This window comes from Sinorhizobium sp. NFACC03 (genome assembly GCF_900103435.1).
Lineage (GTDB): Bacteria > Pseudomonadota > Alphaproteobacteria > Rhizobiales > Rhizobiaceae > Ensifer.
In genome coordinates this window covers 1-56,369 of record NZ_FMXF01000036.1, presented here as the reverse complement: position 1 = coordinate 56,369, position 56,369 = coordinate 1, and the positions used below count along the sequence as shown (strand labels likewise).

General features: G+C 59.2%; 51 protein-coding genes and 11 pseudogenes (1 of these 62 running past the window's edge). 39 read left to right on the top strand and 23 right to left on the bottom strand.

Annotation, left to right across the window (positions count from 1 at the left end; all coding sequences use genetic code 11):
* The 6 genes from BLU35_RS29860 to BLU35_RS29835 all read left to right on the top strand — a co-directional run.
* Positions 1–705 carry the 3' portion of a FadR/GntR family transcriptional regulator gene (locus tag BLU35_RS29860; RefSeq protein WP_093235765.1) on the top strand. Its footprint begins 36 nt before the window's first position, so 705 of the gene's 741 nt are visible here — the last part of the coding sequence; the start codon falls outside the window, past its left edge; its stop codon occupies positions 703–705.
* 45 nt (positions 706–750) lie between these two features.
* Positions 751–1,101: a cupin domain-containing protein gene (locus BLU35_RS29855; protein ID WP_502688190.1), complete on the top strand. Its 351-nt coding sequence runs from the start codon at positions 751–753 to the stop codon at positions 1,099–1,101.
* Positions 1,102–1,210: 109 nt separating this feature from the next.
* Entirely contained in the window at positions 1,211–2,233 is a 1,023-nt protein-coding gene (locus tag BLU35_RS29850) for an ABC transporter permease (protein ID WP_057251601.1), read from the top strand.
* Complete coding sequence (locus BLU35_RS29845; protein ID WP_057251600.1) at positions 2,233–3,120, top strand: ABC transporter permease; 888 nt, start codon at positions 2,233–2,235, stop codon at positions 3,118–3,120. Before BLU35_RS29850 ends, BLU35_RS29845 begins: the two co-directional genes overlap by 1 nt.
* Positions 3,121–3,124: 4 nt before the next feature.
* Entirely contained in the window at positions 3,125–3,961 is an 837-nt protein-coding gene (locus BLU35_RS29840) for an ABC transporter ATP-binding protein (RefSeq protein ID WP_058324689.1), read from the top strand.
* Positions 3,961–4,722 carry an ABC transporter ATP-binding protein gene (locus tag BLU35_RS29835; protein ID WP_093235764.1) on the top strand — a complete coding sequence of 254 codons (762 nt, stop codon included), beginning with the start codon at positions 3,961–3,963 and terminating at the stop codon, positions 4,720–4,722. Before BLU35_RS29840 ends, BLU35_RS29835 begins: the two co-directional genes overlap by 1 nt.
* Positions 4,723–5,236: 514 nt before the next feature.
* On the opposite strand, the gene BLU35_RS29830 is transcribed toward BLU35_RS29835, so the two are convergent.
* The 3 genes from BLU35_RS29830 to BLU35_RS29820 form a co-directional block, all read right to left on the bottom strand.
* The gene (locus BLU35_RS29830; RefSeq protein WP_093235763.1) at positions 5,237–6,835 is read right to left on the bottom strand and encodes an ABC transporter substrate-binding protein; all 1,599 of its coding nucleotides are present in this window, start codon (positions 6,833–6,835) and stop codon (positions 5,237–5,239) included.
* An 86-nt stretch (positions 6,836–6,921) separates the two neighbouring features.
* On the bottom strand, positions 6,922–7,551 hold the full coding sequence (locus tag BLU35_RS29825; RefSeq protein WP_093235762.1) for an SGNH/GDSL hydrolase family protein: 630 nt from the start codon (positions 7,549–7,551) through the stop codon (positions 6,922–6,924).
* 18 nt (positions 7,552–7,569) lie between these two features.
* Positions 7,570–8,718 carry a mandelate racemase family protein gene (locus BLU35_RS29820; RefSeq protein ID WP_093235761.1) on the bottom strand — a complete coding sequence of 383 codons (1,149 nt, stop codon included), beginning with the start codon at positions 8,716–8,718 and terminating at the stop codon, positions 7,570–7,572.
* A 675-nt stretch (positions 8,719–9,393) separates the two neighbouring features.
* Here BLU35_RS29820 and BLU35_RS36910 point away from each other — a divergent pair.
* Positions 9,394–9,840: a DUF932 domain-containing protein gene (locus BLU35_RS36910; protein ID WP_502688189.1), complete on the top strand. Its 447-nt coding sequence runs from the start codon at positions 9,394–9,396 to the stop codon at positions 9,838–9,840.
* 18 nt (positions 9,841–9,858) lie between these two features.
* Entirely contained in the window at positions 9,859–10,326 is a 468-nt protein-coding gene (locus BLU35_RS36905; protein WP_502688188.1) for a hypothetical protein, read from the top strand.
* Positions 10,327–10,657: 331 nt separating this feature from the next.
* Here BLU35_RS36905 and BLU35_RS36435 read toward each other — a convergent pair whose 3' ends face one another.
* Complete coding sequence (locus BLU35_RS36435; RefSeq protein WP_093235759.1) at positions 10,658–10,837, bottom strand: hypothetical protein; 180 nt, start codon at positions 10,835–10,837, stop codon at positions 10,658–10,660.
* A 444-nt stretch (positions 10,838–11,281) separates the two neighbouring features.
* Here BLU35_RS36435 and BLU35_RS29805 point away from each other — a divergent pair, with 444 nt between their 5' ends.
* A complete protein-coding gene (locus tag BLU35_RS29805; protein WP_065376481.1) occupies positions 11,282–11,593 on the top strand; it encodes a DUF736 domain-containing protein in 312 nt (103 codons plus the stop codon).
* Positions 11,594–11,703: 110 nt separating this feature from the next.
* On the opposite strand, the gene BLU35_RS29800 is transcribed toward BLU35_RS29805, so the two are convergent.
* Both BLU35_RS29800 and BLU35_RS29795 read right to left on the bottom strand, forming a co-directional pair.
* Positions 11,704–12,000 carry a WGR domain-containing protein gene (locus BLU35_RS29800; protein ID WP_093235758.1) on the bottom strand — a complete coding sequence of 99 codons (297 nt, stop codon included), beginning with the start codon at positions 11,998–12,000 and terminating at the stop codon, positions 11,704–11,706.
* Between the two features lie 61 nt (positions 12,001–12,061).
* Positions 12,062–12,532: pseudogene (locus tag BLU35_RS29795) on the bottom strand (type IV secretory system conjugative DNA transfer family protein); the annotation flags it as partial.
* Positions 12,533–12,551: 19 nt separating this feature from the next.
* Between BLU35_RS29795 and BLU35_RS29790 the strand changes: the two are divergent.
* The 7 genes and pseudogenes from BLU35_RS29790 to BLU35_RS36900 all read left to right on the top strand — a co-directional run bounded on the left by BLU35_RS29790 (position 12,552) and on the right by BLU35_RS36900 (position 18,180).
* Positions 12,552–13,172 (top strand): BID domain-containing protein, encoded by a 621-nt coding sequence (locus BLU35_RS29790; protein WP_176907490.1) that lies wholly within the window; start codon positions 12,552–12,554, stop codon positions 13,170–13,172.
* A 59-nt stretch (positions 13,173–13,231) separates the two neighbouring features.
* The gene (gene traF / locus BLU35_RS29785) at positions 13,232–13,735 is read left to right on the top strand and encodes a conjugative transfer signal peptidase TraF (RefSeq protein ID WP_286161666.1); all 504 of its coding nucleotides are present in this window, start codon (positions 13,232–13,234) and stop codon (positions 13,733–13,735) included.
* Positions 13,725–14,882: a conjugal transfer protein TraB gene (locus BLU35_RS29780; RefSeq protein WP_093235753.1), complete on the top strand. Its 1,158-nt coding sequence runs from the start codon at positions 13,725–13,727 to the stop codon at positions 14,880–14,882. Before traF ends, BLU35_RS29780 begins: the two co-directional genes overlap by 11 nt.
* 12 nt (positions 14,883–14,894) lie before the next feature.
* Entirely contained in the window at positions 14,895–15,518 is a 624-nt protein-coding gene (locus tag BLU35_RS29775; RefSeq protein WP_093235752.1) for a lysozyme family protein, read from the top strand.
* Between the two features lie 240 nt (positions 15,519–15,758).
* Positions 15,759–16,037 carry an HU family DNA-binding protein gene (locus BLU35_RS29770; protein WP_093235751.1) on the top strand — a complete coding sequence of 93 codons (279 nt, stop codon included), beginning with the start codon at positions 15,759–15,761 and terminating at the stop codon, positions 16,035–16,037.
* A 292-nt stretch (positions 16,038–16,329) separates the two neighbouring features.
* Positions 16,330–16,722, top strand: a pseudogene (locus BLU35_RS36430) (flagellin N-terminal helical domain-containing protein); the annotation flags it as partial.
* 198 nt (positions 16,723–16,920) lie between these two features.
* On the top strand, positions 16,921–18,180 hold the full coding sequence (locus BLU35_RS36900) for a flagellin (protein ID WP_502688192.1): 1,260 nt from the start codon (positions 16,921–16,923) through the stop codon (positions 18,178–18,180).
* A gap of 46 nt (positions 18,181–18,226) precedes the next feature.
* On the opposite strand, the gene BLU35_RS29760 is transcribed toward BLU35_RS36900, so the two are convergent.
* Complete coding sequence (locus BLU35_RS29760) at positions 18,227–18,916, bottom strand: helix-turn-helix transcriptional regulator (RefSeq protein ID WP_093235749.1); 690 nt, start codon at positions 18,914–18,916, stop codon at positions 18,227–18,229.
* 221 nt (positions 18,917–19,137) lie between these two features.
* On the opposite strand from BLU35_RS29760, the pseudogene BLU35_RS29755 reads away from it, so the two are divergent.
* The 14 genes and pseudogenes from BLU35_RS29755 to BLU35_RS29690 all read left to right on the top strand — a co-directional run bounded on the left by BLU35_RS29755 (position 19,138) and on the right by BLU35_RS29690 (position 30,638).
* Positions 19,138–20,189: pseudogene (locus BLU35_RS29755) on the top strand (ABC transporter substrate-binding protein).
* Positions 20,190–20,319: 130 nt separating this feature from the next.
* Positions 20,320–21,102 (top strand): ABC transporter permease, encoded by a 783-nt coding sequence (locus BLU35_RS29750; protein WP_502688191.1) that lies wholly within the window; start codon positions 20,320–20,322, stop codon positions 21,100–21,102.
* A pseudogene (locus BLU35_RS29745) lies at positions 21,099–21,593 on the top strand (ABC transporter permease); the annotation flags it as partial. The gene BLU35_RS29750 and the pseudogene BLU35_RS29745, both read left to right, overlap by 4 nt.
* 19 nt (positions 21,594–21,612) lie before the next feature.
* A complete protein-coding gene (locus tag BLU35_RS29740; protein ID WP_093235747.1) occupies positions 21,613–22,479 on the top strand; it encodes a TauD/TfdA dioxygenase family protein in 867 nt (288 codons plus the stop codon).
* 32 nt (positions 22,480–22,511) lie between these two features.
* Positions 22,512–23,162 (top strand): RraA family protein, encoded by a 651-nt coding sequence (locus BLU35_RS29735; protein WP_093235745.1) that lies wholly within the window; start codon positions 22,512–22,514, stop codon positions 23,160–23,162.
* Positions 23,159–24,010, top strand: a pseudogene (locus tag BLU35_RS29730) (carbon-nitrogen hydrolase family protein). The gene BLU35_RS29735 and the pseudogene BLU35_RS29730 overlap by 4 nt, the downstream one beginning before the upstream one ends.
* Positions 24,011–24,488: 478 nt before the next feature.
* Positions 24,489–25,712, top strand: coding sequence for a plasmid partitioning protein RepA (gene repA / locus BLU35_RS29725; RefSeq protein WP_093235744.1), 1,224 nt, complete (start codon positions 24,489–24,491; stop codon positions 25,710–25,712).
* On the top strand, positions 25,709–26,725 hold the full coding sequence (repB, locus tag BLU35_RS29720; protein ID WP_057251459.1) for a plasmid partitioning protein RepB: 1,017 nt from the start codon (positions 25,709–25,711) through the stop codon (positions 26,723–26,725). Before repA ends, repB begins: the two co-directional genes overlap by 4 nt.
* Before the next feature lie 208 nt (positions 26,726–26,933).
* Complete coding sequence (gene repC / locus BLU35_RS29715; protein WP_093235743.1) at positions 26,934–28,148, top strand: plasmid replication protein RepC; 1,215 nt, start codon at positions 26,934–26,936, stop codon at positions 28,146–28,148.
* A gap of 501 nt (positions 28,149–28,649) precedes the next feature.
* Positions 28,650–28,901, top strand: a complete 252-nt coding sequence (locus tag BLU35_RS29710) for a FitA-like ribbon-helix-helix domain-containing protein (protein WP_058324701.1) — start codon at positions 28,650–28,652, stop codon at positions 28,899–28,901.
* On the top strand, positions 28,898–29,320 hold the full coding sequence (locus tag BLU35_RS29705) for a type II toxin-antitoxin system VapC family toxin (protein WP_093235741.1): 423 nt from the start codon (positions 28,898–28,900) through the stop codon (positions 29,318–29,320). The genes BLU35_RS29710 and BLU35_RS29705 overlap by 4 nt, the downstream gene beginning before the upstream one ends.
* 21 nt (positions 29,321–29,341) lie before the next feature.
* Positions 29,342–29,924, top strand: a pseudogene (locus BLU35_RS29700) (integrase); the annotation flags it as partial.
* 73 nt (positions 29,925–29,997) lie between these two features.
* Positions 29,998–30,252 carry a type II toxin-antitoxin system VapB family antitoxin gene (locus tag BLU35_RS29695; protein WP_093235740.1) on the top strand — a complete coding sequence of 85 codons (255 nt, stop codon included), beginning with the start codon at positions 29,998–30,000 and terminating at the stop codon, positions 30,250–30,252.
* Positions 30,252–30,638 (top strand): type II toxin-antitoxin system VapC family toxin, encoded by a 387-nt coding sequence (locus BLU35_RS29690; RefSeq protein WP_057251453.1) that lies wholly within the window; start codon positions 30,252–30,254, stop codon positions 30,636–30,638. The genes BLU35_RS29695 and BLU35_RS29690 overlap by 1 nt, the downstream gene beginning before the upstream one ends.
* A 48-nt stretch (positions 30,639–30,686) precedes the next feature.
* Here the strand turns inward: BLU35_RS29690 and BLU35_RS29685 are convergent, their stop codons facing one another.
* Positions 30,687–30,965: a type II toxin-antitoxin system Phd/YefM family antitoxin gene (locus BLU35_RS29685; protein WP_058320693.1), complete on the bottom strand. Its 279-nt coding sequence runs from the start codon at positions 30,963–30,965 to the stop codon at positions 30,687–30,689.
* A gap of 119 nt (positions 30,966–31,084) precedes the next feature.
* Here BLU35_RS29685 and BLU35_RS29680 point away from each other — a divergent pair.
* A pseudogene (locus BLU35_RS29680) lies at positions 31,085–31,249 on the top strand (L,D-transpeptidase); the annotation flags it as partial.
* A 467-nt stretch (positions 31,250–31,716) separates the two neighbouring features.
* Here BLU35_RS29680 and BLU35_RS29675 read toward each other — a convergent pair.
* On the bottom strand, positions 31,717–32,178 hold the full coding sequence (locus tag BLU35_RS29675) for a hypothetical protein (protein WP_057251449.1): 462 nt from the start codon (positions 32,176–32,178) through the stop codon (positions 31,717–31,719).
* 438 nt (positions 32,179–32,616) lie between these two features.
* On the bottom strand, positions 32,617–33,150 hold the full coding sequence (locus BLU35_RS29670; protein ID WP_093235739.1) for a type II toxin-antitoxin system VapC family toxin: 534 nt from the start codon (positions 33,148–33,150) through the stop codon (positions 32,617–32,619).
* 290 nt (positions 33,151–33,440) lie between these two features.
* Between BLU35_RS29670 and BLU35_RS29665 the strand changes: the two genes are divergently transcribed.
* Both BLU35_RS29665 and BLU35_RS35335 read left to right on the top strand, forming a co-directional pair.
* Complete coding sequence (locus BLU35_RS29665; RefSeq protein ID WP_093235738.1) at positions 33,441–34,358, top strand: recombinase family protein; 918 nt, start codon at positions 33,441–33,443, stop codon at positions 34,356–34,358.
* A gap of 151 nt (positions 34,359–34,509) precedes the next feature.
* Positions 34,510–34,617, top strand: a pseudogene (locus tag BLU35_RS35335) (recombinase family protein); the annotation flags it as partial.
* 170 nt (positions 34,618–34,787) lie between these two features.
* Here BLU35_RS35335 and serA read toward each other — a convergent pair.
* A complete protein-coding gene (gene serA, locus BLU35_RS29655) occupies positions 34,788–36,026 on the bottom strand; it encodes a phosphoglycerate dehydrogenase (RefSeq protein ID WP_057252917.1) in 1,239 nt (412 codons plus the stop codon).
* Between the two features lie 636 nt (positions 36,027–36,662).
* On the opposite strand from serA, the gene BLU35_RS29650 reads away from it, so the two are divergent.
* Both BLU35_RS29650 and BLU35_RS29645 read left to right on the top strand, forming a co-directional pair.
* Positions 36,663–37,763 (top strand): Fic family protein, encoded by a 1,101-nt coding sequence (locus tag BLU35_RS29650; RefSeq protein ID WP_093235737.1) that lies wholly within the window; start codon positions 36,663–36,665, stop codon positions 37,761–37,763.
* Between the two features lie 257 nt (positions 37,764–38,020).
* Positions 38,021–38,167: pseudogene (locus BLU35_RS29645) on the top strand (integrase); the annotation flags it as partial.
* A gap of 6 nt (positions 38,168–38,173) precedes the next feature.
* Here the strand turns inward: BLU35_RS29645 and BLU35_RS29640 are convergent.
* The 3 genes and pseudogenes from BLU35_RS29640 to BLU35_RS29625 all read right to left on the bottom strand — a co-directional run.
* Positions 38,174–38,509, bottom strand: coding sequence for a hypothetical protein (locus tag BLU35_RS29640; RefSeq protein ID WP_286161665.1), 336 nt, complete (start codon positions 38,507–38,509; stop codon positions 38,174–38,176).
* A gap of 335 nt (positions 38,510–38,844) precedes the next feature.
* Complete coding sequence (repC, locus tag BLU35_RS36775) at positions 38,845–39,051, bottom strand: replication initiation protein RepC (RefSeq protein WP_353615054.1); 207 nt, start codon at positions 39,049–39,051, stop codon at positions 38,845–38,847.
* A 2,484-nt stretch (positions 39,052–41,535) separates the two neighbouring features.
* Positions 41,536–41,844, bottom strand: a pseudogene (locus BLU35_RS29625) (recombinase family protein); the annotation flags it as partial.
* 230 nt (positions 41,845–42,074) lie between these two features.
* Here BLU35_RS29625 and repC (BLU35_RS36410) point away from each other — a divergent pair.
* A pseudogene (gene repC / locus BLU35_RS36410) lies at positions 42,075–42,244 on the top strand (replication initiation protein RepC); the annotation flags it as partial.
* Between the two features lie 100 nt (positions 42,245–42,344).
* Here repC (BLU35_RS36410) and BLU35_RS29620 read toward each other — a convergent pair.
* From BLU35_RS29620 to BLU35_RS29605, 4 genes are all read right to left on the bottom strand, one after another.
* Entirely contained in the window at positions 42,345–43,511 is a 1,167-nt protein-coding gene (locus BLU35_RS29620) for an ATP-binding protein (protein WP_093235734.1), read from the bottom strand.
* Positions 43,512–43,596: 85 nt separating this feature from the next.
* Positions 43,597–44,778, bottom strand: a complete 1,182-nt coding sequence (locus tag BLU35_RS29615; RefSeq protein WP_093235733.1) for a tyrosine-type recombinase/integrase — start codon at positions 44,776–44,778, stop codon at positions 43,597–43,599.
* A complete protein-coding gene (locus tag BLU35_RS29610; protein ID WP_093235731.1) occupies positions 44,751–45,155 on the bottom strand; it encodes a type II toxin-antitoxin system VapC family toxin in 405 nt (134 codons plus the stop codon). The genes BLU35_RS29615 and BLU35_RS29610 overlap by 28 nt, the downstream gene beginning before the upstream one ends.
* Positions 45,152–45,409: a type II toxin-antitoxin system VapB family antitoxin gene (locus BLU35_RS29605; protein WP_093235730.1), complete on the bottom strand. Its 258-nt coding sequence runs from the start codon at positions 45,407–45,409 to the stop codon at positions 45,152–45,154. Before BLU35_RS29605 ends, BLU35_RS29610 begins: the two co-directional genes overlap by 4 nt.
* A 186-nt stretch (positions 45,410–45,595) precedes the next feature.
* On the opposite strand from BLU35_RS29605, the gene BLU35_RS29600 reads away from it, so the two are divergent.
* Together BLU35_RS29600 and BLU35_RS29595 are read left to right on the top strand one after the other, a co-directional pair.
* On the top strand, positions 45,596–46,735 hold the full coding sequence (locus tag BLU35_RS29600) for an RHE_PE00001 family protein (protein WP_093235728.1): 1,140 nt from the start codon (positions 45,596–45,598) through the stop codon (positions 46,733–46,735).
* A gap of 199 nt (positions 46,736–46,934) precedes the next feature.
* The gene (locus tag BLU35_RS29595) at positions 46,935–47,789 is read left to right on the top strand and encodes a restriction endonuclease (protein WP_093235726.1); all 855 of its coding nucleotides are present in this window, start codon (positions 46,935–46,937) and stop codon (positions 47,787–47,789) included.
* A 249-nt stretch (positions 47,790–48,038) separates the two neighbouring features.
* Here the strand turns inward: BLU35_RS29595 and BLU35_RS29590 are convergent, their stop codons facing one another.
* From BLU35_RS29590 to BLU35_RS29570, 5 genes are all read right to left on the bottom strand, one after another.
* Positions 48,039–49,397 carry a Shedu immune nuclease family protein gene (locus BLU35_RS29590; protein ID WP_176907488.1) on the bottom strand — a complete coding sequence of 453 codons (1,359 nt, stop codon included), beginning with the start codon at positions 49,395–49,397 and terminating at the stop codon, positions 48,039–48,041.
* A gap of 82 nt (positions 49,398–49,479) precedes the next feature.
* A complete protein-coding gene (locus BLU35_RS29585; RefSeq protein WP_093235724.1) occupies positions 49,480–51,444 on the bottom strand; it encodes an ATP-binding protein in 1,965 nt (654 codons plus the stop codon).
* A gap of 183 nt (positions 51,445–51,627) precedes the next feature.
* On the bottom strand, positions 51,628–52,104 hold the full coding sequence (locus BLU35_RS29580) for a hypothetical protein (protein ID WP_093235723.1): 477 nt from the start codon (positions 52,102–52,104) through the stop codon (positions 51,628–51,630).
* A 247-nt stretch (positions 52,105–52,351) separates the two neighbouring features.
* Positions 52,352–54,382, bottom strand: a complete 2,031-nt coding sequence (locus BLU35_RS29575) for a DEAD/DEAH box helicase (protein WP_093235721.1) — start codon at positions 54,380–54,382, stop codon at positions 52,352–52,354.
* Positions 54,383–54,517: 135 nt separating this feature from the next.
* A complete protein-coding gene (locus tag BLU35_RS29570) occupies positions 54,518–55,729 on the bottom strand; it encodes an IS256 family transposase (RefSeq protein ID WP_093235720.1) in 1,212 nt (403 codons plus the stop codon).
* Between the two features lie 392 nt (positions 55,730–56,121).
* On the opposite strand from BLU35_RS29570, the gene BLU35_RS29560 reads away from it, so the two are divergent.
* A partial coding sequence (locus BLU35_RS29560) for a helix-turn-helix domain-containing protein (protein ID WP_143033020.1) occupies positions 56,122–56,369 on the top strand: 248 nt, incomplete at its 3' end.

Below are 56,369 nucleotides of genomic sequence, written 5' to 3'. Positions count from 1 at the left end.
CTGGCGGCAAAGATCAGCGCTGCACTGCGCCGCGAACTGACAGAGGGTGTATTTCGCCCCGGCGACAGGCTTCCGAGCGAAAGCGCCCTCACAAAGGAATATTCCGTCAGCCGCACTGTCGTTCGGGAGGCGATCGCGATCCTGCGCGCAGACGGTCTTGTCGAGGCACGCAAGGGCGCCGGCATCTTTGCCCTTGAAACCCAGCAGGACAAGAACCAGCCCTTCAAGGACCTTGCAACGCAACGGATTTCCTCGGTGATCGAACTCCTTGAATTGAGGACGGTTTTCGAGGTGGAATCAGCAGGGCTTGCTGCATCTCGTCGCTCGGCGGCGCAGATAGAGGCAATCCTCGAGGCCCATCACCGTGTCGGCGAATGCCTGGCAGCGGGCGCGCCCACGCGTGACGCAGATTTCGAGCTTCACCTGGCGATTGCGGAGGCCACTCAGAACCGCCGCTTCCCGGAGTTTCTTCAGCTGATCCGCTCCGGCATCATCCCGCGCGGCGAATTGCAGGGGTCGGCGCCCGGATCGCGCCCGAAGGACTATAACCTCCACCTGCAGGAGGAGCACGGCCAGATCGTCGATGCCATCATCGAGGGAAATGCGGAAGCCGCGCGTGAACGGATGCGCGCCCACCTTCGTGGAAGCCTGGAGCGCTACAAGGTGCTTCTGCGTTCGCGCACCATGGCAATCGAAGAAAATTGATCGGGAAGCCGACGATATAGTTGTCATACAAGTATGAGAACATGTATGGTGATGATGTTATACAACATCGCCGAGGTTCACATGACTCTTCCCACTTTCCCCGCAGTGTCGCCGGACGCTGGCATCACCCGTCAGGTTCTTTCCGATTCCCCCGAACTCATGGTCGTGTCGTTTCGCTTCGAATCCGGCGCCAAAGGCAAGTTGCACAGACATTCGCACGTGCAATCCACCTATGTGGCGCGCGGCCGTTTCCGGTTCTTCCGCAACGGCGAGGCCTATGAATTGCAGGCAGGCGATAGTCTCGTTATCCCCGGAGACACCGAGCACGGGTGCCAATGCCTTGAGGCGGGCGAGCTTATCGACTGCTTCACGCCCCGACGCGATGATTTCCTGTGATCGGTTTGGCTTGACAGCATGACAAACCTGTGACAGGTTTGCCAAAGTTGTCATACAGGATAGGAGCCTGTGCCGCCTTACCTTCAGGCGACTGACACACGGAGGAACCATGTCACTACGCCGAATCCGCTTCTATGGCGCGGCCGGACAGATCGGGACCATCGCGGTCACGCTGCTCGGCCTGCTTCTCCTGACCTTTTTCATCGGCCGGCTGATGCCCGCCGACCCCGTTCGCGCCATCGTCGGAGAAGATGCGACCCGGGAGACGTACGAGCAGGTCTACCGCTCGCTGGGTCTCGACCGACCGCTCTGGGAACAGTTCTTCTATTACCTGGGAGACGTCTTCACCGGCAATTTCGGTACCTCCATTCGCACCGGCCAGCCTGTCATTCAGGATATCCTGCATGTGATGCCGGCGACGATCGAGCTTGCCACCTTCGCGATCCTCATCGGCGCGGGGCTTGGCGTTCCGCTCGGCGTCCTTGCCGCCGTCAACAAGGATCGCTGGCCGGATCATGTCGTGCGCGTCTTCAGCCTCTTCGGTCATTCCATGCCGATCTTCTGGACTGGCATGATCGCGCTGATCGTTTTTTACGCCCATCTCGGCCTCGTCGGCGGCAGCGGGCGGATGGACCAGTTTTATATCGGCCTTGTCGAGGAACGAACCGGCTTCCTCTTGATCGACAGCCTGGTGGCTGGCGAGATGGATGTTTTCTGGTCGGCGGTCAACCACATCATCCTGCCGGCTGCCTTGCTCGGCTATTCCTCATCCGCCTACATCACGCGCATGACGCGCAGCTTCATGCTTGATCAGCTGGGCCAGGAATATGTGACGACAGCGCGGGTGAAGGGTCTTTCGCGCAGCCAGACGATCTGGCAACACGCCTTTATCAACATCCGCGTCCAGCTGGTCACCATCATTGCGCTTGCCTACGGCTCGCTGCTCGAAGGGGCCGTGCTGATCGAGACGGTTTTTGCCTGGCCGGGCTTTGGCCAATATCTCACCAGCAATCTCATTACCGGCGACATGAATGCTGTCATGACCTGCGTGCTGATCGTCGGCATCATCTTCATCGGGCTCAACCTCCTGTCCGATGTTCTCTACCGCATCTTCGACCCGAGGACACGCTGATGGACGCACGCGTTCAACCCACCTTCCGTCTGCCGGCACCCGTTCAAGCGCTGAAGAACATCGTTCTTTTCCTGCTGAAGAGCCCGACTTCGACCTTCGGTCTTTTCGTGCTGGCGTTGCTTGTCCTTGTCGCCGCCTTCGCGCCGCTGATCGCCACCCATGACCCCTATGCGCAGGATCTCGCCAACACCTTGCAGGCGCCCGGCAACGGTCACCTGTTCGGCACCGACGAGCTTGGCCGAGACATCTTCAGCCGGCTGGTCTTTGGCGCGCGCATCACGCTCACGATCATCTTCCTCGTCTCGATCGTCGTCGGTCCGATCGGTCTCATCATCGGCACGACGGCCGGTTACCTCGGTGGCAAGGTCGATACGGTGATGATGCGGATCACCGACATTTTCCTGTCCTTTCCGAGCCTCATTCTCTCGCTCGCCTTCGTCGCAGCGCTCGGTCCAAGCCTGAACAACGCCATCATCGCGATCGCGCTCACCTCCTGGCCGCCCATCGCACGGCTGGCGCGCGCTGAGGCGATGACCTTCCGCAAGGCGGATTACATTTCGGCTGCGCGACTGCAAGGGGCCTCCTCGACGCGCATCATCTTCAAGTCGATCATGCCGATGTGCCTGCCTTCGGTCCTCATCCGACTGACGTTGAACATGGCGACAGTCATCCTGACCGCCGCCGGCCTCGGCTTCCTCGGGCTCGGTGCGCAACCTCCGCTTCCGGAATGGGGCGCGATGATCGCGACCGGCCGCAAGTACATGCTGGACAGCTGGTGGCTCGTCACCTTCCCGGGCATCTCCATCCTCTCCGTCAGTCTCGCATTCAACCTGCTTGGCGACGGCTTGCGTGACGCGCTCGATCCGAAGCAGATGAACCGGAGATAGCCCCATGGAAAAGACCATTCTCGAAGTCGAGAACCTGCGCATCCGCTATGGCGGCGCTCCGACGGACGCAGTGCGCGGCGTCTCCTTCACTCTGGGACGCGAGCGACTCGGTATCGTCGGTGAAAGCGGCTCCGGCAAATCGACGGTCGGACGCGCGCTTTTGCGCCTTCTGCCTGGCGCAACCATCACCGCCGACCGGCTTCGCTTTGCCGAGCTCGATCTGCCGTCGCTCTCCGAAAAGGAAATGCTCAAGGTCCGCGGCCGGCGCATGTCGATGATCCTGCAGGATCCGAAGTTTTCGCTGAACCCCATTCGCCGCGTCGGCGACCAGGTGGCGGAAACCTATCTGCGGCACTTCAGGTGCTCAAAGGCCGAAGCGCGCGACAAGGCCCTTGCCATGCTTGAAGCGGTGAAGATCCGCGACCCGAAGCGCGTCTACGACCAATATCCGCACGAGATATCCGGTGGCATGGGCCAGCGTGTCATGATCGCCATGATGCTGCTTGCCGACCCGGACCTCGTCATCGCTGACGAGCCGACTTCGGCGCTCGATGTGACGGTGCGGCTGCAGGTGCTGAACATCCTTGATGGTCTTGTCCGGGATCGCGGCATCGGCCTCATCATGATCAGCCATGACTTGAACCTGGTGCGTAACTTCTGCGACCGCGTCCTGATCATGTATGCCGGTCGCATCGTTGAAACCTTGGCCGCCGCGGACCTCGACAAGGCAAAGCATCCCTATACGCGCGGCTTGCTCGCGGCACAGCCGCGGATCGGCGGCGGGCGCGCGCCGCTTGCCGTGCTTGATCGCCGTCCTGAATGGCTGGAGGAAATTGCCTGATGTCCGTTTCAGTCGAATGCCGCGATCTCGCTATCACCTTCGGCACGGGTCCAACGGCCGCCAAGGTTCTTCCAGGCGTCACCTTCTCGGTGCAACCCGGCGAGTGCTTCGGGCTCGTTGGCGAAAGCGGCTCGGGCAAATCCACGGTCCTGCGCTGCGTTTCGATGCTGACAGAGATTTGGACCGGTGACATTCTCATCGGCGGAAAGCCGGTGCGCGACATGCCGCTCATCGAGCGTTGCCGCATGCTGCAGATGGTGTTCCAGGACCCTTACGGCTCGCTGCATCCGCGCCAGTCGGTGCGCACCGTCCTCAACGAGCCGCTCGTCATCCACAAACTTGGTGACCGCGAAGAGCGCATTCGCAAGGCCATCACCGATGTCGGCCTCCCGATCTCATTCCTCGACCGGTTCCCTCATCAGCTCTCCGGCGGCCAAAGGCAACGGGTGGCGATCGCTCGCGCGTTGATCCTCGAACCATCGCTGTTGCTGCTCGACGAGCCGACGTCGGCGCTCGATGTTTCGGTGCAGGCGGAGATCCTCAACCTGCTTCAGCGCCTGCGGGACGAACGTGGCTTCACCTACATCATGGTGACGCACGATCTCGCCGTGGTCGACCATATGTGCGACCGCTTTGCCGTCATGCTCCATGGCGAAATCACCGAAATTCTGCCGCGCGAGGCGATCCCCGTAAATCGAGCAACCCATCCCTATGCTCGAGAACTGATCGGTGCATCGCTGGAATACGAGGGCGCGCACTGACGTTCCCTGACGCTGGGCGCTCCCCAATTGCAAGACGGACTTCCTCAGCTTGCGACGCGTGACAAGGTTTCTCCCCCCGACTTGCCCGGCCCAGTGCCGGGCATTTCTTTTGCAGCAAAGGAAACTGATTTTGAGCGCGGTCGTGACGGAATTAGCAGGGCCGTCAGGACGACCCTCGCCCAACGGAGGTCGCGTGCCAGGGAAGCTCGCACACTGCATCCGCAAAGCTATGCTTTGTCGTTCTCCTTGCAATGTGTTCGATCGTCGCTGGGAGGTCGGCAAGGAGGTTCAGGTATCGACACCGGGTCAATGGCGACGGCCGTGCCTGTCAGGCTGGTCATGGCCCAACGTCCCGGTCAATGCTCCTGCCGCTCCGGGCGTCGCCAATACCGTGTCTGACATGCACCGCCACTCGCGGCCTTGCCCCGACGTATGAAGCCTGCACTTGCCCAAACAACAAAAAGGCGCGCCTGGCGACGCGCCTTTCCAAACCCGTTGAAATCGAAGCCTGGGCTTACCGTTCCTTCTTCACTCCTTCGAAGCGCGAGAGCCATGGGCTGACGATCATGCCCTTCACGTCGCTTCGGAAGGCTGCTGTGTCGACGACTTCCGAGAACGGCTGGATCGACATGACGATCTCGTCCATGTAGGTCTGTACGCCTTCATAGAGCTTGATCTGCTTGGCGGTGTCGCGCTCGACCAGCGCCTCCTCGATCATCTTGTTCAGCTTCTCGTTAAAGAAGCTGGTGCGCCAGCTCTGGTAGTTGGTGAGCTTCGCGTCATCGGAATTGTTCGGGTTATAGGCAACGGACCGCAGGTTGTTGTCCGGGTGCGGTTGCTGACCGCCGCCGCCGCGACCGAGCAACAATTCGAACTTCCGTTCACGCATGGCACCGTAGATCTGGTCGCCCGAACCGCTGATGAGCTCCGCCTGAATTCCGGCCTGGCCGAGTGTGTTCTGGATGGCGGTCGCCGCCTTCATGAAGGGGTCTTCGGAAAGCACGCGCAAGGTGGTCTTGAAGCCTTCCGGATAGCCCGCCTCTGCAAGCAGGGCCTTGGCCTTCGCGACATCCAGCTTGTAGCCTTCGTCCGGCAAGGCGCCAAGCACACCCGTCGACAGCGGCCGCTGGTGCAGCTTGCCGTAGTAGGGCATTACCGCCTTGTCGAGGCCTTCGTAGTCGATGAGGTAACGAAGCGCCTCACGGACCTTCTTGTTGGCGAACCGTTCGTCCTTCATCGAAACGCTGAGGTAGTAGAAGCCAGAGCCCGGAGTCGACTCAATCGTGATCGCCTTGTCGGCTTCCAGCGATTTCAGGTCCGGCGCCTGAAGCGAGTAGGCAACGTCGATGTCGCCCTTTTCCAGAAGCAGGCGCTGCGACTGCGATTCCGGCAGGTGGCGAAGCAGCACGCGCTTCATGCCCGGCGCTTCGCCCCAGTACTCGCCGTTGCGGGTGAGGATGATGAACTCGTTCGACTTCCACTGCGTCAGTGTGAACGGACCGGAGCCGGCCGAATTCAAGGTCAGCCATCCGGCGCCGAGATCGCCGTCCTTTTCGTTTTCGAGAGCCGTCTTGCTGTCGATGATCGAGCCCGGCCCGTTTTGCGCAAGGACCATCAGGAGCAGGTTCGGGTCGTCAGCCTTCGGCAGATGCAGTACGAAGGTGCGATCGTCTTCGACGACGAACAGCTTGTCGGCCGCTTCCAGCGTAAACCCGCGGGTCTTGAGGAAGGACGATTGCGCGAGGTTGCGCGCAAGCAGACGCTTCAGGCTCCAGGCGATGTCCTCGGCGGTGACGGGATTGCCGGAAGCAAACTTGGCGTCGCTGCGCAGGTGGAACCGGATCGACATGCGGTCGTCGGCCACTTCCCACCGTTCCGCCAGCCGCGGCTGAACGCTGCGGTCCTCAGGCGACAGGACGACAAGGGTGTCGTAGATGTTGTTCAGAACCTGGACCGTCTCGCGGCCGGTAATGGCTGCCGGGTCGAGGGTGAGGATGTTGCTCATGGTCGTGGCGACGACGAGCTGATCCTCGGGCGTTTCGGCCAGGACGACATGGGGCATCGTGGTGACGAGAAGCGCACCGAATGCGACCGTTGCTAGAAAGTGTTTCATGCTTCCTCCTTTGCGGTCGTCCACTCGGGAACCGACCTTCCTATTACAAGATCCGCCGGCCTGTTCCTCCACAGGCAAAGACCAGATCAGCCAAGAATTTCGCCGACGGGCGCCGCAAGCGCCCGTCCGATTGCTGCCGTGTCTGCGGCTTCGAGATGCACACCATCGGTTTCGGACGCGCGCGTAACCGAACCGGCGTCAAAAAATCGATGGCCAAGCTCGTTCGCGAGCTTGTGGTAGAGCGGAGACAGCCTCTCGGATTCGGCCACGCTGCGGCCCGCCGCCGGCTGTCCGCCGGGACCGGGCGAACAGGGGGGCGGCGCGACGATCAGGAGCTTCGGTTTAGCCCCCTTGGGTTTGTAGGGAAAGGTTTCGACGATCTGCGCCAGCCGGCGCATTCCCGAAACCGCCCCTTCTGCCCGCCCGCCATGGACAGGCTTGATGTCGTTGGTACCGAGCATGACAATGACGAGGTCGATCGGCATATGGCTGGCCAGCGCCACTTCCAGCGCCTTGGCGCCATTGCGGCATGCGGGCCCCGCGTGGTCGTCGTAGCAGGTAGTGCGACCACCGAGTCCTTCGGCAATGATCCTTGCCTGGCCGCCAAGCGCCTCGCCCAGAGCATCAGGCCAACGTCCTTCCGGCGGATGGCGCAGGCCCGTTGCCGGGTCGGCGCCCCAGGTCAGGCTGTCTCCGAAAGCGAGAATGGTCTTCATCACAAGCTTCCTCGCTCGCTACCGGACGCGATGGTTTTCGATGAAATTGAAGTCGATATCCTCGCCAAGACCTGGGCGATCCGGCACATGGACGTAGCCGTCGCGATCCATGGGGTCGGACAGCGACTTCAGGTAGTCGTGGCCGTCGTCATATTCGAGGAATGGATGGAGCAGGCCGCGCTCGTACCAGCGGCAGTTCTTGGTGGCGGCCACGACATGCAGGTTCATCGCCGTGTTGCCGTGCACTTCGCATTCCATGCCGAATGCTTCGGCAAGGTGCATCGTCTTCAGCGCCGGCGTAATGCCGCCGACGTCGTTGACGCCTGTGCGAAGGATGTCGCAGGCGCCCGCCTTGATCCACTCGGCGCGGTGCCAATGCTTGCCGGCGGCACTTTCCGGACCGACGACAGGAATATCGAGATTGTCTGCGAGCCACTTGTAGGACGAAAGCGACTGCTCATCCATCGGCTCCTCGATCCAGTCGAAGCCAAGCGTTTCGAGCCCCCGCCCGAGTTCCAGCGCATCGGTGCGAGAGTACCAATGGAAGGCGTCGATCATCAGGCGGATATCCGGTCCCACCGCTTCGCGCACGGCGGCGCAGGCCTTGATGTCCATTTTCACGTTTGGAGCCCAGCTGACCGGCGGCATCCAGGTGTGCAGCTTGATGCCCTTGTAGCCGCGCTTGACCAGGATCTCTGCGAAGCGCCCATAGTCCTCGGGGGTTGCAAGGCCACCCTCAAGCTCGTCACCACACATGATCGAACCATAGGCGAGTACCTTGTCGCGGTAGCCGCCGATCAACTTGTATACAGGTTGGTTCAAAGTGCGCCCTGCCAGATCCCACAGCGCGCAATCGACAACCGCCAGGGTACGGTCCGTGAGCTGTGCAGCGGACCCGCGCTGCCAGTGTGCGAGGTCATGCCATAGCCGTTCGCGATCACGATGATCCTCACCGATCAGGACCTTCCTCACAAACTTGTCGATAACGTGCGGCCGAACGATTTCCGGCGCCGTGAAGGAATGCCCCTCGTGACCGTCTTCCGTCCGAATGGTCAGCATCGCCTGCTCGACCTGATGCGGCGGGCCGGGATGCGCGTGACCAGCACTGTCCGAGTGGCGGCGAGTGGTCGTGCGGAAAACCCGCACTTCAACGTCGGTGATGATCATTATTCCTCCAGTATGCGAAAGGCAGCGGCCTAGCCGCGCCAACTTGTCTAATGTGAGAATAGACAGATGTCAGCAATCTTGTCAAATATGTATGACAGATTTTGATAAGTGCCTGATAGGTGGCGTGCCTCCTGATCGACGTCGCGCGACCTGGAGGCGATATCGTGGTCTCGCGCCACTCACCCAGCAGCTTGAACCGTGGGAAGCAATGGGGCAGGCCGTAGACATTGAGGCTTGGCGAACGCGAAGGACGGGGCGGTCGATCCCGCTCCCCCTTAGGGCCACTATGTTGAAGCTCCTGCGGCGGCCCTTTTTCCGCCTTCGCGCGACGCGAATTCCCGCTTTCCCGCTGCCGCGGCGCTATGCTGAAAGCTCCGATACGCTTCATTGTGAAATGACCGAACCTCTCGGATCGGTTGAAGGGGACCGAGGGACCTTGCCCCTTCTCTCCCCCAAACAGTCTTCCGCCCACCTTCCTCCTCTTCGCTGCGCTTGCGTTCCGTGCAGGCGGTTCCCCGCGAAGACTGTTTTCCCCCTCCATCCCCACCGCTCGCGCGGCCCCGGGAAGCAGGACGCGGCCCTGCTTCGCGGTCCAAGGGAAAAGGAGAAATGATAATGAGCATCTACGCCAGAGCTGCCCGTTTCGACACGGGTCGCGCGCTCACCGAGGATGAGATGCGTGGCATTGCGCCTTCGATATTTGCAACCTCGGCGCACGAAAGCCGCTCGGAGCGCTTCATGCCAATCCCGACAATCGAAATCCTGCGTGGGCTGATGAAGGAGGGCTTCGCGCCGGTCGGAGCGCGTCAGTCAGTCAGCCGCACGGAAGGAAAGGCCAACTTTACCAAGCACCTTCTCCGTCTTCGCCGCCTCGATGACGGAAATGTCTACAAAGTGGGTGACACCGTCTGCGAAATCCTCCTCAAAAACGCAAATGATGGAACGAGTGCCTATGAGTTGCTCGCGGGGCTATTCCGAGTTTGCTGCCTCAATTCACTCGTGGCCCAGACCGGAACGATTGACGCGATCAAAGTCCGGCACTCCGGAGACGTTCAAGACAAGGTGATCGAAGGAACCTATCGCGTGCTCGCAGAGGCCGAACGCGCCCTGGCAGCGCCCTAAGACTGGTCGAGCTTCAGAATGGGGCGGGATGCAAAGGAGGTGTTGGCGGAGGCGGCGCATCTGCTGCGCTTTGGTGACGCTGACGGCGCCGTGACGACTCCGATCAAGCCAGAACAATTGCTTGTGCCCCGTCGCCAGGAGGACCGCACTGACGACCTTTGGACGGTGTGGAATGTCGTTCAAGAAAACAGCATCAAAGGTGGTTTGCGCGGTGTGAGTCGCGATGAAACCGGCAGACCGCGCAGATCGACGTCCCGCCCGATTAATGGCATCGATCAGGATATCAAGCTCAACAAGGCTCTTTGGCTTGTAGGGGAACGGATGGCCAGTTTGATCCGCAATAGAAATGGTTTCGATCGCCTCGCGTCCAGAACCGTCTGCATGCGAGGCGCTCTTCGACGTCCGGCAGCTTCTTTTCCGGTTGGATTGCGCCAGATCCGGCACAAACGGGGTGGGCACAAGCACGCCTCCCTGCTGGTGGATTGAGGGGCGCCCCAAAACCCCGCCCCTCAAACACCCCTGCCCGCCCGAAAATTTATCCACATCCGTGCACCGCGATGGTGATCGCCACATCGCACAAAAACGGGTTTTCTTTCATTGCAGTAGGGTTTGCCTATCTTGTGGACGACCGGTGGAAAGACGGGGGATATTTAGTGCGTCCCCGCCGCAATCTTGTGCCCGCCCCAAGTTGACCTAGAGTGTTTGAGCGGTCGATCGAAACCGCGAGTGTAGCAACTATCAGATTGGGGCTGGCGTCGTCGCCGGCCCCTTTCCAACTTCTACATTCGGTTCGAACAACGATGCGACCGGCGTTGGGTTAACGTTGCTCGCCGACCTTAGCCGGAGCAGCCGCCTCCTGTCCGGTCCGTGTCGTTTCAAGCTGGTCGTCGCTCGCCCTGAGATCTAACTTTCCCCAGATCGACGTTTTCCGCATGCCGGACTTCGGTTTCCGCGACGGTTTAATCTCGACGATGAATGACTTTGTTTGCTGACGCATGGTTCCCCCAAGGCGACGAATCGCAATCGAACGATATCGTGCACTACGCCATTGGCAACCGTGCCTTGATCGAGGATGTAGATGCGGCGCGAGCCGGCGGCTACGGATAAAGCAGTCCGCTGGATGCTGATCGTCGCCGGGTGGTCCTGTTTCACCCTCTTGCCAGGCAATGTTCTTTCTTGCTGCGGAAGCGTCCTGCGCGGGCTCGATGGGCGTGTCTGACCGGAAAGCGGCTGGAGCCTCGATCGTCCTCCCGCAACGGCATCCGCAGTTTTCTTACCCCTGGCGGCTCAAGCCGCCATTCCTCGCCATCCAACAAAACTGCTCCTTGCCGCCCTCCATTTCATTTTGGACCTATGGGTGCGGTCCGATCGTCCCCGGTCTTTTCGACAGCCATCGAGGCCGCGAAGGGCGCGGCCCGAAACACCAGAAAGGAACTTCGACATGGCAACCATTGGCACTTTCACCTCCACCGACAACGGCTTCAACGGGTCGATCCGCACGCTGGCCCTCAACGTCAAGGCTCGCATTGCACGGATCGAACACCCCTCCGACAAAGGCCCTCACTTCCGCATCTATGCCGGCAACGTCGAATTCGGTGCGGCCTGGCAGAAGAGCTCCGAGCAGACCGGCCGTGACTACCTCTCGGTCAAGCTCGACGACCCGAGCTTTCCCGCTCCGATCTACGCGACGCTCGCGGAAGTCGAGGGCGAAGACGGCTACCAGCTGATCTGGTCCCGTTCCAACAGGGATTGAGGCAACTAGGCCCCGCCTCCAGGCGGGGCCACCTCTCTTGGTTCGCCCAAGCGATTACGACCACCGTTCGCGGTCGCATCGGTTCTCGCTGCGTTCGGCGGACTTCGTCGTCACTTCGAGGGGCGTTTTACCGCTGGCCGATATCCCCGGGTGCGCTTTTTCCTGAGAACATCAAGGAACAACGCGACCGCCTCTTGCTCGCTTTCGAAATGATGGACCATCGATTGGCCTCTTTGACCGATCCTTCCCCAGCGCCGCGTCAGGCAGGCCTCTCCAAACAGCGTCCGGTCGATTGACAGGGCATAGAACCGGGCCATGTTCCTGTTTGCGTCGGTTCGTTCGACATAGAGCTGGTAGGGCTGACTGAGCATGAGAGTACCATCGCCGATGCCCGGAATCCCGTCCAACGAGTGTTTTGAATCGGTCCGGCCTGATCGATTCACGTTTGTGATGGATCGCCGGGTAAGATTAGGTGGTTGTCGGCGGAGTGCGAAACCTGTTCTGTTTTACGCAGCCTCGCATGTCGTCCCGTCTGAACCATATGGCCCGGCCGCATCTAAGAGGCGCATTTCCCGCCGTAAACACGATCTGCTCGTCAGCGCGCATGCGCAGCACTTCGTCCGATTGGATGAGCGGCCGCGCCGCAAGTTGCTTGGAGCGCGTGCGTGACGACCCCCGCGATTGAAAGCTGCGGCTCACCTGATCGACTTCGACGGTCGTCGCGCCGCAGCGCCTTGAAACGTACTCGGCCGTTTCAGGATCGTTGATGGCGGCAAACGAGATCCAGCTCGCGCTCTCGAACCATTTGCTCGTGGCGTCGCGGCCACCGAAGGTCTCGCGCATCTGGCCGATCGACTGAAAGATCAGCGTGAGTGATATCCCGTACTTGCGACCGGTGTCGCGTGCCGTCTCTAGAATGCGCAGGTAACCGAGGCGAGCCGCCAAGGTCGATGCCTCGCTGAATGATGCGTCGCTCGCTGCGAACGTCCTGCAAAAGCTCGCAAGCGAGCCTCAGCATTTTGGCACGCTCAATGGCAGGGCCGGGATGTTTGCGAGCAGCGCCGACAAACAGGATCGCGAGATCGCGCTTCTCAACGTGCCGGCGCTCGCCCGAAACCTCGCAGATTACATTCGCGCACGAACTGAGGCCGAACGCATGTATGTGGCTGAAGAAAATGCCCTTCGTTCGAAATTGGCGATCGAGATCCCAGCTCTCTCTCCGGCGGCCAAGCGGTCGCTCGAACACATGCGCGAAGCGCTCGACCGGCATGATCCGGCACGCCTTGAACGCACATCGCTCGACCCGTCAGTCAGAACAGAACTGGAGCGATTTTCAACGGCGGTTAGCCAAAGGTTCGGCGAGCGCACCTTCCTCGGGGTTGTTGCCAAGGTGCCGGATGGCGAGATCTTTGCGTCCGTCACCGCGGGTATGACCCCTCAACAGAAGACTGAAGTGCGACTGGCCTGGGACCTGATGCGGACGATCCAGGAGCTTTCTGCGCGTGATCGCCTCGCCGAGGGCCTGAAACTGTCTGAAACGCACCGCCAATCGCAAACGAAGGGGCTCGGCCTCAAGTGACAAACGTCTCCCCTCGTTCAGGAACAACGCGCCAATGGCGTCAAAGACCAATCCTGGTGATGTTGGCCGGATTGCTGCCATCGCTCACCATTCTCTTTTACGGTTTGGCTTGCGGCTATCGGCTCAACTGGACGCCAAGCCAATCGCTCGGTCTTTGGCGCATCCGTCCGCTCACAGGTGCGGTCGCGACTGGTGACCTCGTCTTTGTTTGCCCGCCTGACGCCCCCCGGTTTCGCGAGGCGCTCTTGCGCGGCTATCTCAGGGGCGGCCTTTGCCCTGGCGGATACGGTCCGCTCATAAAGACGGTGATCGCGCTTGACGGAGAAGGCTTTGAGATCGGTCGCGTCCTTCGGATTGACGGTCGCTTGATCGAACACAGCGATGTTCGAAGCAGCGATGGTCGTGGCCGCCCGCTTTCGTCTTTTAAGAGCGGAATTGTGCCGGCCGGCCACGTGTTCCTCCATTCCCGTTTTTCCGCTTCCTGGGACTCCCGGTACTTCGGTCCGGTACCTGCAGACGGAGTTCTCGGTTTGGCTGAGGCGGTGCTGACCTATGCGCCCTGATCTCATGCTAACTGGAGTGCTGGCGATTGCTGCCATTCTGGCCGGATGGATCGGTTGGAACGGAAATGTGCTGCTGTTGCCGGCGTCTTGTGCGTTCGCTCTGATCTGGTCGAGGGCGCCGAACAGGATGGCGGTCGTGATTGTCTCCGCCGGGTATTTTATGGCGGCATCGCGAGGGCTTCCGCATGGAGTTTCACACTTCTATTCAACGGACGTCTGGGCGGGCCTCATCTTCTGGCTCGTAGCGTCCGTGAGCTTCGTCCTGGTTCATCTGGCGGCCTGGAGCAAGCGCCAGGCCCGGAGGCCGCTTGGCTTTCTTGTTGCGATGCTGGTGATGGCGGTTCCACCCTTCGGGATAACCGGATGGGCACATCCGGTCACCGCCTCGGGCGTTCTGTTTCCTGGCTGGGGATGGTGGGGATTGGCGGCCATGACAGCCGGGCTCATGGGCCTCGCAACCCGCATGGGACCGGCTGTCGTCGTTGCCTTGGCAGGCTTTTGGCTCTGGTCCGCCGCTATCTGGACCGAGTCGAAGGTACCGCTCGCATGGCATGGCGTCGACCTCGAAATGGGGTCTTCGCTTGGTCGCGACGCATCTCTAAGGCGACAGCGTGACCTGATCGCAACGGTGCATGGGGCCGCAAGCCAAGGTGCACGCGTCATCGTTCTCCCGGAGAGTGCGCTGGGGTTCTGGACGCCGACGCTTTCGACGTTTTGGCGGGAGGGATTGCAAGGAAGCGGGATTACGGTCATTGCCGGCGCTGCGTCGCTCGATCCTGCAGGATACGACAACGTGCTCCTCATGATCGATGGCGGCGGCATCCTCTATCGGGAGCGGATGCCTGTTCCGGTCTCCATGTGGCGTCCCTGGGGCCCATGGTTCGGTGAACAGGGTGGTGCGCGTGCGCATTTCTTTGCCAACCCGGTTGCCGAGGTGGGCGGTCGCCGGATTGCTCCGCTGATTTGCTATGAGCAGTTGCTCGTCTGGCCGGTTCTTCAGTCGATGCTGGAAGGGCCCGACATCATGGTCGCCGTTGGGAACGGCTGGTGGACGGCAGGCAGTTCCATCGTAGATATCCAACGCGCCAGCGTGGCCGCATGGGCCCGACTGTTCGGCACACCGCTCGTGATTTCCTTCAACACGTGATCTGGATCAATCATGCTTGAGGCGCTCCTGATCGAGAAATGCGCAGATCCGTCGCTTGAGGCAAATGTGGTCGATGCCTTCGTCAACGCGGTTGGCGACGGCGATCCACTGGCTGTGACGGTCAAGGTCGGTCGGAAGAGGATCCTGGTGGAAAAGGCAGCGACCCCCGATGAGGCGCTCGCAATTGCCCGCCGGTATGTCGGGCAGGCGACCGTGCGGGTTGGAGTGACTTCGTACCCCGCTCACCTTGGGATCGAGAGTGGCATGGAATTGAGCCCTGCCCTCTTCGATGCCTGCGAGAACCTTCGCATGGGGACAGCCATGTTCGCAAAAGTCATGCGGATCGTCGCCGCGTGGTATGGCAGCAACGCGAGCAAGGAAGTGCTACCCTATGTCCTGTCCGACAGCCTCAATGCGTGGGTTTCGGGTGAGTTCGAAGGGAAGGATGTATTCCGGGCGCAGGACCCAGGCGGACGGATGTTCCTGCAAGGGGTCACCGCCGAGGGGCAATCTTCTACGGATGAAGCGCCATTGCCGGTGCGTGGCGAGGTCGAGGCTGATGACGTTACTTCTGCCGGCATGCGGGTGGATATCTCGCGCACCGGTGTGAACGCAGCGGGCGAGCCGGTTAGATAGGCCGATCACCTAAGTTGAGCCTGCAAGGGATGCGATCCGAAATCCGATCGCCCTGGCGAGGATGTTCTACGAGCTGTGATGCTCGCGCGATCATTGACCTGAATTCTGATGTCCGACCCCGCAAGTGGTCGCCGATGAGCACAAACTGTGGAAGATCGCGGCTCGAGCAACGAAATCCGGTGACATCGCTCGCGCTCACGGGGAGGATCGTTTCCGTCAAAAAAACAAGGAGGAACAGCTTTGACGACAACGAATGAAATCGCTGAAAAGCTATCGAGCGAACACGGTTTGACAAAGGTTCAAAGCAAAGCCGTTGTCGAGGCGGTGCTTGCAGCGATCACTGCCGCGTCGGTCTCCGGCAACGAGACGTCACTGCCCGGTTTCGGAAAATTCAAGGTGAAGGCCACGCCGGAACGCGAGGCCCGAAACCCCGCAACGGGAGCGACGATCAAGGTTGCCGCCGCCAGGAAGGTGACCTTTGTGCCAGCAAAGGCCTTGAAGGATGCGCTGAACAGCTAGGAAAAATGGCCCCGCACCCCGGCGCGGGGCCATTCAAGGTCGTGACCGTGGCACACACCAGCCAAGCGAACGAATAACGTCTGTTTGCTCAGCGGTGCTTTTCGTCGATCGATCCGCAGCGCAAAACATGCGCCAATTTGGCGATCCATGGTCTGCAGGTATTTCTACCCTGCCGACCAGCCGTTTCGGTTAACTCTTTGCAAACCATAGTCAGCGGGCGGCTCGTACAGCCGGCCTGGCATCATGACGATCGCCGTTCATTTTGAAAAATTGATAGAATCGGCACCGTTTGATGACAAGCATTCTGACGAACACTTCAGCTAGTTCCGCAGTTCAGATCCTTCGGTCGATCAATTCCAACCTTGCAGAGACACAAGTCCAGGCCAGTTCGGGGCTCCGTATCCGCACCGCCGCCGATAACGCGGCATATTGGTCTATTTCAACGACCATGCGTTCGGACAAAATGTCGATTTCCGCCGTAGCGGACGCGCTCGGTCTCGGCGCAGCCAAGATTGATACGGCCTATGCCGGGATGGAGGCCGTCATCGATGTAGTGCAAGAATTCAAGGCGAAGCTCGTTGCGGCCAAGGAGCCCGGCGTCGACAAGGCAAAGATCCAGTCCGAACTGAATCAGCTTAAGCAGATGGTCGTAAGCATTGCTACGTCCTCCGGATTTGGCGGACAGAACTGGCTCAATACGGATATCGGACAAATTTACGACCTCAATGCGAACAAGGTGTCGCTCGTCTCCTCCTTCTCCAGATCGTCAGGCAGCGTCTCGCTCGGTACGATCGATCTCCACCTTGACGAGATCAGCCTGTTCAACACCACAGGCGGAGGTTTACTCCAGGCCGATCCTCGCGACGTCAAGACAATCGGGGGCATGAGGTACGACACTGTTTATCCTCAAAGCGGTTCGTCCACGATCTACTACACCGAAACAGGATCGAGCTGGATGAACCCAAGGTGGAATGCCGGGGTGGCGGGAAGTTTCTCCTTTGATTTTCCAAATGGATCGCCCTTGGATTTCAGTAGCCCGGGCGCTGAAATCAAGTTCGATATCATCCTGGACAGGGAATACGACCCCTCGGGGGATACCGGGATCACCGCAGAGCTTCGCGATCTCCCGGGCCCGTACTACCCTGGATACACGAAGACAATAACGATTACCAAAGCGCAGGTTGACGCCTATGACGCCAGTCTTGGGGGCATCATCTCCACGAACACCCAGTTCGCCGGCTTGCTGAATACGCTGCTAAATCCGGAAGGAGCGTCTGTCAGCGCAAACTATGGCCACTATCAGCCACCGGGCTCGAACAACTGGATTCACGACGACGTCCTTATGAGCATTGCAACGCTCCAGACGCACGGAAACGGCTCCTACGTCGAGATTGTCAATCTGAGCAGCATCGGGGTCAGCACGGGCGGTCTGATACAAAAATCCAACTACGGTGAAAGAGGGTCAGCGCTGTCGCTGCAATTCGACCCATTTACGCTCCATATGGACGGCGACACTCCTGAGGGCGTCGAGGTCAGTTTTCAATTTGCGATAAACGGTGCCCCCTCGAAATCGTACTCCTTTGACCGGACATACGTGAACAACCTTCTTGGAAAGGACACGGGGGCCATCGAAACGGCCGACGAGATGGTAACCCTGCTGCGGTCCCTGCTCGATGCGGACTGGCCGGACACGGTCATCCAAGTCTCGAGCGCCGATCCGAGCAAGATCATCGTCAAGTCAGACCCTCTGGTTGATCGCAAGTGGGGCGCCGGAACGCGCGCGGGGTTTTCGGACATCGTCGTCAGCATCGAGCCGCTTCCAGCTATCAACTTCCTCAACATCGACATCGAGCGGAACCCTGACCTGGTCGACCACTATATGAACTACATCGAAGTGTCGGGACAGCGGGTGGTCGACGGTGCGGCCGTTCTTGGCGCCCTCAAGCAACGCATCGACATGCAGTCGGAATTCGCAAACAAGCTTATTGACACCATCGACAAGGGCATCGGCCGCCTCGTCGATGCCAACATGAACCAGGTGTCGACAAGGCTCAAGGCGCTTCAGACGCAGGAGCAACTTGCGATCCAATCGCTGCATATTGCCAACAACAACAGCGAAGCGATCCTGCAATTGTTCAGGTGATCCAGAGTTCTCCTGCCTACACCTGATGCCTTGCACCAGACAATCATTATGGTGCGATGCTGTGCCCGCGTTCGATGTGCGTGGCGATCAGCATGGCCACGAGATGGACCGTGTTCCTGGCTCCAAACCTTTCCTTCATCCGCTCCAGGCGGTGTTCGACGGTGCGATGTGAGATTGAAAGTGCGGCGGCGATTTCCTTTGCGGTCGCGCCCTCTACCAGCAGCTGGATGATCGCTTCGTCAGCGACGTCCATTTGTTCGAGCCGTCGTGGCGGACTGAGCAGGAACTGAGCATAGGAGGACGAAATGATCCACTTTGGTCGATCGATGTTTCGCTGGGGTAGCAGGATGCGATCATAGCCGACGTTGACGCCGAAAAGACGCGTCTTGACAAGCTCCATGGAAGGCTGCTGGCTGGATACGACCTGCTGGAGCCGCGGAATAACGGCCTCTCCCATGTAGCTCTGATCCTTGAAATCACCGATGTAGGCGTCGGAAAATATCTTGTTGATGTTCAGAATGCGGGACGTGAAGCCGGAATGCCGGATGGCTTTCATGAACCATCGCTTCGGGTCGTTGCCTTCAACAGTGAACACGGTCAGGCGCATTTTTATCGACAGCATGTCGACGATGTCGCGATATACAATTTCTGGTGAAGTCGGCTGCTCGGGGTGGGTCTGAAGCCAGTTGTCGAGCATCTTGCGTGCGACTGCGCTGAAGGGTGTTTCTCTCGCCATTGCCATGCTTGCCAGTGAAATTATCATACGAAATACAATCTAAAGCAGAGCAGCCGCAATAGGGAAAAGTACCCTGAGACGCCTTCGAAAGGCTCCCTTCAGACCACAGCGCATGTGATGAATTAATATGCCTAGGACATTAATCCTAGGGATCGCCGATTAGACCCATGGACTCCCGCGGGTCACCATTCGTTCTGTTTTCAACGAATGGGAGAGACACCGTGAGAGCGAAACGCTTGCTCGCGTCTTTGTGCCTGACAGTTTCGGGCATCGGTACCGGATCGGCGGGGGCCGAAACGCTAGTCATCAACAGCTATGGAGGCCCATACGAGGACATCATCCGGGAGCGGATCATTGAACCCTTCGAGAAACGCTCCGGTATCGACGTCGTCTATGATGCCGTCGGATCTGCCCAGCAGGACTACGCCAAGATCAAGGCTACCAAGGGCCGGCCTGGGTTCGATCTGGTCGTCATGACGGCATCACAGTCACTTCAAGGGTGCAAGGATGGCCTGCTCGAGAAACTGACGCCGGCGTCGATCCCGAACCTCAACGCCCTTCAAGCCGATCTAGCGGCGGTCGCGGGACCTTGCGGAGCAGTGCACGAGGTCCAGTACCTTTCTCTCCTTTACCGCACGGACAAGCTCGCCACAGAGCCTGTCTCCTGGTCTGCATTGCTCGAGCCCGAACTCAAGAAGCGGGTCATCCTCCCCACCTTTCAGAACATCATGGCCGTCTATCTGCTCGAAATGATGTCGGTCACGAACGGAGGCGACCTTATCGACAATGTCGGTCCGGGATTTGACGCCATGGCAAAGGTGTCTGCCCAATCGGTGGGGTTTGAGCAATCCTCGGCCATTCTCGAAAGCTATCTGCGCGAAGGCTCAGTCTGGGCAATGCCCTTCTGGAACGGCCGCGCGCAGCTGATGGTCGATGAAGGCTTGCCGGTCGACTACGTTCGCCCGAAGGAAGGGACCATTCCGCTTGTTGCGACGCTCAACGTTCCGGTCGGAGCTGCGAACAAGGAGGCGGCCCGGAAGTTCATCGATTTCTTCCTCGAAAAGTCGAGCCAGGAAGCATGGGTCGCGGGATACAGGGTCGGGTCGGTAGCGCACGCAGCGACATTTCCGTGCCCGACGAGCTGAAAGACCGCCAACTCACGCGTGGATCTGACAACGAACCTCTGGACCTGCCCGATCTGCTGCGACTTCAGGAAAAACTGCCGGATTGGGCGGAACGTTGGGAACGTGACGTCGTTCCCAACGCCCGTTGAAGGGACACTCATGAAAAGCCTTGCTCTCGACTTGCATCCGCCGGCCCGACGCCGGCACCCTCCACAGTGGTTTCCGATCGCGGCGCTTACGCCGTCACTCCTGGTGCTCTCGGTGTTCTTTGCGCTGCCGATGGGAATGATGATCGGAATGAGCTTTGCTCAGACGGAAACGTTCTCCCCTACCCTCGAACACTATCAGCGCTTCTTCACGGATGGCCTTTCGCTTGCCGGTTTCTGTCGCACTGCCTTGATGTCCTTGCTGGTCGCGATCAGCGTAACCGTTCTAGGCTATCCGGTCGCCTACTTCCTGGCGCGGTCGACGACGCGCTGGCGGGCCGTGGTGTTCGCGCTTGCGCTTGCCCCGGAACTCGCCGGCGTCGTGCTTCGAACCTATGGCTGGCTGATCATCCTGGAAGATCGGGGGTTCATCAATGACATGCTCCTCCAGCTCGGCTTCATCACCTCGCCGCTTCCCTTATCGAAGAACCTCTTTGCCGTCGTTGTCGGCCTGACGCATGTCGTCCTGCCCTTCGGCATCCTTTCGCTGATGACGAGCATTCAGGGCATCGATCCGAACCTCGAGCGGGCAGCGCAGATGCTCGGCGCCTCGAGGCTGGCGGTGATCCGGACGATCGTACTGCCCCTTTCCGTGCCGGGGATCGTCAGCTCGATGTTGATAGCCTTCACCATGTCGGCGAGCGCCTATGCCACGCCGGCTCTTCTCGGCGGCGCGGGCTTCAAGGTGCTGGCGACGATGATCTACGAGCAGGTCCTCTTCTACATCGACTGGCCGTTCGCATCAGTCATGGCGATGGCGCTGCTCCTCATGATGCTGGCCATCTCGTTCGTCGGCGTTCGCTACGAAAGCCGCCGCAGGTCGCGGGCCTCTGTCTCATCGGGAGGTGAAAGATGAACAGGCTTATTTCCATACTCTACTGGGTTTTGCTTGGCGCAGTCCTCTCTTTCATCACCCTGCCGCTCATCGTGGTCGGCGCGGCGTCGTTGAGCCCGACATCGGCTGTCACGCTACAGCCCTGGGAGTGGACCGGCCGGTGGTATGCGGATCTCTGGTCAAGCCGCTGGCTCGACCCGTTCCTTGCGAGCTTCAGAATTGCGACGGTCGTCGCGGCGATCAGTGGCGTGCTTGGATTGTTCGCGGCTTATGCGGTCGTCTACGAGCGTATTCCGGGCAGCGACGGCCTGATGTCCTACCTCCTGTCCCCGCTTTCGGTGCCGCAGATCGTCAAGGGCGTTGCAATCGTGCTCTTCCTTTCGATGATCGGGCTTCAGGGGTTTCTCGGCACTCCGGCACTGATCGCCGCGCACGTCGTGCTCGCCCTACCCTTCGTGACCCGCATGGTGGCGACGTCACTCGCCAATTTCGATGCTAACCTCGATCGGGCGGCTTTTAAAGGAGATGAAAATGCTTGATAAACAGAGGCTTCGTGCCGTTCAGCATGAAACGAATGTCTGCGCCGACATCGAGGGTTTCGACTTCGACAACTACACCCAGGAAGACATCGACGCCGTCCGGCGCTATTGGCTTCAATACGGCGTGCTGCGCTTCAAGAAGACGTCCATGAGCGACGCCCAGCAAGTCGCGTTCTCACGCCATTTCGGGGAATTCGTGATCCATCCGAAGCAGCTGCAGGAGGGTGGTCATCCGACCCACAAGGAAATCCTGGTCATCAGCAATGCGATGACGGACGGCAAGCCGAGCGGCGCCATGGGCAACAGTGAGGCCACATGGCACACGGACACCTGGTTCTATGAGCGGCCGCCGGCGGGCGCCATCCTGCGGGCGGTCGCCGTGCCACCGACCGGAGGTGACACCTACTTCCTCTCCTCCTACCGTGCTTACGAGACCTTGCCGGAAGCATTGAAGAAAGCGGTCGATGGACGGCAGATCTTCTTCCAGAACGTCTACGACAAGACAGGCAAGCTCCGGCTTGGCAAGTCCGCACCAAAGACCCGCGATTTCCGCGAATGGAGCGGGATCGTTCATCCGCTCGTTCGCCTTCACGGCGAAACCGGGCGCAAGTCGCTCTATCTCGGCGGAACATCCGAGGGCGCATGGATCGTCGGCATGCCGCTCGACGAGAGCGAGTCCCTTCTGGCCGAACTTTGGCAACACACCACCACGACCAGCGAGGTCTTCGTCCAGCAGTGGGATGTCGGCGATATCATGATGTGGGACAACCGTTGCACGATGCATCGGCGGGACGGGTTCGACCCGAACACGATCCGCATCATGCATCGCACAACCACATCCGGCGAACGGCCGGTCTGACCTCAAAAACGATCATCAGGAGGTCAGAGAAGATGCAGCCCTACCGGATCAATGACAGTTACCCTCCCCTTTGCGAGGAACTCATCGCACTGATGGGCAAGACCGAAACCGCCACGATCGGCCATGTCGAACATGTCGGCTTCGTCAGCAATGGAGTCCTGCCTGTGTTTCCGGCAAGGGCGGCAGGTTCGGCCGTTACCGTCGCGGCTCCCGGGCGGGACGGCACGGTGATCTATCGTGCCGTCGACCTCCTGATGCCCGGTGACTTTCTCGTCATTGCGCGGGTTGATGGTGACGACATCGCCTGTGTCGGTGGCGGGGTCGCAACTGCGGTGAAGGCCAGGGGCGCCGTCGGCGTCGTCATCGACGGTCCCTGCACCGACGCCGAGGAGATCGCGGCGTCGGGCCTGCCGGTCTGGTGCCGCGGGATCTCCTCAAAGACCACCAATCGGCGCGACTCGATCGGCGGTTCGATCAACGAACCGGTCGCCTGCGGCGGAGCTGCGGTTCTGCCCGGCTACGCGGTCCTTGCCAACAGGGAGGGCGTGTTCGTCGCGCCGCGCGACCGCATGCTCACACTGGCGCGCGCTGCGATCGCGCGCCAGCAGAATTCGATCGCCGTGCGCCGGCACCTTGCGGCAGGCCACTCCATCTTCGACTTCCAGCCGGGTCCCCAATCATGAAAATCGCACTCATCCAGATGAACTCCCAACCCTATCGCGCTGCAAACCTGCGGCAGGCCGAAGAACTCATGCAGCAAGCCTCTCGGGGAGACCGGATCTCATCGTGTTGCCGGAGCATTTCGATTGGACCGGGGGCACGGCGGTGCAGAAGCGCGCGGCAGCCGATCATGTGCCAGGCGGCGCGGCCTACAAGCTGGTCCAGAGCTTTGCTGCGCGAAACCGCGTCGCAATCCACGCGGGCAGCTTGCTCGAAACCAGGGTCGGTTCCAAACGGATCCACAACACGAGTGTGATATTCGACGCCCACGGCAACGAGATCGGTCTCTACAGGAAGATCCACCTGTTCGACATCGGCCCCTGATGGAAAGGTCTACAACGAGTCGGAGACAGTCGCTGCGGGTGATAGCCTTCTGATCTACGAGATTGGCGGCATCAGGATTGCCTGTTGCATCTGCTACGATCTTCGCTTCTCCCGGCTGTTCGACCGCCTGGCCCAGGAGAACGTCGACATCTTCGTTTTACCCGCTGCCTTCACCAGGCAGACGGGGAAGGATCATTGGGAGGTGCTTTGCCGTGCCCGTGCGATCGAGTTTCAGGCCTATGTCGTGGCCTGCGGTCAATGCGGGCACTACGAAACGCCTGCCGGAGAGCGACGTGACATGCACGGACATTCGATGGTGTGTGATCCCTGGGGAAAGGTTGTGGCCGAGGCGGGCGATGAGGTTGGCGTCCTTGAAGTCGAAATCGATCCGACCTGCATTACCGCGGTACGCAGCCTTATTCCGATGGCAACTCACCGGGTCGATCTGCAGAATGTGCAACTCGCGGTCCGCAAGGCCCAGCGCTGATCGATGTGGTCACGTATCGGCGTCACCATCGGGCCTGACCAGGTCCATGTGGCTGACCCCAAGTAAATGCTCCTGAAATATCGCCACTTCGATTCTAGGGGCAGAGAAATCTTCCCTGACCGAACGGATGTGCGGCTCGTCGGAGAATAGTCAGCGCATTTTGAACGTCGAAATGTGACCGGTCGTGGCTGATGCGCCGAGCTGATTCGGGCGGGTGGGGTGCAATGTGTGGGAGATCGCCGCGCTAACGACGCCGTTCAGGTGAGCAAAAGTGTGCGTAAACTCAGCGGGTGGCCTAGATTGCATTGAGCAAAAAATGGTGCAATTTCAGGGAGTAGGCCGGTTTTCAACGCTGAGGGCTCGCGTTGAGCGTTAAGGCTTTGTTAACCCTATAATTCTGGACGGTTCGGGAGAATCGTGTTCTACCTCTTGGCGGGCAACGGTCGGTAAACCGGCTTTAGGCCGCCAAGAGGGAAAAATGGCGATAGCTAGACGCGCAGAAACTGATGTTCAACTCAAGGAAGACGCTGCCGCCAAGATCTTGCGGCACGCCGGTCTTTTGTCGAGCCAGCTACAGCAGCTGCGGACCCGCATGTACCCGCCGAAATCCGAGAAGACCTTGAGGTCATTTCTCACCAACGAAGTTTCGAAGCTGACATCCATACCAGATTCGACTTTGAAGCTGATGTCGTCGGAAGGGCGCGGGCCGACGCCAAGCCGCCTCGAAAACAACCATAGGGTCTACACGCTCACCCAGATCAACGAGCTTCGTGAGCTGTTTGCCAAGCAGAAGCCTGTCGAGGCCCTGCGCTTTCTGCCTCGCCGTCGCCCGGGCGAGCACTTGCAGGTTCTCGCGATCGCAAACTTCAAGGGCGGAAGTGCCAAGACGACGACCTGTGTTCATCTTGCGCACTATCTCGCTTTGCAAGGCTATCGCGTTCTCGCACTCGACCTCGATCCCCAGGCATCGCTCTCCGCAATGTTCGGCGCGCAGCCGGAAATCGATGTTGGCGCCAACGAAACGATCTACGCGGCGCTTCGCTACGACGACGCTGAGCGACGGCCGATCAGGGACATCATCCGCAAGACCTACTTTGATGGCGTCGATCTCGTTCCGGGCAACCTCGAAGTCATGGAGTACGAGCACGAGACCCCTCGTGTCCTGGCGAATAAGTCGAGCTCCGGTGCGATCTTCTTCGAGCGCCTGAAGCTTGCGCTGGCGGAAGTCGAACAAGACTACGACATTGTCCTTCTCGATACGCCCCCGTCCCTTGGCTTCCTGACGCTCAGCGCGATCTACGCTGCCACAAGCATGGTCATCACCGTTCATCCGGCCATGTTGGACGTGGCGTCCATGAGCCAGTTCCTCCTGATGATGGGCGATCTGATCAGCGTTTTGAATGAGAACGGTGCCCAACTCGACCAGGACTTCATCCGATACCTCGTGACTCGGCATGACCCAAACGATGCCCCTCAGTCGCAAGTCGTTGCGATGTTACGGCATATGTTCGGGACCGACGTCCTCCTGCCCACTGCCATCGAAAGCACAGCGGTTGAAGCGGCCGGCCTGGCGAAGCGTTCGATCTACGAGCTCGAAATGGGCCAGATTGGCCGTGATACCCATAAGCGCGCGCGCGAAGCTGTCGATGCGGTCAATGAAGCGATTATCCGCCTCGTCAACGATAGCTGGGGGCGGCCATGAGCAAGTCTTCTCGCAAGTCGATTGTCGCGAGCTTCGGTTTGCTGTCTCAAGAACTGGAGAACAAGCTCGCGGACGACCCGCAACCTGCGCCCCCTGCCCCGTCGCCGCGTGTCGGCGCGGGCGTCGTCGGTGCAGCACATCGCGCCATCGATGACATCAGGGCCGAGCGGGACCGTTTGAAGGCGATCGTCGAGGCAGGTGGAGGGACGATCCTTGATCTGGATCCCGCGTTCATCGATCCTTCCCCCTTTCCGGACCGGCTGGCGGACGATGACGCCGCCGATTTTGAAACGTTCAAGCGTTCGATGGAGTCAGAAGGGCAAAAGGTTCCTATTCAGGTTCGGCGTCACCCGTCGTCGACTGGGCGCTATCAGATTGTCTATGGCCACAGGCGTTGGCGTGCTGCCAGGGAACTTGGGCGCGCCGTTCGTGCGCTCGAGGTTGAGATCACCGACCTGGATCTGGTCGTCGCGCAAGGCATCGAGAATGCCAGCCGGCAGGACCTGACCTGGATCGAGCGGACGCTGTTTGCATCGCGAATGGATGATGCCGGCATCAAGGCGCGGAACATCTATGCGGCGCTGTCGATTGCGGACGCGGAACTCGCCCGAATGCGCAGCGTCTATCGGGCGGTCCCTGCCGACGTGATCGAAGCGATCGGACGCGCGCCCAAAGTGGGTCGGCCTCGCTGGATAGAGTTTGCAAAAACGATAGAAAGCGATCCAGGTTCTCTAGCTGTGGTCCGTCGGGTGCTTACGGATGCGACTGACGGCGTCTTGGTGTCGGATCAACGCTTCCAGCGGGCTTTCGAAGCCATAAAGCCGTCGGACAAGCCTCGAGATGACAGCAAAGAGCTGTCGGACAGCGCGGGCAAGAAACTGGGTGCCTGGAAGATGTCGCCCAAGGAGCTTCGAATATCGGCGGATGGCCCTCTCGGACTGGAGTTCGTGAAGTTCGTTGGGAAGGAGTTGCCAACCCTCATTGAACGCTTCTCTCGCGAGCGTGAAAGTTAGAAACCCTGACAGCTGTCAGAGGATCTCATTCGACAAGGGAATACGGAAAGGAACACCGCAAAAGAAAAAGGCCCCCAAACGTTGCCGTAGTGGAAGCCTCTCTCATATCTGGACAATCTGAGAATCGCATTTCCACGAATCCCCGTCAAGAGTGATTGGCACCTAATTTGGTGAGCGGACTTCTTTTGCCTTTTGAGAGGTGAAGGAAATGCAGAGTGGAAGTGTGACGACGCCTTTCGGGCGGCGGCCGATGACGCTTGCGCTGGTAAGACGGCAGGTGGCATCCACCGTGATGAAGTCGAACAAGACGGCTGACAAATGGAAAGTGTTTCGTGACGCCTGCGAAGCCAGGACGCTTCTCGGGCTACAGGATCGTGCACTTGCCGTTCTTGACGCGCTCTTGAGCTTCTATCCGGAGACCGATCTGCGCCAGGGAGACTCTCTCATCGTCTTTCCGTCGAATGCTCAGTTGTCGGTCCGTGCGCACGGTATCGCCGGCGCCACGTTGCGGCGGCACTTGGCGACGCTTGTTGACGCTGGGCTGATTGTTCGCAAAGACAGTGCAAATGGGAAGCGTTATGTCCGGAAGGACAGGGCTGGCGACATCGAGGATGCGTTCGGGTTCGATCTTTCCCCGCTTCTTGCCCGATCGGAGGAGCTTGCGCAGATGGCCCAACAGATGGCGGCAGAACGCGCACTGTTTCGCCGGACCAAAGAGGCGCTCACCATTCGCCGACGCGATGCCCGTAAGCTCATCTCGGCAGCGATCGAAGAAGGCGCGAGCGGCGATTGGGGCAAGATTGAAGGCGTGTACCTGGCGCTCGTAGCCCGGATACCGCGATCTCCGACGATCCACGACCTGGCATCGATCCTCGAAGAGATGGATCTTCTCTGCGCAGAGATAGTCAATCAGTTGGATGTTTTGGATATTTCTGAAAATATGAGCAGCAATGATGCTCATATTGAGCGTCACATACAGAATTCAAATACCGAATCCACCCATGAACTTGAACCTAGCTCTAGAGACGAGCTGGAGGCGAAGGCTGAGCCAGAAAAGCCGCCACTGAGGGAGCCGCTGAAGGCATTCCCGTTGAGTATGGTGACGCGGGCCTGCCCTGAGATCACGATGTACGGACAAGGCGGGACCATATCGAGCTGGCGCGACTTGATGGCGGCGGCCGTGGTGGTGCGTTCGATGCTGGGGGTGAGCCCGAGCGCTTACCAGGATGCTTGCGAAGTGATGGGACCTGAAAATGCGGCGGTTGCCATGGCGTGTTTGCTCGAGCGGGCAGGACACATTAACTCGGCCGGAGGTTACTTGCGCGATCTGACGTCAAAGGCGCGACGCGGCGAATTTTCACTTGGCCCTATGCTGATGGCCCTGTTGAGAGCGAGCGGAAGCCCCGACCGGCAGGTTGGGTAGACGATTTCCGTCCCGGTTTTCGCATTGTCGTTCCTGGCGGAACCGGGCGCGACAGTGGCAACCCGTGCAGTATGCGGCCGATCCTGAGAGGAGAGCACATTGGCTTCTTCTGACGTGCGGCCGACAAAGTCGGACCGTTCGTGTGGACCCCCCGCTTGAGGCATGCGCTTCTCGATGGTGGACAGTTTCTGTGGCGGGGCTCAAGCAGGTTTCCGAGAAGATCCGGCGCCGCCGTCTGTGCACCATCGGTGTAGAAGCAGCTATCATGAGATAGATCCGGCCGAGTTACCGCCACGCCCCTCGAACAGTGGCAACTCATTGTCGGCGACCAGGAACGGTCCCGACCTGGGTCGATCTGTACCCAACCCTACCGCGAGGTCCCGGGTAACAGCCATGTTTCGCTCGACGTTTTGCCTACTCCGGCCGCGAAAACTGTGGCTCCAATTGAAAAAATGCCATCATTGCACTATATGCAATCAATGATGACTGGAGGCGATTTACATGGCCAGCATGACCATTCGCAACATCGACGATCGATTGAAACAGAGGCTGCGAGTCCGCGCAGCGACCCATGGCCGATCGATGGAAGACGAGGCCCGTGATATCCTGAAAATGGTGTTGGCGCAGCAGGAGACAACGGCGGGAAACCTCGCTGGCGCGATCCGCGCGCGCTTGCAGCCGCTTGGCGGCGTCGAGCTGGAAATTCCCGCGCGCGAACCGATCCGTGACGCTCCGGATTTCTCTGCAATATGATCGTTCTCGACACAAATATCATATTTGAGCTGCTGTTACCGGCTCCCGAGCCCGCGGTTGTCGATTGGCTTGCGGAGCAGCCTCCCGCCGCCATCTTCACGACCACGATCACTGAAGCCGAAATCCTATATGGTCTACGCCTGCTTCCCGATGGTCGCCGCCGGCGCGACCTTGAAGCGGCAATCTTGCCGATCTTTGCGCAAGACCTCGCCGGTCGCGTGCTGCCGTTCGATCGGGAGGCCGCAGACGTTTATGGGATGATTGCAACTGAGCGGCGCAAGGCGGGTCGCCCGATCAGTCAGTTCGACGCCCAGATCGCCGCCATCGCCCTTTCCCGTGGCGCCGCGCTGGCAACTCGGAATGTTCCGGATTTCGAGGATGTCGGTTTGGTAATCATAAACCCGTGGCGGGACAGGTAAGGTGGCGGACGCCGCAAATCGATCGACGTTACTGCCGGCTCGATACTGCATCGAGCCGAGCAACTCGACGCGCTTGATGCCATCCTGCCGTTCGACCGTCGCGACCAACTCGCTGCCCTGTTGACGGACGACGACGTCGCCACGGGCAGCCCCCTCCCCTGGTCGGCGCCGGAGAGCCTGCTACTTAAGTTCGTCGCCCACCATCTCTGGGACCCGGACAAGTGCGCGGAAGATCCAAGCCATGGCATGCCCGCGGAGGTGGAAGCTGGCTTGCGTTCTCAACCTCTGTTGAGCGCCGACGGGCCGCATGCCCCCGAGACCTGCGGCGCCGGTTGACGAACTGGTCGATCCTTACCCGTTGGCGCGGCCTGACAGGCGCCTTCGATGGTTCCTCGCTCAAGTCGGCGCCGCGGTTTGCGGTCCGCAGCCAGCGCTCGGCCGCGTCAACGCAAGAGCAGACAAGCGGTGACCGGCGATATCCTGGCAAAGCTGCTGCAGGCCTGCAGCCGGCGAGCGCCCCGTCAATCTGCGCTATAGGGCACTGCTTCTGACCGCTTTCGCCTCCGGCGGCCGTCGCCGGTCGGAAGTGGCCGCGCTTCGTGTCACGATGTCCTGGCGCTTGTGTCCCAGCCGGAGCGAGGTAGAATATAGACGATTAGGCACCAAGGAACCAGAGAATGGCACTGAGCATCAAAGATCTAGAGACGGAACGCCTTGCCAAGGCACTGGCCGAGAAGACCGGTGAAACCATTACCATGGCGACCCGCCGCGCACTGGAGGAACGGCTGCGGCGCCTCGCAAATGCCGCAAATCGCGATGTCCTTCTCGAGGAACTGGCCGCCAGCCGTAAGCGTTGGGCCAAGCTGCCGATTGTCGACAACCGCTCTGCCGACGAGATCTTGGGGTATGACGAAAACGGGCTCCCCAGCTAATGGTCATCGACACGTCCGCCATCGTCGCGATCGCATTCAATGAGCCCGAAGCAGAAACCTACGAACAAAAGGTCGTCGACGCGCCACGGCGCTTCATTTCCGCGGCGACAATCCTTGAACTCGCCATCGTCATCGAGGCGCGCCTCGGCGAGGCAGGTGCCGCAGAGCTCGATCTGTGGCTTTACAAGGCGGGTGTCGAAATCGTCGCCGTCGACGCGGAACAGATCGCGGTGGCAAGGCGAGCCTGGCGCAGCTATGGCAAGGGCCGACATCCGGCCGGCCTGAACTACGGGGACTGCTTCTCCTATGCGCTGGCCAAGACACGCAATGAACCGCTGTTGTACAAAGGCGATGATTTCTCCCGCACAGACATCGAGGCGGCATGACATGGCATCCATTGCACCAGGGAACCGCAAACGCAATGATCCGAGATATCAGTCGGCAGGATGCTTGTTCGTCAGCAGTTCGGCATTGAGATGATCAAGGCCCGGCTCCATTTCGGACTTTTCGACGGCGGCGCGATCGGCGCCGCGCAGGTCCGCCGTCGCCTCGACGCGACGGTCGCGCCGCGACAGCCGCAGATAATCCTCATAGGCAAGCAGCACGATGCGCGGCCGGCCATTCTTGGTGATGATCACCGGCTCACGCACGGCGGCATCCTGGTAGGCGCCGAAATTCTTCGAAACCGCCGCAGCGGTGACGGTCGACGTCATTTTGATACTCCTTTTTCCGGAAAGAACGGATTGTCGTAATTTCGGCAAGGCCCCTGGAGACTGTGGTCCGATGATCGACAACCATAGAAGGGCGGCTTCTGACAGCCAAGCGGTGCATCGTGTGGATCGATTTAACCGAACCGACCTATGGGATCCACGGAACTCCCGACCCCGACCTCATCGACAAGGTAGCGTCGCATGGCTGCGTCCGCCTGACGAACTGGGATGCCGAAGAACTCGCAGGGATGGTCAAGTTCGGCGTCGTCGTCAAGTTCGTCAATTGATCGGTGCGGACCGCATACCAACTCGGCCGGGAAAGGTGAGTTTCTATGATCGCGGGAGCACGGTCGCTAGCGTGATCCCCACGAATGGACGCTGTTCGTCACCGCCGCCCACCCTGTCGATCTGGCTGAACTGTTAAAAGGGTGCTTTGTACTCTTCCCCCATGTTCAAGGACCATCGCTACACGGTCGGCTGACGGGCGCTTGATGCACACGATCTTGAGCCAGAAGGGGCGCGCTCGATGCGGGTGGACGGTGTGGTGATGGTGCCCGCCCACGGGAATGCTAAACGATCTCACCTGGGATCTCGCGATGGCATGGAAGCCGCGCCCGCCGGGCGCTGCTCGCGTTCGTCGATCCCTGCGGCAGAGCTAGGCGGATCCCCGCAGGACGCAAGAAGATCATAGTTGCCGGCATGATCTGAGCAACCTTTCCCCCTCCGTCCGCGGGCGAAGTACGGAAACCTAATCCTAGGATGGCTGCTCCTTGGGTTGCCGGCCGATGAAGAACCCTGCTACCGACGCCCAGAAGCCTTTCGGCTTGTCGGCGAGTAACGAGCGAACCTGGCGGGCTGCCACCGCCGCACTTACCGTCGTGCCAAAGCGGCAGTAGCAGACAACGTCATGCAGTTCGTCATCGCTAATTTCGAAGAAGCGCTTCGCCTCGCCATAGGTGTCCGTTTCCATACCTGCAGCACGGAGCACCGGATCCCTAAATGCGATCGTTATCGGCGAATAGTCGCAGCGCAGGGCATTTCGCTCGTCCATAACCTGGAATTCGGTTTCATGAAGCGTGTCCAGGTGTCTGTACCTGATTAGTTCCAGAAGCTCGGCCCAGCGCTCCAGCCGCTGCCGGCGCGTCATACCGTCTGGATCGAAACAGGGCTCAACCTGTGCGATGGTCTGCAGTTGTTCCAAGGTGTGATGCTTCATTGTCGCCTCCAATCAAACGACGTTGCGAAAGCAGACCCCAGCAATAGAGTGATCCCTGTCAATTGCGCTGTCCAATCACGATGCTGGCGGCGGGCCTATCGTGAGAATTTCATTTGAACGATATCAGATAGTTAGCCTCGCACGTAATTTGAGAGTTGGCGTTGAATTGAGATATGTGAGAACAGCGCTGGGCCGTTTCCACGTCAACTGAGATTCAGCTGGGGCGTGCATGATAGCGGCGCTATTAGACGCGGCCTTCAGATCGCGTTGCTCGACGAGAAGCACGTCAATCCGGAGATCGTTTTCGATCTGGCACGGACGTTTACGGTTCTTGGTTGGTATCCCCTTCCTCTGCCGCGTATGGCAGAGTCGGTCGAACACCGAGCGGATACCGTCGAAAACTGCAGTCGCTTCGATCAACTGAGCCTACAGCTCAGACTAATTGCCCGACCTATAGAAGATGACCCTTCCGCCTGGCATGAGTTGGAGCAGATAGTCGAATTCGCTCACATTGGCGGTAAGCACGGTAAGCCCGAGCTTTTGGGCCTGCAGAAACAAGACGCAGTCGTGCAGCGCTCGCAAGCGAGCATCGCGCTGATAGCCCTGGAGGCGACACAACATGCCTGACAGCAATGCGGCGCGTCCGAGGACATCCGCATCGGGTGCGAACACGCGATGGGGCGGCATGGCCTCAATCGTCGTCCAGATCTGTTGAATGGCAGGTTTCGTACTCGGGTGTGCTCGATCGAGTACGCCCACCGTGTGCATCAACTCCTGGATGGCGATCGTGGAACGGTTGCTGTGACGGAGTTCGAGCAGGTCTCCAACAACTTCCGGCGCCCGCCCTTGCAAACCATCGATGTAGACGCAGGTCTCGAGGAGAAGTTCCGGCCCTGCTTCCGCTTGCTCCCCAAGAAAGGGCAACTCGTTGTCAGGACGCCTTGAGAGAGTCCGACCGGAATCGAACTTCATCCAGTCTCGGCGCCGCGCGCCGCCTTTCGCCTAAGATCGCGCAGATAGCTGCGGGTCGTGTTGATCTGCGCTGACCTTTAGCGAATTCACGCGATGATTGCTGCGGCATTTCCTCCATTGAAGGCCGCTGGCGCGTTTCCGTGGACACTTGCGGGAGATTGGTCATCCTTCATGCCGTTTCGGGTCTGGCGGCCTTCCTTTCACATCGTAAAACACGCTTGCAACGGAGTAATTTCTAACGCATTTCTTATTTGTACAAAGCACTTCGAAACGAGGCCGTTAAAAGCGCGATGGCGAAGCGACAAACCGTTAACGTCCCACAGCCCCTCAAGCGGCAGATCGGCTACGCCCGCGTCTCGACCGACGACCAAGTCCACGATGCCCAAATCGATGAGCTGCGGGCCGCCGGCTGCGATCGGATCTATCAGGAGCACGGCTCCGGGGCATCGCGCGCGCGCCCAGTCTTGGCCAAAGTGCTTGGCGAGCTCACCGCGGGCGACGTCCTCGTCGTTGTCCGCCTCGATCGGCTGGCCAGATCGGTGAGTCATCTCTTGGCGGTGATAGAAGACCTCGAGGAGCGCGGCGTGCATTTCCGGTCGATCCGCGACCCGATCGACACCTCGACGGCACAGGGCATGTTCTCCCTCCAGGTTCTCGGCGCGGTCGCCCAGCTCGAGCGGGCGCTGATCGCCGAACGCACCAAAGCCGGCATCAAGGCGGCGAAGGCGCGCGGCAAGCTTCCCGGAAACCCCGGCCTGCGAGAACGGCGACCGGAGGCAATCAAGGCCGTCTCCAAAGCGCGCGAGAAACGCTATCTCGATGAGCTCATTGCGTCCGCGCAGACGTGGTTGCCGATGGTACGTCAACTCCGGCCCCAGCACAGTTGGGACAATGTCGTGCGGGTGCTCAATCGCCGCGGTCACGACTGGACCGTCGAGCGCCTGCGACGCGCCGTTCATCGCCTGGTCCGCGAAAAGCTCGCGGAAAAAGACCTCCTGGCCCGATCCCCTCGCCGCGCCCCCGAGGACCATCTGATGAAGCTGGTGGCGGCGATCGCCATTGCCGATCCCGACCTGTCGCTTCGCGACATTGCCGCGCAACTGGACCAGATGGGCGAACGGCCTGTGCGCGGCGGCAAGAAGTGGCAGCCCTCCTCCGTTCGAGACTTGCTGGACGAAGCCCACCGCTTCGGCCTTATCCGTCGCTGAGGGCACGGTTCATCAGGCGGCCGATCGCGCGGCTCCAGACCGACGGCAGCAACTTCTCTGAGGTGACGGAAAATCCACTGAATCTGGTAGAGTCCGCCGATCTTCGCCGGTGCCAAATCGCTCAAATAGAAGCCCGCCGATGCGGTTTCGTCACACCCTGCGGTCGGTGGCAGCGATCGCCATCGCCGATCCCGACCTATCGCTTCGCGACATTGCCCCGCAACTGGACCAGATGGGAGAACGGCCCGTGCGCGGCGGCGGGTTCTTCCGGTCCCTGCTCGCTCTCCCCTCCCCGAAAGTCCCTGAACGCCTCATGCAGGAACGGCGGAGCAGCTCCGGCCGCACGCGGCTCCACCAGGCCTGCGATCTCAGCGATGGCAACCAAACCAAAGGCGATCATTCGCTGATGCGCTGAGCCCCGGTCAGCTGTCAGTAGACCAATCGCGTTCGTATCGTTCCAGGAATTTCGCGTAGGGCCTGAAGAACCTCGTCGGCATTTGCGGAAATTCCTTCGGCCTCGACCACCACATAGCCCGTGTCGCCAAGCGTCTGAAGGAACTCAGCGACGATGTTCAGCCCGCGCGACGAGAAGATCTCGTTGAGCTGGATGAGCATGCCGGGGCGGTTTTCATGCACGTGAATGAAACGCGTGCCGTTCGGGCGCTCGGGCAGCTGTACCTGCGGAAAGTTGACGGCGCCCATCGTTGAGCCGATGTCGGAATACTCGACCAGCTTCCTTGAAACCTCCCCGCCGATGCGCTCTTGGGCTTCCTCAGTGGAGCCGCCGATATGCGGCGTCAGAATAACATTGCTCAAGCCTTGCAACGGCGTCTCAAAACGCTCGTTGTTCGATGCCGGCTCCTTGGGGAACACGTCCACCGCGGCACCCGCTAGATGCCCGTCGTTCAGGACTTTCGCAAGCGCATCGAGATCGACCACCGTGCCGCGAGAATTGTTGATGAAGATGGCGCCCTTCTTCATGCGGCGCAATTCGGTTTCGGTGATCATGTTATGCGTCGAGGGTGTTTCGGGAACGTGCATTGTCACATAGTCAGAGATTTCGAGAAGGTCGCCGAGCGAAGCCATCGACTCCGAATTGCCCCGGCGCAGCCGATCGGAAAGATCGAAGTAGCGCACGACCATGCCCATGCTTTCGGCAAGCGCGCTGAGCTGCGATCCGATATTGCCGTAGCCGACAATGCCGAGCGTTTTGCCGCGGACCTCCCGGCTGCCGACAGCGGACTTCTCCCACCCACCTTGATGCGCGGAAGCCGAGCGCGGAAAGATCTGCCGTGTCAGCATGATAATCTCGCCGATCACAAGCTCGGCCACCGATCGCGTGTTTGAATAAGGTGCATTGAACACCGGAATGCCGCGCCGCCGCGCTGCATCCAGATCGACTTGGTTCGTACCGACGGAAAAACAGCCAACGGCGAACAATTTCTTGGCGGATTCGAAAATCTCGTCCGTCAGCTGCGTGCGGGAACGAATGCCGATGATATGAGCGTCAGCGATGTGGCGCTTAAGATCCTTGTCGTCGAGCGCCTTCGGCAAATGAATGAGGTTGGTGTAGCCAGAAGAAGAAAAGTAGTCCACCGCGGTCTGGCTAATGCCTTCCAGCAGAAGCACGGAAATTCGGTCGCGTGGGAGAGACAGTTGGCGGGTCATAAATGTTGCTCCGATTTCCGAAAAGCCGATGTGGCTTCGGCGCCTATGAAGGTTTAAGCGGCCGGACAGGCTAATATCAACACCTTGATACCGCGCACAGATCTCAACGTGCCACGGTTTTCAATGCTTCCTCCCCAAAGGTTGGCAAGAAAGCCATTGATTTGGCCACACTAACGACGAAAAAGAACGGCTGACAACTGACCTACCGGCGATCGCCTGGAACTGCACCCAACGGGGCCAACCGCCCGCTGCATGTCGCGTTCCAGCGGCCACTGAGGGCACGGACGGCATGGACTTCCAGGCTCGCTCTTGAGGATCTGCAGCGCCACGCGGCGGTAGTCGCTACCGCTCCGCGGCTTCAGCTCAGTGCTGCCAGCCCGGGGCGCGGGTGCTAGTTCTTCCTGCCTGCTCCCTCTCCCCTCTCCGGATCTTGCATCCGATTTAGCACCGAAGTTCTCGGCTTCTTGCGGCTATCCCCTTCCCTTGGTGCGAGCGGCATAGCGCTGGACGATCAATTCCAGCCATCATGTAGCTACACTACAGCTCTCTTCTGCCAGCGTGATTGAGCTATTGACGCACTTGCTATAGCTCATTTTCTCCGTCAAAAGTGAGTTATAGAAAGGAAATCTATAACTCATGAATTGGAACTGGACACATCAAGGTTGGCCCGACTTCAAGTATGATGCCGCCCGGCTTGCGCCGCTCGAACTGCAGTTCCTCCTCTCGTCGGGCGAAGTCATTGGTGCAATCCGTCATGCCAGTGATGATGACCGCAGCCAGCTTCGCATCGAGCTGCTTAGCGAGGAGGCGATCAAGACCTCCGCGATCGAGGGCGAAGTGCTCGATCGTTTAAGTGTGCAATCCTCGCTGCGCAGACAGTTTGGTCTCGAGGCAGACACACGACCTGTGAGGCCACAGGAGCGCGGCGTCGCAGAGATGATGGTTGACGTCTATGCAAACTGGTCCACGCGCTTGGACGATAAAACACTGTTTCGTTGGCACGGGATGTTGATGGCCGGGAACCGTCACCTCGCAACTATTGGCGCGTACCGAACACATGAGGATGCCATGCAGATCGTGTCCGGTCGCTACGATAAGCCCGTTATCCATTTCGAGGCTCCCCCATCGATACGCGTACCCACGGAGATGGCGGCATATATCGAGTGGTTCAACCGATCTGCACCCGGGGCTGAAACTCCCCTCCCTGCCCTCACACGCGCCGGGATTGGTCACCTCTACTTCGAAAGCATACATCCGTTCGAGGATGGCAATGGGCGGCTGGGTCGAGCGCTGGCCGAGAAGTCACTTGCGCAAAATATCGGGCAGCCCAGCCTCATTGCCCTAGCCTTCACTATCGAGCGTTACCGAAAAGCATACTACGATCAGCTTGAGCAGCATCAGCGGACACTCGATATAACGGAATGGCTTGTCTACTTTGCCGAGACCATCCTGGAGGCGCAGCAGACGACGCTAAAACGCGTCGCGTTTCATCTTGCCAAGGCGCAATATTTCGATCGCTTCCGCGACCAGTTTAACGAACGTCAAGAAAAGGTCATCGCGCGGATGTTCCGCGAGGGCCTCGCTGGCTTTCGAGGTGGTCTAAGTGCGGAAAACTATATCTCGATCACCAACACATCTCGCGCGACTGCCACCCGTGATCTGCAAGATTTGGTCGAAAAAGGAGCACTCACGAGAACTGGTGAACGAAGGCACACGCGGTATTCTCTGAACCTCTAGCGAACAGAAGTCATAACGCTGACCGCGATCCCTAAATGGTCCGCCGTATCCGCTCCAACTCGTCTGTCCACTCCTCCCATTGGTTCCCAGTCGCTCGATCGGCATCGGCGCACGCGACAACTCCCAGCGCTCCGCCTTTCACGTCAGATCGCGCAAGTTGCCGCCGGCCAAGTTGATCTGCCCTGCCCATTTTCCAAAATGCATGCCATTGTGGCCGCTGCGTTCTCCGCCCCCGCGCAGGCCTCCAGATAGGCGCTCGGACTGACCTGACTGGGGCTGCCAACCGTGGCATTCCCCTGCCGGAAGCGATGCAGCAGTCGCTGCATAAATCGGTGACCACGGCGGCGAGTTACTACAACAACGCCGAACGAAAGAATGGACGAGCGGCCCGGCTGATCGTCTAGGCGAGACTACGCGCCGAACAATGTATCGGCTCGTCTCTCAAACGATTGCCACTCTTCTGGCTCACCTCCCGCCTCCGATCTATCGCGCAGGTCAGCGGCTACTGCCGCCCTTCCCCAGGCTTCGGCCCGCTGCATAAGCGACACCATCTCTGCCTTCAAGTGATGCGAGCGTTGGAGGTCGGCGGCGCGCTCGGCATTTTGTCGCGGATCGTAGAACACGCCAATTTGCGCACCGGCCGCCTTTCGCTCCGCTTCCAACTCCGCCGTAAGTGTGGCCAATTCGGCCTTCACCGCAAAATAGCGTTTCATCACGACGATGAGTTCGCGGTCGTCCGTTTCCATCATCGCTCCCGAGATTCTGTTTGCATGAGGACAATGATGATCAACAACAAGGGCAGAATCGCGATGGTTCATTAGACCTCACAGTTTGGCGCAACGAAAAAGTCTGGCGTAGAAGGACGTGGGCCACCCTGGCGTGAGTGACCGCCAGCGGAGCACGAGGAGCGCTGCCCGTTGGACCGAAGCGCTTCAGGAGGCGTGGTTGCTCCGATAAATGGATAATGGCGTTACCGCGCAGCAAGTCCCTGGGGGCAACGTGAGTTGTGCCAGCGCGCATCAGCCATCAGCATTGGCCAAAGCGAAAACTCGCCGCGCTCGGCCCTTCGCGTCAAATTGCGCTAATAGCCGCCGGCCGAATAGATGTGCCCCTGCCCTTTCGAGAATACACGCCATGACGGCGGCTGCATTCTCCGCTCCAAGAATTCCGCAGGCCTCTCATAGGCGCTCGGACTGACCCCGAGCATCGATCGAACCACGACAGCCGCAGACAAAAGGTCGCGCCAGGTCGCGACCGCACCGTTCGGGCCGCAATCGTGGCCCACCATGGCCAGATAATCCGTGAGGTCGAATAGCTCAAAACCCTGACAGCTGTCAGGGTTTTTTGGTCCTCGCCCACCGGCGATCGTAGCCGCCACGTGAGGATGCCCGAAGATCAGACACCGAGCTGGGCTTGGAGACCACGGCATTTCAACGCTGCCGACGCGGCGGCTATCGGTCTGCGCGCGTAGTGAGATGGAGATGAAGCAGAGGGGCCGGCGTCCTTCTAAGCCTGGGTCTCTCTACAAAACCCTGACAGCTGTCAGGGTTTTGTACTCTCAGAACGGCGCCATCGTCGCCATACGAAATATGCTGCCGGCTTACAAATTCGACGCCGGCGTGCGCGTCATAGTTCGCCTCGATCGTCTCAACTCTTTGTGCCCTGTCACAGATCTGCACACCTGCCCAGCGGGTAGTCGGAGGCCTGAGAGACCCAATAGAGCTCATCCGCGTTGAGCGAAAATCACATCCAAAACCCTGACAGCTGTCAGCGTTTTTTTTGGTCCACCTGAGCCGACTATCGTAGCCGCCATGTAAGGATGCCCGAAGATTACACAGCGAGCTGCGGTCGAAGGCCAGGGCAACTCAACGCTGCCGACGCGGCGACTTTCCGTCTGCTCGCGTAATCAGATGGAGATGAAGCCAAGGGGCCGGCGCGCTTCTAAGCCGGGATTGGCTCTCTAAAAAACCCTGACAGCTGTCAGGGTTTTGTCATTTCAGCGAGTATGCGCTCAGCTGAGCTCCGCTTCATCAACTATACCGATCAGTGCATCGCGCCGCCTCCGGGGCCAACCAGGCGGCTTTCAATGACTTGAAGCCACGGTGCTTGCCGATGTTCCGAATGAAGTGGACCGAGCCCCCTTCGACCGGCGGTACGATAGCCATATGCCAGATGCATGGCCCGTGTATGGGGCACTCCGCGCCTAGCGCACCCGAATCCGAACCGACCCTTCGAAGCACACTGCCTCTTGAATCCTCGGCGGCGGTGAACTCCGCCATTCGATCCTCGGGAGGCGAATTCGATACTGAATGGAGCGTGCGGGCGACACGCACACGAGACATTGTCGAGATCGTCAGCCGCTACCGGATTAGGGCTGTGAAGTCACGCTGGGGCAAGGAGCAGAAAGACGGCTGGCGTCTCAGCGGTGAGCAGATTCCTCGGTCATCCTCCCGCCGCGATTAGAATTCCAGGTTGACTAAGGCCGATCGCAGCAATGGAGTTCATATGCGGTTTCGTTGTTTACTTCTGCGATCGCTTTCGTGATTTCAGGTCTCGGGGGGAGGGCGGACGCCTGTTCGATGTACGCCCCATTGGACCTTGACGATGTCCAATACGCTGATGTCGTGGTCGTGGGGACAATTCCGACTACCGCGTCGTCCTTGATCCCCATGTACGCGAGCGCCATAAATCGTTCGTCGCCAGAAACCCTGAACTTAACAAAACAGCCAAGGAGCCGTCAGGCTTCCTTTCCGATTTCGCCGATTTCTGATCGTGGTCGATGAGGTCTTGCTGGGTCAACCAGGTCATCTGCTTTCGTTGTCATGGGACAATTCAACTTTTGGCGAACCAAAGAGCCTGCCTTCCGGGCCATTTCTTATTGCCCTGCGGGACCCACATTCTCGCATTCCTCCGCTACGCGCAGTGTCGGCAACAGTTTCGCCGAACCCCGAGCTTGGCGCTTTGACATTGTTGCAAGCACCCTGTGCAAGGCCGTTTCTGTTCTCAGTTGACAGCAAGGAGGCCCATTTGCTTCGGGAGAAATTGACACCGCTTGACCAGCGATAGCTTCATTGCCTGCGCCAATGGACAATGCGACGACTACTATCGTCCCCATGCTTGCTCGGGTACCCTAAAGCGACCGCCTCCGCCTCCTATGCGCGGTACCGAAGTAACGAGCGGACTATGCGGTGTCACCGGGGACCGCTCTGCCAACCACAATCTATCGTTAAAGAACATTGCAGCGGTCTGGGTGGAGATAACATAACGCACTCCAACCGAATGGCGACGCGTCACCAGAACCGCCAGCTCAGCGTCCAGACAAATGTGCCGAAGTTCTGCATTTGCCGTTCCGAGAGCCGTTGGCTAACGCCGCGACGCGATCAAGTGCCAATGCGTCGGCTGATCGACCGCAACTATGTCGGCCGCTAGCGGTAGGATCGCATCCGAATAGCAAGCGCATGTACGCTCGCGTAGACGGGGGCAATCGACATGCACCGAACGGCAACGCTAAGGCACGCGATCCGAGAAGGCAACGACGCCTGGACCACCGCCGCAAAGCGTACCGAGTCGAATAGGCCCACGATCGGGTGGCGGATAAAGCGGTGCTTGACGCAGATTTACCTTGTCAGTCTTCGAGGATCATCGGATCTCAATTTAGCTGTTTTCCTGCGATGCGACATGGGCCAAGATCGGCGGACTCTGCCAGGTTCAGCGAGTTTTTCGCCTTATCCAGAAAAAGACCGCGTGATCGGTCGCCTGATGAACCGGGTCCTCAGCGGCGGATAAGGCCGAAGCGGTGGGCTTCGTCCAGCAAGTCTCGAACGGAGGAGGGCTGCCACTTCTTGCCGCCGCGCACAGGCCGTTCGCCCATCTGGTCCAGTTGCGCGGCAATGTCGCGAAGCGACAGGTCGGGATCGGCAATGGCGATCGCCGCCACCAGCTTCATCAGATGGTCCTCGGGGGCGCGGCGAGGGGACCGGGCCAGGAGTTTTTTCTCCGCGAGCTTTTCGCGGACCAAGCGATGAACGGCGCGACGAAGGCGCTCAACGGTCCAGTCGTGACCGTGGCGATTGCGTAGCCGATCAGCCGCTTGGGAGGTTGTTGGACGTTAACTGTTTGTCGCTTCGCCATAGCACTTTTGAACGGCCCGCTCGAACGTGATCTGTACAGATACGAAATGCATGAGAAATTGACCGGTTGCAAGCGTGTTTTATAGTGTGAATGGAAGCCCGCCAGACTCCAATTGTGGATGCGGATGACTGACGGACCGCAGGCTGTAACGAAACCGCACCAGCGGGCTTCTGTGGCGGAAATGCAGCTCCCATCATCGCCTCAACTCTCGAGCGGCAGGACACATCAACTCGGCCGGCGGCTATTAGCGCGATTGGACGCGAAAGGCCGAGCGTGGGGAGTTTTCACTCGGACCAATGCTGCCGGCGCTGATGCGTGCAAATGCAGGCTCAGGGCGCGAGGCTTCGTAGCGACAGTGTGCAGTGCGGGTATCCGAGGCAGGCGATCTTGTGAATGCGACTGAGCTGACGGAGCTCAGCGCTCCTCCAATGGGTCTCGATTTATAGGCGATCAGGCGAGACCTCGTAGGAGCTTTCCGGCGGACGGAAGTGGCATTGCTTCGACCTGTTCGCTCAAAGGGTACGTTTCCGAGCCGGGATAGATGACCAGTCGTCTTTCGGGATCTATCGCCTCACAAGCGAGGTAAAACCCTTTCTCGAGTTTTGGAGAGAGGCTACGTTTGATTTCGATGGCCCAGGGGCGCCCACCGGGCGGGGTGATGAGGAGATCTATCTCGGCACCCGCTGCTGTTCGATAAAAGTTCAATTGGGTGCCGTAAGGCACGGCTCCGGAGAGAGTTTCAATGACGAAACCTTCCCAGCTCGCCCCCGCGACAGGATGTCCGAGGACTTGTTCTTGGTTCGTCAATCCCAGAAGGGTGTGAGCTATGCCACTGTCGCGAACATATACGCGGGGCGATTTTACCAGGCGCTTGCCCACATTGGAGTGCCAAGGTTCGAGCCTCCGAACCAACAGGAGATCGACAAGTAGATCGAGGTAGCTCGCAACGGTCTTGCCATCAACCCCCAGTGCACGAGCAAATTCAGCGGCGTTTAGGAGACCCGATTGATGATGTGCCAGCATCGTCCAGAACCGCCTGAGGGTTTCGGCCGGGATTCGAGGGCCGAACTGGGGGATGTCGCGCTCCAGGTATGTTCGTATGAAGTCCTGCCTCCAGCGAGAGCTGGCCCGATCGTTGACGGCGAGAAAGCTGTCCGGGAAGCCTCCTCGGACCCAGAGAGGGTTGATATCCTTATCCGCTACCTCGAGGCCATCGATTGGGTGCATCTCAAGATAAGCGATCCGACCGGCAAGAGTTTCGCCGGACTGCTTCAGCAGGTCTATAGACGCCGAACCCAGCAGGAGAAACTGCCCCGATCGTTTGCCTGATCTTCGGCCGCGATCGATCAAGCCACGCAAGTTCTGAAAAAGGTTGGGCAGCCGATGAACCTCGTCAAGGATGACAAGCTTGTCTCTATGTTGCTCAAGGTAGAGCTCTGGTTCGCTCAGTTTGGTGCGATCGGCATCGGATTCAAGATCAAGATAGACCGATGGCCGCTGCTCGGCGATTGCGAGCGCTAACGTCGTTTTTCCAACCTGGCGCGGTCCAATGAGCGCGACGGCGGGGTTCGTATCGATGAGTTCTGTTAACGTGGTGGCTATTTGGCGCTCGAGCATCCTTGCATTTATGGAGTGAGATTCCAGAAATGCAAGGTAAAGATTGATTTCCGGGTCCGCTGGCGGGTTTCCGGGCGGGGCGACTTTAGAAAAATACGCGCGCTGCTCGCCCCTGTTTTCGCTCCGCGTTGTTGTAATAGCGCGCCGCCTGCGTCACCGATTTGTGCAATGACTGCTGCATGGCTTCAGGCAGTGGTATGCCGCGATTGGCCGCCTCGGTCAGGTAGCCTGATCGCAGTCCGTGCGCCGAAAACAGTGTCGGGTCGAGCCCGGCCTGCCTGCAACGGCCTTTCAGGACCAGGTTGACCGACTGCGGTGTGAGGGCGCGCCGATCGATGTTCCCCCATTGGTCAATACCGCGAAAAACGGCGCCGTCTTTGATGTCAGCTTCCTCGAGCCAGCGTTTCAACGCCAGCACCGGCCGGCCGATCAGCAGAACATGTTCGTCGTCATCGCTGGTGGTCGTCTTCGTCCGGCCCAGACGGATGGCGAGGCAGGGAAGGGGAGGGGAGTCCGGGATCGATGGATCCGCCTGGACGGGGTCCTCGTCGGTGATGTCCTCAACACGCAGCGCCGCCACTTCCGACCGGCGGCGGCCGCCGGAGGCGAACGCGGTCAGAAGTAGTGCCCGATCGCGAAGATCGACCAGGCGTTCACCCGCGCAGGCGTCCAGCAGCTTCGCCAGGATGTCGCGGGTGACCACTTGTCTGCTCTTGCGTTGCCGCGGCCGCGCGCTGGCGCGGACCGCAAGTCGCAGCGCGGATTTGAGCGAGGGACCGTCGAAGGCGCCTGTCAGGCCGCGCCAACGCGTCAGGATCGACCAGCTGGTCAAGCGGCGCCGCACGGTCGCGGGGGCATGCGGACCGTTGGCGCGCAGTAGGCGGCTGTCCCGCAAGCCGGCCTCGACGTCAACCGGCATCCCGTGATCGGAGTCCTCGGCCCGTTTGATCGGATCCCAAAGGTGGTGGGCGACGAATTTCAGCAGCAGGCTTTCCGGCGCCGGCCAGGGGAGGGGGCTGCCGGTGGCCAGCTGGCACCAGGCCTCGAGGTAGCCGAGATCGGAGGCAAGTGCGCGCAGCGTATTGTCGCCCATGCCTTCGCTAGCGAGATGCTTGAGCGTAGCGACATCGTCGTCGGTGAGAAGCACAGCGAGCTGGTCGCGTCGATCGAAGGGCAGGATGGAATCAAGCGCGTCGAGCTCTTCGGCGCGCTTGAGCGTTGCGGTGGAGAGAGGCTCGTTCAGGGGCCGGCCGACGCGGGGTGGCATTTCAGATCGGTCCTTCCGAAATCGTGGCCCTTGTAGAGAAGGGGGGCCTTAGAAATTCTCGCAACAGCATAGGAAAAACAGTCGCCCATGTTGAGCGAGGCCGGATGGCGGCCTTTGCCGAAGCTGTCGAAGGCTCGTTCCGCTTCCCGGTAATGCGCCTCGTCGAAAGCAATCGCCGTGACGTTGGGCAACTGGACAAACTGATCGACGATTTTTGAAGCGTTGGGAAATCCTTTGCCCGTCAGCACCATGCGCGCCTCCAGCAGGGTCGGCCAGCCGATCGCGACGGCCCCGCGGCCGATCAACGCCGTGAAGCGTTCGGCCTCCGGCTCCCCCAGCGCCATCGACAGAATGACCGATGTATCGACAGCGATCATCGAGGCAAACCGTGCTCGTCATAGAAATCGTCATGGGCCGATGTCGTGCCGGCCGGGACCGCATGCCGGCCTTCGGCCATCAAATCCGTCAACACATCGATCGGCGCCCGGGCAGATTGCTGGCGGAGCTCGTTGTCATAGCGCTCGAGGGCACGCTCGACCAGCTTGCTCATCGGCATGCCGGTGCGACGCGCCAGTGCGTGCGCAAGTTCTTTGGCTTTGGCGCTGCGGATGGAAAGCTGCGGCTCGGACATTGGGCAATTTCCTGATCAAATTCCTGCCTTCAAGATAGTCATTGCGCAGGAAGATGGCAAGGAATTGCAGCGAGATGGCTAATTATCGATACTTGAAACCTATCGATGGTTAGGCGTGCGCTGATGCATCATATCCAGTGGCGAACCGTAATATTCAGATAGAGTTCGTGTAAGAAATCATTTACCATGATTTCAATGGCTTACGATCTGTCCAAAATCAGCATGACAGCCCCGATGCGGCCGGCTTTCGAAGCTGGTGTCGCTCTGACGCGTCTCGACGAGCGCATCGCCCGTTCGCCGGTTGGAAGCGGCTGGATCGAACGCCAAAATTTCGTCGATGCCTGTGCCTCCCTCTGGATTGACGGTGAACTCGTCCATCTCGAGGACCTGGTGCTGCACGACGCGACAAAAGACATCCGCACCCCGACCCACGAACTGACCATCGCCCGCGATGTTTTGAAAACCCGCCGGCGCATCGCTTCCCAGCTCCCAGGTTGGGCACTGTCGGCCGACGGCATTCGGATGCTAAGAAGAACCGCGGAGAACACATCTGTTGATGCGGACGAGGCGGCGACGGGCGCTGCCATACGGCGCGCGGTCGCAACCGATCCGGAAGGGGAGGGGGAAAACGCCGACGACGTTGAAAGTCTTCCCGGCGTCGACTATGCCGCCATCGATGCGGTGCTGGCCCGATCGAAGGCGGCGATCGAGAGCGCAAGCCGGCCCGGGCGCGCTGATACCGGCGAGCGAGACCCTCTCGTTTATGATCTCGACTGGGACGAAGACGCGCGGCTCGATGAATGGCGCGGCGTGTTGCGTCAGGTCGAACACCTGCCGGCGGTGCTGCAGGTCATCGTCGCGCTCGATGCCTGGAACGAGCTGCCCGTCCTGCAGCACGCGCCGTGGCTCGGCCGGCTATTTGCCGCCTCCATCCTGCGCCAGGCCGGCGTCACCACCGGCGCCCATCTGGCCGCGATCAATCTTGGCCTCAAAACCATACCCGTGGATCGGCGCCGGCATCGCGATCGGGAGACGAGGCTGGTCGCCATCGCCCACGGCTTTTTGGCGGCCGCCGAGATTGGCATGAAGGAGCATGACCGGCTCGCACTCGTGAAAACAATGATGGAGCGGAAGCTCGAGGGGCGGCGGACGTCGTCTAAACTGCCGGAGCTCGTTGAACTGGTGATGGCAAAACCGCTGGTGTCGGCCGGCATGGTGGCGAGGACGCTCGGGGTGACGCCGCAGGCGGCGCGGCGGATTGTTTTGGAATTGGGCTTGCGGGAGATGACCGGGAGGGGGAGGTTTCGTGCTTGGGGAGTGATGTGAGCCGATCACTGGCTCCGCGACGAGTGCCGCAAAGCAATGTGTCGATGCCTCGAAGAATGTTGTTAAAAATATCGCTTCTGAGAGTGTTCGTTACTTATCGAAAACGAGGGCTTCATGGTTGACATGCATTTTCTGTAAAGTGGACTTCTTGAACCGCGATCGAGTAAAACTGGATCTCTAAAGAAGGAAGTTTGAGCCGATGTCGATCTGGACCTACTCGGATTTAAGGGAAGAAGATTTTCCTTATGGGGTCAAAGCCGTGCGCGTCCGCGAGGGAACGCCTGAAGGACGCAGGCTGGTAGGGCTTTATCACGAGGTTCGCTGCCCCTTCTGCAACTGCGAACTTGTGAACGTCGCGTCGGAAGATAAACGCAATGTCACCCCTGTTCCTCCCCGTTGGCCTGAGCAGCATGAATTTCAGAGCCTGAACATAGATGTCTGCCCGGCGTGCGGGTGGTGGAAAGCCCAACGGATCGCTGAATGGATCAACCCTGCTGAAAATTGTTTCGACTTGTACCAAGGTACAGCGGCGCTCAAAAACCTTGACGTTGCAGATATAGAAGCTCCTTTGGACGAGATTCGTGATTATCTCACTGCACGCTACGATCAACGGTTTGAGCTCGCACCGAAAAAATTTGAAGAAGTAGTCGCAAGTGTGTTCAAGGGTCTGGGATACGACGCGATTGTGACCGGTCACTCGGGGGATGATGGTATCGACGTCATCCTCGGGTCCGGCTCGAGCAGGATCGGCGTCCAGGTAAAGAGATATAAGGGCAGCATAGAAGTTGAGCAGATTCGTTCGCTTGTCGGCGCTCTGGTCCTCGACGGGATGACGCGCGGGATCTTCGTTACCACTTCCAGGTTCCAATCAGGCGCGGATTCAACGGCTGAACGCTATCTCAAGTCGGGATACAGAGTTGAATTGTACGATGCACAACGGTTCTATGACGCTCTTCAGATCGCGCAGCGTACGATGTACCGCTCCAAGGACGAGATCAATTCAGTAGGAATTGTGGAAAAGCTCCCATTAGTCCGCCACATACTGCATCACTAAACGCTGAACAACAGCAGGTATTTGCGACGCTCCCAAGTGAATTGCGACCGATTTTACCAGACCCGACGATAGTTCGCGCCGAGGCCGCAGTCGAGCTGGCTTGTTGGAAGAGACTTTTTACTCCCAACGATTTGTTGGGAATGCCCAAAAGAATGCAAGGCTATGCCGGGACCATGTCTTTCCCAGGTCGACCCTTGAGCGGCGTATCTCATTCTTGCTGAACCCGAGCGGCGTCCCGCGCCACGGCTACTATGCCGGCTTCGCCGTCAGTAGCTCGCGAAGGGATTTCAGCTTCGCCAGCAGTTCGTCGAACGTGATGATGGACAGGCCAGATAGGCTGTTTCGATACAATTCAAAAGAGCGTTTCCGCCCGGCATCTGGGATCATACCTGCCAGCACAACACCTTTGACGCCATACGTTTCCAGCTTGTGCTGGGGGTTAACAGCCTTCACCCGGTAGATATCACTGCGGAGCTTGTCGATCTGGTCCAGGGTCTGCACGACCGCGCCGACCAGCTCAGGGGAGGGCGCCAGAACGCCGCCGCGGTACTGCTTCTTGCTAACAAGCTCCATCCCGGGCGTTTTGATCTCAAGGATGGCGATACTGTCGGTCAGCTTGTTGGTGAACAGGAAATCGGCGATCTTCTCGCCTGACCCGTCCAGGATCTTGCCCCCCACATGCGCCTGCCCCTGCAGCAAAAGCACCGGCACGTTAAATGCCATGTCCAAGATGAACGGATTGGCCTCGAACAGCTTCTGCCATTGTAGCTCTGTGGCTTTCGCCGCGAACTGCGTCTCCATATGAACGATCAGTTCGTCGAGGGACGCAAGCTCGATCTCGTCATGAAGCTTCACAAGCCCTGCGCGCTGAGTTTTTATCGATTTGCGCACCGTCGCGCCGGCGAGCCTGACGACGGCGGCCCGGTCATTTTCGGAAAGGCGGTCATCGACAATGGACTCGCCGATGACTTCCGCCAGATCATCAGGTGCACGTTCGAGCAGCTTCAGCGGAAACTTTGTTCGATCGAGCCTGGTAAGAAGGTTGGTGTAGGCGGATTGCTGCTTCTTCTTCCTGCTCGAGGCGCGCGCCTTATCATCAAAGCGGTTGGCCCCGCGGCGCAACTCGTCAAAAAGGCGAAAGCCCATCTCGAAAGTCTTGCTATCGGGCGATCGCGAGACCTCAAGAGTCTTCTGGTCGGTCAACCGTAAATGCTTGATACCGTCGATCTCTGACAGCGCTTGGGTGATGAAGGAGAGTGTGCGGTCAAGCCCCAGCCCAAAATTCGGGTCCTTGGTGAAACCCGAGGGCATGCACTCCTCAAGGTACATCTGCACCTCGTCGAGAGTGTTCGGTACGAGGAAATGTTCGGCTCCGTTGGCATCATCGACGATGTGGGCGAACCCGTTCTTTAGTACCAGCTCGATCGAAACGATTGGATCGTGCTTAGGCGCTAGGAAGCTCGCGGACGTCGGCATGGTATTGACGGGATAGAGCGTGGTCGTGTCCGTTTTCGCATCGAACCTCATAAGCAGGACGCGTGTCGCAGGGTCCCCCTCACGGCGCGCGATCTTTAGTCGCGTGGCTGAAGGTTGAAAAAACACTTCCACGATGCCAGGTCCTCGTGCCTCAAGGGACAAGGTGCCTTGGTCGTCCTCCCCAAATCGTGGGCCGAAGCTCGCCATGCTGATCCTACGAGTGCGCCGGCGAAACCGAGCCAAAAGTTTCAAGGAGGTCCCGTTGGGGATCCACCGGCGGTGTGACGAAGGCATCACCATCTACACCGTGTTCCTTGAGGAAGGGAGCTTCCTTGAGTTTTTCTCGAAGGCCGAGCATTCGTTTTTCTGCTCTACGAATGAAAGTATTATAAGTCATCGGGATGATCGTAACGCGCCCGTCCCATTCGGTTCGATTGCCGCCTTCGGCGACATCGATCCTCGATCCGAGGATGTAGCAGGTTGTCATGGCCGCTTCGGTCAGGAGCCCCTTGCTCCTAAGCTCCTTCACATACCGCCACGCTTGATCCTTTTGTTCCGAGCCTATGCCCACACCGGGTTTCTTGATCTCGGCGACGACTAGACGTGACACGCCATCCACTTCATGTCCGAGATCATGCGCGTCACGGCTATAGAGTCCGACGCTACCATCTGGCAGCATCACAAAATCGGGCCGCTGCCGGCTGCCGCCCTCAGTCGATCCAAATATTTTGCGAATGACCTCTGTCATACCCCTGTTACTCGTGAACTCGAGGCTCTCGAATTCAGGGCCGAAAACCCACAGCGATCTCTCGAACAGCGGCTGCAGGTCGCCGACTTCGTCCATGGTTTCATCGCGAAGCTTTTTATCGAGGTCTTCGATCAGCTTCAGGCGGGTCTGGATCTCATCGAGGGCATCCTTCGCGAGCCTAAGCGTCCAATCGTCTAGGAGTTCATAAAGCGCATCGAGATCGCCTGGCTGTAACTCGTGCAGCTTCCCGACCAGACTGAATTTCGACGTGCTCAATTCGAGGTTGGCGAGGATGCTGGCAACCTTGCCGACCTCCTCCGTCGAGATCGAGGGGCAATTATCGATCACCTCGTCCACGAATTGATTCCAGCGTTCGCGCCCAACGGGAGGCATTTGCCGCACCGTTCTGGCCAGCTGTTCCTTAACCGAATTTTTTGCTTCGCGGCGACGATCTGCAGAGAAGGTAGAAAGGTACTGCTTGATCTGCGCATGGACGGCCGGCCGCGTGGCCTGCCATGCCTGGTCATCGGGTAGGAACCCGCTCCAGTCCGGCTGCACTGCATTCTCAAGTATGTCTGCCGAGACGATAAACTGGAAACGCTTTGCTTCGGTGCTTCGCCCGTCCAGGATACGCTCATGGTCGAACCCAACCCAGCCTGGGTTTCCGACCAGCCGCGAGTTTACGCGCCATGCGATGCCGTGCTGCCTTGTGGTCCGATCGGCTTTCTGACTATCGATCATGACGATTTGGACCACCCCAAAGCCGGGTACTTCGACATTGACCTTCTGGATGTTGCGCGTCGGGATATCATCGAATGTGACCAAGGTTCCGTCGAGCGTAACGACGAAGTTTGGGTCTGCGAGAAAGCGCGTCCCGATGATTTCCCGGGCTGTGTCCGCGTCCATAGAAGTGCCGTCGGAGGCGGTCGCCGCTATCTCCGTACCATGCCCAATGACATTGTCGCGAGAACTGATCACCGTGACGTCAAATGGCTGGGTCACGCCGCGACGAATTTCATAGACGGTTTCGATACCGTCCCGCCACGTGCGAACATGATAAGGGTCAGAGAACTTGAAGGCCGCGTGGCGGCCTTTACCGTTTCGGCCATAGGGGTTTCGAGGAGGGGAGTCTGGCAGATCAGCCGGGGGCGCCGACTTGGTGCCCTCGTCGGCGAAGCGATTGTAGTCAAGGGTCTTCCAGCGCCTCTCGAATTGCGCCGGCGTCATCCCTTTGCCATTGTCGGTGATGGAAAAGGGGATGTCCTGGCTTCGCTTCGGCCAGACGATATCCACCTTCGTCGCATAGGCGTCCCAAGCGTTCGCGACAAGTTCAACGATGGCCACCGCGGGATCGGAGATAATCGGCCCGGCGTATTTGTCCAGGAAGCGGTCATCGAACAGGACGCCCTGGCTTGATCTTTCCGTATCCACGCTGCTGTCCCCTTTATATTACATCGAATTTCCCCGTGACGCTTGTGGGCCATGGCGCTGGCTAGCGTCGGCCCAGCGCGCGGGTGGGCATGCACCCGTTTTAAAAAATTTCGATGCCTCTTATCACTACGCATTACAGGCAGGGTCTACATTCTTCCGCCGGCGAAACATCTCGGCCCCTTCTCATTCCGGCCCTTGGAATCCACGACGGCCAATTACGGCGAGGATCTTCTCGTTAATAGCCCTTCTTTTTTGAAGTTGCAGAGCCGAAAGGTTTCGCTTCGCCATAGTGTCCTGTGAAAATGTGTATTCCCAAGTATTGAGTTGGCCGCGCTCGTAAAAGAAAGCGATCGCATCGGCATTCAGGCTTTTGGTGATGTCCTTTCGGATACGCTTGATCGCGGTGAAAACCAGATCCGATCTGAGGCCAAGGAAGCGCTTGACGCATTGGTTGCCAACCTCGGAGCGGCGCTTCGTTACACGGTTGTGAATTTCGCAGATTTCAACAATCGGGAAATGCCCACAAATACAAGTTTCAGGGTCGTCCGATTCATGGATGCCCACGAGGCTCCACTCTTTCCGCGCAACCTCCCAATCGGTCGCCAAGCTGAGCGCGAGAATACGCTCTTTTAGTTGTTTGAAGTTGTAGCCATCACCCATCGCTTTCCCCCGCCGCTACAAAACCTTCAGTTCCTCTAGATCGCTCATGGTCTTGGCGATGATCTTCTCATAGCATTCGTCGCAACACCGTTTCGAATCCGAAAACCCGGTGCCTAGCTTCGGAATCTCAATGCACTTCGTGCCCGATAGCAACGTATCCTCACAGCGATAGCATTTGCCTTTACGCAACACGTCGACCCTGCGTGGCCGCCCATTGGCGCCACCAATGAGCGATGGTGTCGGCCCTCTAGGAATTTTCTTTGTCATAATCAGACTTTGCCTTTCGGACTCGGCGAGCCAGCGTTTGCAATATGTCGTCTAGATTATCGAGTATCTCCCGGAACTCTTCGATCGATGCTTCGCCCCGATCTTTGCCGAGACGCTTGTTAATCTCGTGATTGACCATCGTCAGTGCAGAGATAAAATTCGTTCGCCCAGAGAGCTTGAGCGAGCGGTACTTGTAGGTCAGTTCCGTTCCATTTACATTCAACTCAACATGATTGAGCAGCAATGTTGCCAAGCGTTTCGACTGCTCGTTAAGTCTTTTTCTCGCCTCTTCCCACTCCCGTTGCGGCTGAACAAGGAACGGCGCCGTCGGCTCCTGTTTGCGCAACGGCGATTTGAGCGCTCGCTTCACCATTTCTTCGACTTGGCTTGGATCAAGCCCTAGGAGTTTGAAGCGCTCGCGAATGTCTTCCACAATCTGCGCGTCCTCGAGACTGGTGAAATCCTCCTCCCAAAGCGAATCAACGATCTCGCCATGGACGACGACGGTTTCTCCGGCGCGGAGCCGTTTCGTTCCATCCAGCACCTCCTGCGGAACCTCCGGTTCCTCTCCACCGATCACCTTGTCCCAGAATGACTGGTCGTCATTCTCGAAGTCCTTAAACTCCTTCAGCCGTTGATCCAGGTTCATGCCGAGATGCGTAACGATGTGCCCCATATTGTCTGGGTGTGTGGGATCGTTCTGCACCACCACACGCATCACTCGGCCGACGAACTGGATGTAGGGTGCGAGCGAGCGGAACGGCCTGAAAATGGCGGCTACGCTCAGTTTTGGGTGGTCAAAACCTTCACCGAGCATCTGAACTTGGATGATACAATCGAGCGTCCCATTACGCAGTGCCGCCAGGATGTCGGCCTGTTCATCGGAGGATTGCTTGCTGTGTATCACGTCGGCGTTGAAGCCGCGCTCCTGATACAGTGAGCGGATTTCCCTCGCGTGATTGATCGAGCACGCGACCGCGATGAGCTGATGTTGCGTCCCGCTCTGTCGAAGCTCCTCGAGCTTCTGAAGACTGCTGTCGACGATATGCTGGTTGCAAACTCGCGCCAGAGCGACGCCACGGCTGAACCAATCCTCTTCCTTAAGCTTCTCAACTTCAGCGAGTGTGTAAGTTCTTCCGCCCTCATCGGTGAAGCTAAGCTGGATGGTCGATGGCGCGACGTAGCTCGCCTTCAGTCGCTTGATGTAGCCTTTCAAAGTCGCGTTTCTGAATGGGTACCGGAACACGAGTTGGCCGTCCAACTCCTGACGATCGCTGCGAAACGGTGTGGCGGTCAGCAAGACAACTTTCGCTTTCGGGAACCTCTCAATGACGCGCTGCCAGCTTGCCGCGGCACTGTGGTGCGCTTCATCGACGATGATCATGTCAAAGAAATCATCGGGGAACTGCGTCAACCACTTGTCCACGTTGGTGGCGAGCTGTTGCACATTCGTGATCACCACGTGCGACTTGGAAGCGACCGTAATGTTCCCGCTATCAAGGGTCGTCGCCAAGGGACCTGAGATCATCTGATCTTGGCTGAGTACTGCGGCTTTCCGCCAGAAACACTTTTGACGGTTGGTGATGTCCATCGCTTCATACAAGCCGTCACGTATCGTCAGATTCGGCGCGATCACGATGACTCGGCCCTCTGCGAGGCCCAAAGGCAAGATTGTAGCTAGGCCCGTTTTGCCGCACCCGACAGGTATCTGCAGTATCGCCTTGTTCTTGCCAGCTCTGAAAAATTCATACGTCCGAAGGTAGCCTTCCCTCTGCGGGTCGCGCAGGTTCTCGTTCCCATCGATCTTGAATTCCAAGTCGAGAAAGAATGCCTGCAGCGGGCGACTCGACCGAACCCAGGCATCCAAGCCCGCTTTTTCGAATGTCCACTTCTTGCCCAGCTTCCGCGCAGGGATCTTCCCCTCGCGCGCCAACGCGTAGAGAGCAGTCTTCCCCATGCCGAGGTAGGAAGCAGTATCGTCGAGAGAAAGCCAAGATGTCTCGTATGTCATGTCTGAACCCACCAATTGACAAATACCGATAGCAAACGACAGATGAGATGTCAAACTGTCAGTGTTAACTGCCCGATCTAAGGATAGCGTCCGTCAAGTTGGTGTAATTTTGGGTGTGGAACCGGGCCGTCATGATCAGGCGGCTTTCGGTGTAATCTGAAGGGGCTTTTCCTCCTCGATTGTCGGTGGGTTTAGCTCTGCCATTCCCTCGATCTGCATGTATCGATGCTGGAGCTGCCATTCGTCGTTGGCTTCGAGGAGGACGGCTCCGATCAAGCGGATGATGCTGTCTTCGTTGGGAAAGATGCCGACGACATCGGCACGGCGCTTCACTTCCTTGTTCAGACGCTCCAGTGGATTCGTGCTGTGAAGCTTGGTGCGATGCTGGGAAGGAAACGCCATGTAGGCGAGCACGTCGGTTTCAGCGTCGTCCATGAATGTGCCGAGCTTCGGCCATCTGGCCCGGAGCCGGTCGGCGACATGCCGCCAAGTTTGAACGGCACCGTCACGGTCCGGCTGGATGAATGCCTGGCGGATCGCGGCCGCGACCATGGTATGCTGGCCCTTGGGCACATAGGCGAGCGCATTACGCATGGCATGAACCCGGCATCTCTGCCAGGTCGCACCGAGCACACGGACGATGGCCGATTTCAGTCCCTCATGAGCGTCAGAGATAACCAGCTTGACGCCGGTCAGCCCTCGGCGCACCAGATCACGCAGGAATGACGTCCAGAACGGTTCGGCTTCGGAAGGGCCGATATGCAGGCCGACGATCTCCCTCTTGCCATCCGTGTCGACAGCCACCGCGATTATTGCCGCGACCGAGACGATGCGCCCGCCTTCACGCATCTTCAAATAGGTGGCGTCCAACCACAAATATGGCCAAGCACCGGAAAGAGGGCGTCTGAGGAAGGCATTCACACGTTCGTCGATGTCCTTGCAGAGCTTCGATACGGATGACTTCGAGATGCCCGTCATACCCATGGCCTGCACCAGTTCATCGACCTTGCGGGTCGAGACGCCATTGATCCACGCCTCCTGGATGACGGCGACAAGGGCTTTCTCCACCGTCTTTCTCGGCTCAAGAAAGCCGGGAAAATAGCTGCCCGAGCGCATCTTCGGGATCTTCAGGTTCAAGGTGCCGAGCCGCGTGTCGAGGGATCGGTCGCGATAGCCGTTGCGCCAGGTCTGGCGGCTTTCGCCACGCTCGTAGCGTCCGGCTCCAATCAGCCCATCAACATCGGCCTCCATGATCATTTGCAGGACGCTTTCGGCAATCGCACGAAGAAAATCTGGATCGCCGCTCTTCGCGGCAAGCTCGGCAAGAGGTAATCTGTCGTCGGTCATCGGGTTTTCCTTTCGGTCAGGTTGAAGTCTCGCAACTCCACCTTCTCCGACGGGCCCGGTGCCCACCTGACGTCTCGCGGAAAACGCAGCGCAATCTCCACCGCTTCCTCCACTCAAATCGCCTCCGAAATTACACCAGCTACGCGGACGCTATCGATCTAAGCCGGCCATATCTCACCCTCAGTCCCGAGGTATCTCGTTGAAATCGTTGCGTCGGTCCCACCATGGGCTGACCATCCGCGGGTACTCTCGGCCGATGGTGGAATTCGAGTAGCAGCGGAACAGAAAACCCACATAAGATCGCAACTCATACGCCGCCTCGCTGACCTCGACTCTTTGGCCTTCCCAAAGCGCGATGAATCTGAATCTCTCGTGCAAACCGGAGGTCTGCGATGCGATCAGGGATTTCATTACGTGACGATTTTGATGGAGAAGGTCTGCGGCGACTGGCGCGGCAGACGAAGGACGCAGCCCAGGCACGACGTCTGTTGGCACTCGCGTCGATCTACGATGGAGGCTCGCGTTCCGATGCCGCCCGCCTCGGCAACGTCACGCTCCAAATTGTTCGGGACTGGGTCATGCGGTTCAACGAACGTGGTCCCCAAGGCCTGATCAATGGCAAGGCTCCCGGCCCGCAGTC

Bases quoted from the DNA above. Each gene is read 5' to 3' on its own strand.
- BLU35_RS29855 (WP_502688190.1), top strand. From the start codon at position 751: ATGGTGATGATGTTATACAACATCGCCGAGGTTCACATGACTCTTCCC.
- BLU35_RS29850 (WP_057251601.1), top strand. From the start codon at position 1,211: ATGTCACTACGCCGAATCCGCTTCTATGGCGCGGCCGGACAGATCGGG.
- BLU35_RS29845 (WP_057251600.1), top strand. From the start codon at position 2,233: ATGGACGCACGCGTTCAACCCACCTTCCGTCTGCCGGCACCCGTTCAA.
- BLU35_RS29840 (WP_058324689.1), top strand. From the start codon at position 3,125: ATGGAAAAGACCATTCTCGAAGTCGAGAACCTGCGCATCCGCTATGGC.
- BLU35_RS29835 (WP_093235764.1), top strand. From the start codon at position 3,961: ATGTCCGTTTCAGTCGAATGCCGCGATCTCGCTATCACCTTCGGCACG.
- BLU35_RS29830 (WP_093235763.1), bottom strand. From the start codon at position 6,835: ATGAAACACTTTCTAGCAACGGTCGCATTCGGTGCGCTTCTCGTCACC.
- BLU35_RS29825 (WP_093235762.1), bottom strand. From the start codon at position 7,551: ATGAAGACCATTCTCGCTTTCGGAGACAGCCTGACCTGGGGCGCCGAC.
- BLU35_RS29820 (WP_093235761.1), bottom strand. From the start codon at position 8,718: ATGATCATCACCGACGTTGAAGTGCGGGTTTTCCGCACGACCACTCGC.
- BLU35_RS36910 (WP_502688189.1), top strand. From the start codon at position 9,394: ATGCGTGGCATTGCGCCTTCGATATTTGCAACCTCGGCGCACGAAAGC.
- BLU35_RS36905 (WP_502688188.1), top strand. From the start codon at position 9,859: ATGGGGCGGGATGCAAAGGAGGTGTTGGCGGAGGCGGCGCATCTGCTG.
- BLU35_RS36435 (WP_093235759.1), bottom strand. From the start codon at position 10,837: ATGCGTCAGCAAACAAAGTCATTCATCGTCGAGATTAAACCGTCGCGG.
- BLU35_RS29805 (WP_065376481.1), top strand. From the start codon at position 11,282: ATGGCAACCATTGGCACTTTCACCTCCACCGACAACGGCTTCAACGGG.
- traF (WP_286161666.1), top strand. From the start codon at position 13,232: ATGTTGGCCGGATTGCTGCCATCGCTCACCATTCTCTTTTACGGTTTG.
- BLU35_RS29780 (WP_093235753.1), top strand. From the start codon at position 13,725: ATGCGCCCTGATCTCATGCTAACTGGAGTGCTGGCGATTGCTGCCATT.
- BLU35_RS29775 (WP_093235752.1), top strand. From the start codon at position 14,895: ATGCTTGAGGCGCTCCTGATCGAGAAATGCGCAGATCCGTCGCTTGAG.
- BLU35_RS36900 (WP_502688192.1), top strand. From the start codon at position 16,921: ATGAGGTACGACACTGTTTATCCTCAAAGCGGTTCGTCCACGATCTAC.
- BLU35_RS29760 (WP_093235749.1), bottom strand. From the start codon at position 18,916: ATGGCGAGAGAAACACCCTTCAGCGCAGTCGCACGCAAGATGCTCGAC.
- BLU35_RS29750 (WP_502688191.1), top strand. From the start codon at position 20,320: ATGGGAATGATGATCGGAATGAGCTTTGCTCAGACGGAAACGTTCTCC.
- BLU35_RS29740 (WP_093235747.1), top strand. From the start codon at position 21,613: ATGCTTGATAAACAGAGGCTTCGTGCCGTTCAGCATGAAACGAATGTC.
- BLU35_RS29735 (WP_093235745.1), top strand. From the start codon at position 22,512: ATGCAGCCCTACCGGATCAATGACAGTTACCCTCCCCTTTGCGAGGAA.
- repA (WP_093235744.1), top strand. From the start codon at position 24,489: ATGGCGATAGCTAGACGCGCAGAAACTGATGTTCAACTCAAGGAAGAC.
- repB (WP_057251459.1), top strand. From the start codon at position 25,709: ATGAGCAAGTCTTCTCGCAAGTCGATTGTCGCGAGCTTCGGTTTGCTG.
- repC (WP_093235743.1), top strand. From the start codon at position 26,934: ATGCAGAGTGGAAGTGTGACGACGCCTTTCGGGCGGCGGCCGATGACG.
- BLU35_RS29710 (WP_058324701.1), top strand. From the start codon at position 28,650: ATGGCCAGCATGACCATTCGCAACATCGACGATCGATTGAAACAGAGG.
- BLU35_RS29705 (WP_093235741.1), top strand. From the start codon at position 28,898: ATGATCGTTCTCGACACAAATATCATATTTGAGCTGCTGTTACCGGCT.
- BLU35_RS29695 (WP_093235740.1), top strand. From the start codon at position 29,998: ATGGCACTGAGCATCAAAGATCTAGAGACGGAACGCCTTGCCAAGGCA.
- BLU35_RS29690 (WP_057251453.1), top strand. From the start codon at position 30,252: ATGGTCATCGACACGTCCGCCATCGTCGCGATCGCATTCAATGAGCCC.
- BLU35_RS29685 (WP_058320693.1), bottom strand. From the start codon at position 30,965: ATGACGTCGACCGTCACCGCTGCGGCGGTTTCGAAGAATTTCGGCGCC.
- BLU35_RS29675 (WP_057251449.1), bottom strand. From the start codon at position 32,178: ATGAAGCATCACACCTTGGAACAACTGCAGACCATCGCACAGGTTGAG.
- BLU35_RS29670 (WP_093235739.1), bottom strand. From the start codon at position 33,150: ATGAAGTTCGATTCCGGTCGGACTCTCTCAAGGCGTCCTGACAACGAG.
- BLU35_RS29665 (WP_093235738.1), top strand. From the start codon at position 33,441: ATGGCGAAGCGACAAACCGTTAACGTCCCACAGCCCCTCAAGCGGCAG.
- serA (WP_057252917.1), bottom strand. From the start codon at position 36,026: ATGACCCGCCAACTGTCTCTCCCACGCGACCGAATTTCCGTGCTTCTG.
- BLU35_RS29650 (WP_093235737.1), top strand. From the start codon at position 36,663: ATGAATTGGAACTGGACACATCAAGGTTGGCCCGACTTCAAGTATGAT.
- BLU35_RS29640 (WP_286161665.1), bottom strand. From the start codon at position 38,509: ATGGAAACGGACGACCGCGAACTCATCGTCGTGATGAAACGCTATTTT.
- repC (WP_353615054.1), bottom strand. From the start codon at position 39,051: ATGGTGGGCCACGATTGCGGCCCGAACGGTGCGGTCGCGACCTGGCGC.
- BLU35_RS29620 (WP_093235734.1), bottom strand. From the start codon at position 43,511: ATGCTCGAGCGCCAAATAGCCACCACGTTAACAGAACTCATCGATACG.
- BLU35_RS29615 (WP_093235733.1), bottom strand. From the start codon at position 44,778: ATGCCACCCCGCGTCGGCCGGCCCCTGAACGAGCCTCTCTCCACCGCA.
- BLU35_RS29610 (WP_093235731.1), bottom strand. From the start codon at position 45,155: ATGATCGCTGTCGATACATCGGTCATTCTGTCGATGGCGCTGGGGGAG.
- BLU35_RS29605 (WP_093235730.1), bottom strand. From the start codon at position 45,409: ATGTCCGAGCCGCAGCTTTCCATCCGCAGCGCCAAAGCCAAAGAACTT.
- BLU35_RS29600 (WP_093235728.1), top strand. From the start codon at position 45,596: ATGATTTCAATGGCTTACGATCTGTCCAAAATCAGCATGACAGCCCCG.
- BLU35_RS29595 (WP_093235726.1), top strand. From the start codon at position 46,935: ATGTCGATCTGGACCTACTCGGATTTAAGGGAAGAAGATTTTCCTTAT.
- BLU35_RS29580 (WP_093235723.1), bottom strand. From the start codon at position 52,104: ATGGGTGATGGCTACAACTTCAAACAACTAAAAGAGCGTATTCTCGCG.
- BLU35_RS29575 (WP_093235721.1), bottom strand. From the start codon at position 54,382: ATGACATACGAGACATCTTGGCTTTCTCTCGACGATACTGCTTCCTAC.
- BLU35_RS29570 (WP_093235720.1), bottom strand. From the start codon at position 55,729: ATGACCGACGACAGATTACCTCTTGCCGAGCTTGCCGCGAAGAGCGGC.